At 59.7% G+C, this 55,738-nt stretch carries 55 protein-coding genes and 8 pseudogenes (2 of these 63 running past the window's edge); 22 read left to right on the top strand and 41 right to left on the bottom strand.

Features of this window, described 5'->3' with window-relative positions; all coding sequences use genetic code 11:
- Positions 1-350 (bottom strand): annotated as a pseudogene (locus tag P9A16_RS35835) (IS110 family transposase); its annotated part reaches 16 nt to the left of the window's first position; the annotation flags it as partial.
- Between the two features lie 306 nt (positions 351-656).
- Positions 657-982 (bottom strand): annotated as a pseudogene (locus P9A16_RS30680) (Ku protein); the annotation flags it as partial.
- Between the two features lie 199 nt (positions 983-1,181).
- Between P9A16_RS30680 and P9A16_RS30685 the strand changes: the two are divergent.
- On the top strand, positions 1,182-2,063 hold the full coding sequence (locus tag P9A16_RS30685) for a hypothetical protein (protein ID WP_024270808.1): 882 nt from the start codon (positions 1,182-1,184) through the stop codon (positions 2,061-2,063).
- A gap of 2 nt (positions 2,064-2,065) precedes the next feature.
- Here the strand turns inward: P9A16_RS30685 and xth are convergent, their stop codons facing one another.
- Entirely contained in the window at positions 2,066-2,848 is a 783-nt protein-coding gene (xth, locus tag P9A16_RS30690; protein ID WP_023515253.1) for an exodeoxyribonuclease III, read from the bottom strand.
- 97 nt (positions 2,849-2,945) lie between these two features.
- Here xth and P9A16_RS30695 point away from each other — a divergent pair, with 97 nt between their 5' ends.
- Entirely contained in the window at positions 2,946-3,281 is a 336-nt protein-coding gene (locus tag P9A16_RS30695; RefSeq protein WP_278026305.1) for a hypothetical protein, read from the top strand.
- 116 nt (positions 3,282-3,397) lie between these two features.
- Here the strand turns inward: P9A16_RS30695 and P9A16_RS30700 are convergent, their stop codons facing one another.
- The 4 genes and pseudogenes from P9A16_RS30700 to P9A16_RS30715 form a co-directional block, all read right to left on the bottom strand.
- Positions 3,398-3,655: a hypothetical protein gene (locus P9A16_RS30700; RefSeq protein WP_024270810.1), complete on the bottom strand. Its 258-nt coding sequence runs from the start codon at positions 3,653-3,655 to the stop codon at positions 3,398-3,400.
- Positions 3,655-4,245, bottom strand: a pseudogene (locus tag P9A16_RS30705) (SOS response-associated peptidase). Before P9A16_RS30705 ends, P9A16_RS30700 begins: the two are co-directional and overlap by 1 nt.
- 96 nt (positions 4,246-4,341) lie before the next feature.
- Complete coding sequence (gene dinB, locus P9A16_RS30710; protein ID WP_023516694.1) at positions 4,342-5,466, bottom strand: DNA polymerase IV; 1,125 nt, start codon at positions 5,464-5,466, stop codon at positions 4,342-4,344.
- Positions 5,467-5,469: 3 nt separating this feature from the next.
- Entirely contained in the window at positions 5,470-7,539 is a 2,070-nt protein-coding gene (locus P9A16_RS30715) for an ATP-dependent helicase (protein WP_024270812.1), read from the bottom strand.
- Positions 7,540-7,745: 206 nt separating this feature from the next.
- Here P9A16_RS30715 and P9A16_RS30720 point away from each other — a divergent pair, with 206 nt between their 5' ends.
- The 3 genes from P9A16_RS30720 to P9A16_RS30730 are packed head-to-tail and all read left to right on the top strand — an operon-like array spanning position 7,746 to position 13,196.
- Entirely contained in the window at positions 7,746-8,504 is a 759-nt protein-coding gene (locus P9A16_RS30720; protein WP_023514559.1) for an ImuA family protein, read from the top strand.
- Positions 8,422-9,936, top strand: a complete 1,515-nt coding sequence (locus P9A16_RS30725) for a Y-family DNA polymerase (RefSeq protein WP_197032919.1) — start codon at positions 8,422-8,424, stop codon at positions 9,934-9,936. The genes P9A16_RS30720 and P9A16_RS30725 overlap by 83 nt, the downstream gene beginning before the upstream one ends.
- Positions 9,933-13,196, top strand: a complete 3,264-nt coding sequence (locus P9A16_RS30730; protein ID WP_024270813.1) for an error-prone DNA polymerase — start codon at positions 9,933-9,935, stop codon at positions 13,194-13,196. The genes P9A16_RS30725 and P9A16_RS30730 overlap by 4 nt, the downstream gene beginning before the upstream one ends.
- 135 nt (positions 13,197-13,331) lie before the next feature.
- On the opposite strand, the gene P9A16_RS30735 is transcribed toward P9A16_RS30730, so the two are convergent.
- Together P9A16_RS30735 and P9A16_RS30740 are read right to left on the bottom strand one after the other, a co-directional pair.
- Entirely contained in the window at positions 13,332-13,712 is a 381-nt protein-coding gene (locus tag P9A16_RS30735) for a helix-turn-helix domain-containing protein (RefSeq protein ID WP_278026306.1), read from the bottom strand.
- A 16-nt stretch (positions 13,713-13,728) separates the two neighbouring features.
- The gene (locus tag P9A16_RS30740) at positions 13,729-14,040 is read right to left on the bottom strand and encodes a type II toxin-antitoxin system HigB family toxin (protein WP_023517621.1); all 312 of its coding nucleotides are present in this window, start codon (positions 14,038-14,040) and stop codon (positions 13,729-13,731) included.
- Positions 14,041-14,217: 177 nt separating this feature from the next.
- Here P9A16_RS30740 and P9A16_RS30745 point away from each other — a divergent pair.
- The 6 genes and pseudogenes from P9A16_RS30745 to P9A16_RS30770 form a co-directional block, all read left to right on the top strand.
- A pseudogene (locus P9A16_RS30745) lies at positions 14,218-14,343 on the top strand (IS6 family transposase); the annotation flags it as partial.
- 66 nt (positions 14,344-14,409) lie between these two features.
- Positions 14,410-14,820, top strand: coding sequence for an IS66-like element accessory protein TnpA (gene tnpA, locus P9A16_RS30750; RefSeq protein WP_037407864.1), 411 nt, complete (start codon positions 14,410-14,412; stop codon positions 14,818-14,820).
- Positions 14,817-15,164, top strand: a complete 348-nt coding sequence (gene tnpB / locus P9A16_RS30755; RefSeq protein ID WP_024270814.1) for an IS66 family insertion sequence element accessory protein TnpB — start codon at positions 14,817-14,819, stop codon at positions 15,162-15,164. Before tnpA ends, tnpB begins: the two co-directional genes overlap by 4 nt.
- A 45-nt stretch (positions 15,165-15,209) precedes the next feature.
- A complete protein-coding gene (tnpC, locus tag P9A16_RS30760; RefSeq protein ID WP_272790539.1) occupies positions 15,210-16,865 on the top strand; it encodes an IS66 family transposase in 1,656 nt (551 codons plus the stop codon).
- Positions 16,866-16,886: 21 nt separating this feature from the next.
- A pseudogene (locus tag P9A16_RS30765) lies at positions 16,887-17,451 on the top strand (IS6 family transposase); the annotation flags it as partial.
- Positions 17,452-17,551: 100 nt separating this feature from the next.
- Positions 17,552-17,644, top strand: a pseudogene (locus P9A16_RS30770) (IS5/IS1182 family transposase); the annotation flags it as partial.
- Between the two features lie 260 nt (positions 17,645-17,904).
- On the opposite strand, the gene P9A16_RS30775 reads toward P9A16_RS30770, so the two are convergent.
- A complete protein-coding gene (locus P9A16_RS30775) occupies positions 17,905-18,399 on the bottom strand; it encodes a ferritin-like domain-containing protein (protein ID WP_024270052.1) in 495 nt (164 codons plus the stop codon).
- Positions 18,383-18,655, bottom strand: coding sequence for a hypothetical protein (locus tag P9A16_RS30780; RefSeq protein ID WP_156031807.1), 273 nt, complete (start codon positions 18,653-18,655; stop codon positions 18,383-18,385). Before P9A16_RS30780 ends, P9A16_RS30775 begins: the two co-directional genes overlap by 17 nt.
- Before the next feature lie 142 nt (positions 18,656-18,797).
- On the opposite strand from P9A16_RS30780, the gene P9A16_RS30785 reads away from it, so the two are divergent.
- Positions 18,798-19,355, top strand: coding sequence for a hypothetical protein (locus P9A16_RS30785; protein WP_023517588.1), 558 nt, complete (start codon positions 18,798-18,800; stop codon positions 19,353-19,355).
- Positions 19,356-19,378: 23 nt separating this feature from the next.
- On the opposite strand, the gene P9A16_RS30790 is transcribed toward P9A16_RS30785, so the two are convergent.
- The 3 genes from P9A16_RS30790 to P9A16_RS30800 all read right to left on the bottom strand — a co-directional run bounded on the left by P9A16_RS30790 (position 19,379) and on the right by P9A16_RS30800 (position 20,868).
- Positions 19,379-19,951, bottom strand: coding sequence for a hypothetical protein (locus tag P9A16_RS30790; protein WP_023517589.1), 573 nt, complete (start codon positions 19,949-19,951; stop codon positions 19,379-19,381).
- Positions 19,952-20,061: 110 nt separating this feature from the next.
- Positions 20,062-20,472 (bottom strand): hypothetical protein, encoded by a 411-nt coding sequence (locus tag P9A16_RS30795; protein ID WP_037405239.1) that lies wholly within the window; start codon positions 20,470-20,472, stop codon positions 20,062-20,064.
- 129 nt (positions 20,473-20,601) lie between these two features.
- Positions 20,602-20,868, bottom strand: coding sequence for an IS4/Tn5 family transposase DNA-binding protein (locus P9A16_RS30800; RefSeq protein ID WP_245290336.1), 267 nt, complete (start codon positions 20,866-20,868; stop codon positions 20,602-20,604).
- 96 nt (positions 20,869-20,964) lie between these two features.
- On the opposite strand from P9A16_RS30800, the pseudogene P9A16_RS30805 reads away from it, so the two are divergent.
- Positions 20,965-21,531, top strand: a pseudogene (locus P9A16_RS30805) (IS6 family transposase); the annotation flags it as partial.
- A 154-nt stretch (positions 21,532-21,685) separates the two neighbouring features.
- On the opposite strand, the gene P9A16_RS30810 reads toward P9A16_RS30805, so the two are convergent.
- The 13 genes from P9A16_RS30810 to P9A16_RS30870 form a co-directional block, all read right to left on the bottom strand.
- Positions 21,686-22,477, bottom strand: a complete 792-nt coding sequence (locus P9A16_RS30810; protein WP_023517605.1) for a PhzF family phenazine biosynthesis protein — start codon at positions 22,475-22,477, stop codon at positions 21,686-21,688.
- A gap of 69 nt (positions 22,478-22,546) precedes the next feature.
- Positions 22,547-23,329, bottom strand: a complete 783-nt coding sequence (locus P9A16_RS30815) for an SDR family oxidoreductase (protein WP_024270049.1) — start codon at positions 23,327-23,329, stop codon at positions 22,547-22,549.
- Entirely contained in the window at positions 23,326-24,258 is a 933-nt protein-coding gene (locus P9A16_RS30820) for a dihydrodipicolinate synthase family protein (RefSeq protein ID WP_024270048.1), read from the bottom strand. Before P9A16_RS30820 ends, P9A16_RS30815 begins: the two co-directional genes overlap by 4 nt.
- Before the next feature lie 8 nt (positions 24,259-24,266).
- Positions 24,267-25,733 (bottom strand): amidohydrolase family protein, encoded by a 1,467-nt coding sequence (locus P9A16_RS30825; protein ID WP_024270047.1) that lies wholly within the window; start codon positions 25,731-25,733, stop codon positions 24,267-24,269.
- Positions 25,730-27,199: an ABC transporter substrate-binding protein gene (locus P9A16_RS30830; RefSeq protein WP_024270046.1), complete on the bottom strand. Its 1,470-nt coding sequence runs from the start codon at positions 27,197-27,199 to the stop codon at positions 25,730-25,732. The genes P9A16_RS30825 and P9A16_RS30830 overlap by 4 nt, the downstream gene beginning before the upstream one ends.
- The gene (locus P9A16_RS30835; RefSeq protein ID WP_024270045.1) at positions 27,196-28,224 is read right to left on the bottom strand and encodes an ABC transporter ATP-binding protein; all 1,029 of its coding nucleotides are present in this window, start codon (positions 28,222-28,224) and stop codon (positions 27,196-27,198) included. Before P9A16_RS30835 ends, P9A16_RS30830 begins: the two co-directional genes overlap by 4 nt.
- Positions 28,221-29,201 carry an ABC transporter ATP-binding protein gene (locus P9A16_RS30840; RefSeq protein ID WP_024270044.1) on the bottom strand — a complete coding sequence of 327 codons (981 nt, stop codon included), beginning with the start codon at positions 29,199-29,201 and terminating at the stop codon, positions 28,221-28,223. Before P9A16_RS30840 ends, P9A16_RS30835 begins: the two co-directional genes overlap by 4 nt.
- A 21-nt stretch (positions 29,202-29,222) precedes the next feature.
- Entirely contained in the window at positions 29,223-30,095 is an 873-nt protein-coding gene (locus tag P9A16_RS30845; protein ID WP_024270043.1) for an ABC transporter permease, read from the bottom strand.
- A gap of 8 nt (positions 30,096-30,103) precedes the next feature.
- Positions 30,104-31,069 carry an ABC transporter permease gene (locus P9A16_RS30850; RefSeq protein ID WP_037405234.1) on the bottom strand — a complete coding sequence of 322 codons (966 nt, stop codon included), beginning with the start codon at positions 31,067-31,069 and terminating at the stop codon, positions 30,104-30,106.
- A 73-nt stretch (positions 31,070-31,142) separates the two neighbouring features.
- Positions 31,143-32,711 (bottom strand): ABC transporter substrate-binding protein, encoded by a 1,569-nt coding sequence (locus tag P9A16_RS30855; protein WP_024270041.1) that lies wholly within the window; start codon positions 32,709-32,711, stop codon positions 31,143-31,145.
- A gap of 46 nt (positions 32,712-32,757) precedes the next feature.
- Positions 32,758-33,156: a VOC family protein gene (locus P9A16_RS30860; RefSeq protein ID WP_024270040.1), complete on the bottom strand. Its 399-nt coding sequence runs from the start codon at positions 33,154-33,156 to the stop codon at positions 32,758-32,760.
- Positions 33,153-34,529, bottom strand: a complete 1,377-nt coding sequence (locus tag P9A16_RS30865) for a dihydroorotase (RefSeq protein WP_023516147.1) — start codon at positions 34,527-34,529, stop codon at positions 33,153-33,155. Before P9A16_RS30865 ends, P9A16_RS30860 begins: the two co-directional genes overlap by 4 nt.
- The gene (locus tag P9A16_RS30870) at positions 34,529-35,221 is read right to left on the bottom strand and encodes an aspartate/glutamate racemase family protein (protein ID WP_051758573.1); all 693 of its coding nucleotides are present in this window, start codon (positions 35,219-35,221) and stop codon (positions 34,529-34,531) included. Before P9A16_RS30870 ends, P9A16_RS30865 begins: the two co-directional genes overlap by 1 nt.
- A 34-nt stretch (positions 35,222-35,255) precedes the next feature.
- Here P9A16_RS30870 and P9A16_RS30875 point away from each other — a divergent pair, with 34 nt between their 5' ends.
- Positions 35,256-36,068 (top strand): GntR family transcriptional regulator, encoded by an 813-nt coding sequence (locus P9A16_RS30875; protein ID WP_245290334.1) that lies wholly within the window; start codon positions 35,256-35,258, stop codon positions 36,066-36,068.
- Positions 36,069-36,289: 221 nt separating this feature from the next.
- Here P9A16_RS30875 and hydA read toward each other — a convergent pair whose 3' ends face one another.
- The 5 genes from hydA to P9A16_RS30900 all read right to left on the bottom strand — a co-directional run bounded on the left by hydA (position 36,290) and on the right by P9A16_RS30900 (position 41,293).
- Positions 36,290-37,690, bottom strand: a complete 1,401-nt coding sequence (gene hydA, locus P9A16_RS30880) for a dihydropyrimidinase (protein WP_024270038.1) — start codon at positions 37,688-37,690, stop codon at positions 36,290-36,292.
- Positions 37,691-37,708: 18 nt separating this feature from the next.
- Complete coding sequence (locus P9A16_RS30885; protein ID WP_024270037.1) at positions 37,709-38,989, bottom strand: cysteine desulfurase-like protein; 1,281 nt, start codon at positions 38,987-38,989, stop codon at positions 37,709-37,711.
- Positions 38,990-39,015: 26 nt separating this feature from the next.
- The gene (locus P9A16_RS30890) at positions 39,016-39,753 is read right to left on the bottom strand and encodes an amino acid ABC transporter ATP-binding protein (RefSeq protein WP_024270036.1); all 738 of its coding nucleotides are present in this window, start codon (positions 39,751-39,753) and stop codon (positions 39,016-39,018) included.
- Complete coding sequence (locus P9A16_RS30895) at positions 39,750-40,424, bottom strand: amino acid ABC transporter permease (RefSeq protein ID WP_024270035.1); 675 nt, start codon at positions 40,422-40,424, stop codon at positions 39,750-39,752. Before P9A16_RS30895 ends, P9A16_RS30890 begins: the two co-directional genes overlap by 4 nt.
- Positions 40,425-40,492: 68 nt before the next feature.
- On the bottom strand, positions 40,493-41,293 hold the full coding sequence (locus P9A16_RS30900; protein ID WP_024270034.1) for an ABC transporter substrate-binding protein: 801 nt from the start codon (positions 41,291-41,293) through the stop codon (positions 40,493-40,495).
- 185 nt (positions 41,294-41,478) lie between these two features.
- Between P9A16_RS30900 and P9A16_RS30905 the strand changes: the two genes are divergently transcribed.
- The 3 genes and pseudogenes from P9A16_RS30905 to P9A16_RS30915 all read left to right on the top strand — a co-directional run.
- Positions 41,479-42,168, top strand: a complete 690-nt coding sequence (locus P9A16_RS30905; protein WP_024270033.1) for a FadR/GntR family transcriptional regulator — start codon at positions 41,479-41,481, stop codon at positions 42,166-42,168.
- Between the two features lie 30 nt (positions 42,169-42,198).
- Positions 42,199-42,840 (top strand): substrate binding domain-containing protein, encoded by a 642-nt coding sequence (locus P9A16_RS30910; protein WP_024270032.1) that lies wholly within the window; start codon positions 42,199-42,201, stop codon positions 42,838-42,840.
- 170 nt (positions 42,841-43,010) lie between these two features.
- A pseudogene (locus tag P9A16_RS30915) lies at positions 43,011-43,811 on the top strand (chromosome partitioning protein ParB); the annotation flags it as partial.
- Between the two features lie 351 nt (positions 43,812-44,162).
- On the opposite strand, the gene P9A16_RS30925 reads toward P9A16_RS30915, so the two are convergent.
- The 5 genes from P9A16_RS30925 to wrbA all read right to left on the bottom strand — a co-directional run bounded on the left by P9A16_RS30925 (position 44,163) and on the right by wrbA (position 47,529).
- The gene (locus P9A16_RS30925; RefSeq protein ID WP_278026307.1) at positions 44,163-44,696 is read right to left on the bottom strand and encodes a dihydrofolate reductase family protein; all 534 of its coding nucleotides are present in this window, start codon (positions 44,694-44,696) and stop codon (positions 44,163-44,165) included.
- 19 nt (positions 44,697-44,715) lie between these two features.
- Positions 44,716-45,048, bottom strand: a complete 333-nt coding sequence (locus P9A16_RS30930) for a YciI family protein (protein ID WP_037405260.1) — start codon at positions 45,046-45,048, stop codon at positions 44,716-44,718.
- 1 nt (position 45,049) lies between these two features.
- Positions 45,050-45,565 (bottom strand): winged helix-turn-helix transcriptional regulator, encoded by a 516-nt coding sequence (locus P9A16_RS30935; protein WP_278026308.1) that lies wholly within the window; start codon positions 45,563-45,565, stop codon positions 45,050-45,052.
- 117 nt (positions 45,566-45,682) lie between these two features.
- Positions 45,683-46,876, bottom strand: coding sequence for an MFS transporter (locus P9A16_RS30940; RefSeq protein WP_037405231.1), 1,194 nt, complete (start codon positions 46,874-46,876; stop codon positions 45,683-45,685).
- Between the two features lie 26 nt (positions 46,877-46,902).
- Complete coding sequence (gene wrbA / locus P9A16_RS30945) at positions 46,903-47,529, bottom strand: NAD(P)H:quinone oxidoreductase (protein WP_023511899.1); 627 nt, start codon at positions 47,527-47,529, stop codon at positions 46,903-46,905.
- 101 nt (positions 47,530-47,630) lie between these two features.
- Here wrbA and P9A16_RS30950 point away from each other — a divergent pair, with 101 nt between their 5' ends.
- On the top strand, positions 47,631-48,551 hold the full coding sequence (locus tag P9A16_RS30950) for a LysR family transcriptional regulator (RefSeq protein WP_024270029.1): 921 nt from the start codon (positions 47,631-47,633) through the stop codon (positions 48,549-48,551).
- 409 nt (positions 48,552-48,960) lie between these two features.
- On the opposite strand, the gene P9A16_RS30955 is transcribed toward P9A16_RS30950, so the two are convergent.
- Genes P9A16_RS30955 through P9A16_RS30965 form a run of 3 tightly spaced genes read right to left on the bottom strand, consistent with a single transcriptional unit; the run spans position 48,961 to position 50,189 of the window.
- Entirely contained in the window at positions 48,961-49,446 is a 486-nt protein-coding gene (locus P9A16_RS30955) for a nucleoside deaminase (protein WP_024270028.1), read from the bottom strand.
- Entirely contained in the window at positions 49,446-49,820 is a 375-nt protein-coding gene (locus P9A16_RS30960) for a DMT family transporter (protein WP_024270027.1), read from the bottom strand. The genes P9A16_RS30955 and P9A16_RS30960 overlap by 1 nt, the downstream gene beginning before the upstream one ends.
- A 48-nt stretch (positions 49,821-49,868) precedes the next feature.
- The gene (locus P9A16_RS30965; protein ID WP_024270026.1) at positions 49,869-50,189 is read right to left on the bottom strand and encodes a DMT family transporter; all 321 of its coding nucleotides are present in this window, start codon (positions 50,187-50,189) and stop codon (positions 49,869-49,871) included.
- 135 nt (positions 50,190-50,324) lie between these two features.
- Between P9A16_RS30965 and P9A16_RS30970 the strand changes: the two genes are divergently transcribed.
- The gene (locus P9A16_RS30970; protein WP_024270025.1) at positions 50,325-51,206 is read left to right on the top strand and encodes a LysR substrate-binding domain-containing protein; all 882 of its coding nucleotides are present in this window, start codon (positions 50,325-50,327) and stop codon (positions 51,204-51,206) included.
- 480 nt (positions 51,207-51,686) lie between these two features.
- Here P9A16_RS30970 and P9A16_RS30975 read toward each other — a convergent pair whose 3' ends face one another.
- On the bottom strand, positions 51,687-52,742 hold the full coding sequence (locus P9A16_RS30975; RefSeq protein WP_024270024.1) for a GNAT family N-acetyltransferase: 1,056 nt from the start codon (positions 52,740-52,742) through the stop codon (positions 51,687-51,689).
- A gap of 542 nt (positions 52,743-53,284) precedes the next feature.
- Between P9A16_RS30975 and P9A16_RS30980 the strand changes: the two genes are divergently transcribed.
- The 3 genes from P9A16_RS30980 to P9A16_RS30990 form a co-directional block, all read left to right on the top strand.
- Positions 53,285-53,482 (top strand): hypothetical protein, encoded by a 198-nt coding sequence (locus tag P9A16_RS30980; protein WP_023517386.1) that lies wholly within the window; start codon positions 53,285-53,287, stop codon positions 53,480-53,482.
- Positions 53,479-53,931 carry a phage integrase family gene (locus P9A16_RS30985; RefSeq protein WP_023517387.1) on the top strand — a complete coding sequence of 151 codons (453 nt, stop codon included), beginning with the start codon at positions 53,479-53,481 and terminating at the stop codon, positions 53,929-53,931. Before P9A16_RS30980 ends, P9A16_RS30985 begins: the two co-directional genes overlap by 4 nt.
- Positions 53,932-54,991: 1,060 nt before the next feature.
- A protein-coding gene (locus P9A16_RS30990; protein WP_443021720.1) for an IS110 family transposase crosses the window boundary here: on the top strand, positions 54,992-55,738 show its 5' portion. The gene runs 264 nt beyond the window's last position; only the first 747 of its 1,011 coding nucleotides appear in the window; the start codon lies at positions 54,992-54,994; its stop codon lies off the right edge, out of view.

Below are 55,738 nucleotides of genomic sequence, written 5' to 3' on the forward strand. Positions count from 1 at the left end.
TGTCTCGCGATGGCGAGACGCGCGATCAGCATAGAGCGGATCTTTTGGCTGGCCTTCTTCTTCACCGCAACCTCGCGATACCAACCGATGCGAACCCGCTCGGCCAAGCCGCGCGCGTCGTACTCAGAGCTTCTGTTCATCGGGACGACAACACTGCATGGGCGCGTCGCGCGTCGATGCAAATCACCGGCACGCCGATCCGCCTCAGGTCATGCCAGAGCCAGCTTGACAAAGGACCTGTCTCGAAGCCGACGCGTTCCGCATGTGGGGCCTTCTTCGCGACCAGATTCGTCCACGACGCAAACGGCGGTCTCCTTCTGTGAGATGTCCAATCCGACATACTGTTTCATCATGATGTCCTCCAGTTGATACTGGGACCAGTCTGCCACCAACGAGGAGACTGAGACATGCCGGCAGCAACTACGTCATCGTGCGCAATCTTGGCTCTTCTCCGCTTCTTTTGGCTTCTTAATGGGGATTGGGCGCAAGCCTCGTGATCCGGCCTTTTGTGCCTAATTCCGATCCTGCCTGAATGCATCAGCGAAGTGGCGCATCAATCGCACCAGATCAGCAATATCAAGTATCGAAGTTCGCCCGGCTCATCCGCTCACGCGTTGCATCGATCTTGTCCGTCATGAGCTTTCCTTCGGCCGTGATAATCGCTTCGGCACCAGATAGTAGGGCTTGTCGAAATAGACGTCATCGTCTTGTTGCTCTCCGGGATGGTAGCCGCGACCTCTTCAGGATCGATCATGATGTACTGGCCGTTCTCGATCTCAAAGCCCTTGGTCTGGTCCTCGCGCTCGACCTCCTTGCCGGTGTCGCTGTCGATGAAGACGCGATTGACGCGATTGCCGGTCTTTTTGTTGATCGTGTGGAACGCAATGCGCTCGGACGTGCTCGCCGCTGTGTAGAGGCCGACACCGCAACTCACCTCGCCGAACTTGATGAAACCCTTCCACTGAGCACGATGACCGGCCATGTCCAAACTCCCGACTCGACGCAACCAAAACGAGTCAAGCGAATCATTTGCGAATTTGCTCCGCATCGAAAAGAATCGGAAATCAATGACTTAAGCGATCTCCGCCTCTCCTTTTGCGAGTCTCGATCATGCCTTTGATTCGCTGCATCTTTTCGAGAAGGCGTGCGTTTTGTGAGGATTGTAACTGGAAGACAATGGGATGGTTGACGGTGACGACATTGGCCATGACGCCATAGAGGACGACGAGCGCGCCGCCGTCTCGTTTCCGTTTGACCGGATGACGGTACAGCGGTTTCGCGAAACCTTTCCACACGCCCGCTGGAGCGACCGGCGGATGGCGTGGCTCGTCCCTGGAAAGACCGCGCGACGGCGCATAGATCGCTGGATGGCAAGGGAAGAGTCGCGTGTCGATCCGTATGCCGATGCGAGGGGCAGGGATGCCTTCGAGTTCGAGCCGATCCTTAGCCCCTATCTTGGCGTTGACAAAGAAGGGTTCCGCATCAAGACGCCCTATTCGCGCAAGCTGGTCGAGGAAATCCGTCAGGTGCCGTTCGCGCGCTGGGATGGCGAGCACAAGGTCTGGCGGGTGCCTTTTGCCTCCTATGACGATCTCGTCGAGCGCTGGCATGACATCGAGACGGAAGCACAGCGGTGCGAGCCTGAAGAACGACGCAAGCGCGCCGAGGCGCGTAGAGGGACGGACGAGGAGAGGACCTCCCGCCTCCGGGCGGCCGAACGCAAGCGCCGGCGCATCCCGATTCCCGTTGACGATCTGCCACCGCCGGATCGGCCGATTGCGACCACGGCCTACGGTATTGTCGTGGTGAGCGACAGCAACGGCGAACTGGTCGAGCGCGAAGACATCGTCGAACTCTATCCGGCCCTTCTCGAGGACCATGTCTGGGCCACATGGCGAACGCCTTCGCTTGACGAGCTTGTCCACACCTGGCCGTCGAAGGTCGAACCGGGAGAACAAGAACGTCGGCGGGGCTGGTGGCTGCCGACCCTTGAGGAGTTGCGTGAGGCGCGTCGAACGGCGAGTGCGCGCGAGCGTCGAGCGAGCAAACGCACTTCCGACTGACCTCAATCCGATGGTGGCTCTATCTCGATCATCACCGGTGCATGGTCGCTGGTGTGCTCCCAGCCTCGTAGACCACGCCGGACGCTCGCCTTCCGAAGCCAAGGCGCGAGCGTCGGGCTGAGGAGAAGATGATCGATGCACAGGCCCGCATCGCGTTCGAAGGAGTTCCGCCAGTATTTCCAGAAGGTATAGATCCGTCCCTTCGGATGCAGGTGGCTGACGGCGTCGGTCCAGCCCTGGGCGAGAAGGTCCGCATAGGCCGCCCTGACCTCGGGGCGGAACAATGCGTCGTCGCGCCAGCGCTCCGGTGCATAGACGTCGAGATCGGTCGGCATGACGTTGAAATCGCCGATCAGCGCCACGGGAAGATCGAGAGTCAGCAGATCGGCCGCATAGGTGTGGAGCCGCTCGAACCAGCGCAGCTTGTAGTCGAATTTGGGACCGGGCGCGGGATTGCCGTTCGGTAGGTAAAGGCAGCCGACCAGGATGCCGTCGACGGCGGCCTCGATATAGCGACTGTGGCTGTCGTCAGGATCGCCGGGCAGGCCGCGGCGCGTCAGGATGGGGGTTGCATCCCTGGCGAGGATCGCGACACGGTTCCAACTTTTCTGCCCATGCCAGACGGCGTCGTATCCCAATCGCTGGAGTTCGCGCCGGGGAAAGCGCTCGTCCGGCGATTTGAGCTCCTGCAGGCAGACGATGTCGGGCGCGTCTTCTTCCAGCCATCGCAGAAGGACGGGAAGCCGGCCGTTGATGCCGTTGACATTGTAGGTGGCGAGTTTCACGAAGCTGCTCCTCGCGCGGAGATGGTCTAAGGGGAAACCGTCCCGGAATTTCAAAGGTTCCCCGCGCCTTTGGAGCTCCAGGGACGCGTGCGGCAAGATGATCTCGCCGGACGTCTTTCCCTGCCATTGCAAAGATTTTGAGCGCTCCTATCTGTGCTCAAGATCGTTGGAGACGACCGCGATGAAGACAATTCCCATCGATACCCTTTTTGACGACACGACCGAATTCATTCTGCCGCGCCGGTGCACCAAGGCCGATCGACAGGCCACGTCCTGCATCTGTTGCGGAAGAACGGACCAGGCGATGGACGATGATGGCTGCGGTATCTGCGATGCCTGCCTCGATGCGCCGCTCCAGGCGAGCGGCAATCCCGACGGCCTTGATTTCCCGGATGCCTTTCCCCATCTATCGCTCACTGCCCGTCATCGATGAACTGCCTGCAGCGACGATATCCGTCGCGCGTTTGCACTCGTCCGGGTCAGAAGGGCGCTCCCCGAAAGGGTCGAGCGCCCTTCGTCATTTAGGCGAGGGACTTTCGACGGGGGCGATCACGCGGATCGCCGCGAGCGCCAGGATCCCACCTTGTCCTTGACCAGCCGCCAGCGGCGAGCCTCGACATCCGTGCCGCGGGCCGTGCGATAGGCCGGGACCGAGAGGTGAATATCGTCGCCGTCCGGGTGCCATTCTCCGATCATGGCGATCCCGTCTCCGAACTCCACAACACACATCCCTTCCGCAGCCTCCGCATCTTCGACGCGGACCTCGCCGCCGGGAAAGGCGTGACTATGCGGGAAGGAGAAACGCATCAGCCAACCTGCTCCACGGAAAGCGAACCAGCCGGAAGCGGTCTGATCAGCGATTTCGCCGAAACCGACGGATCGAGCCAATCTGCCCATGCCTCGCGTTCGAGGATGACGATCTGGCGGTCGTGCTAGGGTGCGATATCGGGACCGGGTTCCATCGTGAGCATGGTGAAGGCCTCGCCGACCTCCTCCGTCTCGCGCCAAATGCCGGTAATGGCGAAGACCGGCTAACCGACCTTCCGAAACAGCCATTTGTCCTTCCGCTTCTTCCCTCTCTCGGTCGGATCCGTGAATTCATAGAACCCATCACTGAGGATCAAAGCCCGGTTCGAGGCGAACTCGCGGCCCTCTGACCGGAAATTAAAGACCGGCTTCTCGCTCGGTCCGGGCCAGCTCCATCTGCGCTGGACAAGCTCGCCGGCCCCGCGCTCGCCTTCGACCGAGCGAACGATCGGCGCGTTATCGGTGATCTTGATATCCTCGCGCGCCTCGATGTTCGGCCTGCCCTCAGGGAAGCGGATTTTGATCTTAAGATGCTCGAACTCTTCGATCACCGAGGCCAGTTCGACCGTCAGGCGATAATCGTTGCACATGATCCCTCCAGCAGCTCCGTCATATCTTGGCTCGGCAATAATCTAGCGCGGGCACTGAGGATTTCGATGCGATTGGCTGCGCCAATCAATGATCGCCTAGATCTCCAGCTGGAGCTGATCGTCCGGTCCCCGTTCAATATCATCGCCGAAGGATGACAGGGTCACGCCGAGAAGGCGGATCCCTTTCGCCGTGGGAAACAACGGAGCAAGGAGGGAGTGGACGGTAGCGACGATCTCGGCCGCCGATCCGAACGGCGCAGCTTCGGTCCTGCTTCGCGTGATGATCTGGAAATCGGTATATTTCACCTTCAGCGTGACGGACCGGCCGTGCAGGTTCTTCGCCTCGCAATGCCGCCAGACCTTGTCGACCAGCGGGGAGATTTCGGAACGCGCGGCTTCCAGCTCGAAGATATCAGTCATGAAGGTATCTTCGGCGCCGACGGACTTGCACTCCCGATCTGGTCGAACTGGCCGATCGTCGATGCCACGGGCAATGTTGTAGTACCAGGCGCCCGACTTGCCGAAATGCTGCTGGAGAAATGCAAGGGACTGTGCCTTCAGGTCCGCGCCGGTCAATATGCCGAGCCGCTGCATCTTCGCGGCGGTCGCCGGCCCGACGCCATGAAATTTCTTGACGGCGAGCCCCTCAACGAAAGACGGTCCGTTCTTCGGCGTGATGACCGCCTGACCATTCGGCTTGTTGAGGTCAGAGGCCATTTTGGCGAGAAACTTGCAATAGGAAATCCCGGCCGAAGCGTTGAGCCCGGTGACCTCCTTGATGCGGGCACGGATCCTGGTGGCAACCTCCGTCGCGACCGCTATTCCCTGCTTGTTGTCGGTGACATCGAGATAGGCCTCATCGAGCGATAGCGGCTCCATCAGGTCGGTATGCTCGGCGAAAACCCCATGGATCTGGGCTGAAACGGCTCGATAGACTTCGAAGCGGGGCGGAACGAAGATCAGATCCGGGCAGCGCCGCTTGGCAGTGATCGATGGCAAAGCGGATCGCACGCCGAACACACGCGCTTCATAGCTCGCCGCCGCCACGACACCGCGGGCGGCCGCGCCGCCGACAGCAACGGGCTTGCCGCGCAGTTCCGGATTGTCACGCTGTTCGACGGAGGCATAAAAAGCATCCATGTCCACATGGATGATGCGCCGGACCTGCTCCTCCCGGTCCGGTTTCTGCTCCATCATGTCGATCGGCGTGACTTGTTGCATGGCTCATTTCCACATCGACCGCATGCGCTCTCGAACATCGACGCGGATCTGATTTGCGCTGCGCTCGCTTGCGGCGGCCGAGACCTTCGGCCAGGTTACCGTCTCGAAATACTGCAGGAGCGTCGCAGGAATGAAGCGGGTCCGTGACGCATAGACATGGCGGTCGCCCTGGGCGTTCTGGCCGTGGGTGAAGAAGCGTTGCGGGGTGACAAGGGTGAGATTGTCGCGCGCCCGAGTCATGCCGACATAAAGCAGCCGGCGCTCCTCTTCGAGTTCGGCTGTGGTGCCGGCGCCGAGGTCGGAAGGCATGCAGCCGTCGACGACGTTGAGCATGTAGACGGCGCGCCACTCCTGTCCTTTGGCCGAATGGATCGTGCTCAAGATCAGATAGTCCTCATCTAGCAGCGGCACCCCGGCCTGGTCGCTGGTCGCATCCGGCGGGTCCAGTGTCAGTTCAGTCAGGAACCGCTCGCGGCTCGCATAGCCGCTGGCGATCTGTTCGAGCTGCAGCAGGTCGTCCTTGCGGGTGTCGGCATCCTCATGGATACGGCCGAGATGCGGCTCGTACCACATCCGCACCGTGCCGATCTCCGCCGGCCAACCAGCCTCCGCCTTTCGCAGCGCCGTGACCAGCGTGACGAAGGCGGGCCAGTCGTCGCCGGTCTTGGCCGGCGGCGGGATTTCGGCGAGCGACTGCAATGGCTCGGGATCAGCCGCGATCGTGTCGAGGATCTTGCCAGCGATCTGCGGCCCGATACCGGGCAACAGCTTCAGCACCCGGAAGCCGGCAACCCGGTCGCGCGGGTTTTGGCTAAATCGCATGACCGCCAGCATGTCCTTGACGTGCGCGGCGTCGAGGAACTTGAGGCCGCCGAATTTGACGAACGGGATGTTTCTACGGGTGAGCTCGATCTCCAGCGCGTTGCTGTGGCTGGAGGTCCGGAACAGCACGGCCTGCTGCTTCAGCGTCATGCCCACCTCGCGGTTGGCGAGCACCTGCTCGACGATATAGGCGGCCTGGTCGATCTCGTCCTTGACAGTGACCAGCATCGGCCGCTGCTCGGAGGCGCGGTCCGTCCAGAGATTTTTTGTATAGCGTTCCCTTGCCAATTCGATCACGCCATTGGCCGCTGCAAGGATCGGTTGGGTCGAACGATAATTGCGGTCGAGCGTGATGACGTCCGCCTGCTTCGGCGAGAACTCCTTCGGGAAATCCAGGATGTTGCGGATGGTTGCCGCCCGGAAGGAATAGATCGACTGTGCGTCGTCGCCGACAACGGTCAGGCCGCGGCCGCCCGGCGCCAGCGACATCAGGATCGACGCCTGCAGGCGATTGGTGTCCTGGTATTCGTCGACGAGGATGTGGTCGAAGCGGTTGCCGACGTCCTCGGCCAGCTCGGTTTCGGAAACCATTTGCGCCCAGTAGAGCAGCAGGTCGTCGTAATCCAGGACGTTCTGCGCCTGCTTCGCTTCCGTATAGGTGGCAAAAAGCTGCTTCAGCTCCTCCTCCCACTCCAGCACCCAGGGATAGGACGACTTGAGGATCTCCTTGATCGAAGCCTCGGAATTGACCACGCGGGAATAGATCGCGATGCAGGTGTTCTTGGTGGGGAAACGGCTTTGCTTGGCAGAAAAGCCAAGGTCGTGCCGGACGAGGTTCATCAGATCGGCGCTGTCCTCGCGGTCGTGGATAGTGAAGTCGATGCTGAGACCGATCTGCTCAGCATACATGCGCAACAGCCGTGCGCCGATCCCATGGAACGTTCCGGCCCACGCGAGTGCGTCGGTCATGATGGCGACATTGTCGCCGAGCACCTGACGGCAGATGCGCTGCACGCGGCGCGCCATTTCTGAAGCTGCCCGCCGAGAAAAGGTCATCAGCAGGATGCGCCGTGGGTCGGCGCCATTGACGATGAGGTGCGCGACGCGGTGCGCCAGCGTGTTGGTCTTGCCGGAGCCCGCGCCGGCGATGATCAGCAGCGGGCCGCCGGTCTTTCCGTCCGGCAGGCCGATACCGTGCTCGACGGCTTCGCGCTGCCGGTCGTTGAGTTTTTCAAGATGCGCCGCCGCCATTTGTCCCCAGACACCATAAGAAAAATTTCCTACCCCTCCGATCGCCGGATATCTCCTTGATACAGCTAAGGGATTCGTTTCAACGACTTAGCCGAGGGGCAACTTCCGGAGCGGAGGCCCGATTGACTCAGTTAGGCAATCGGAACAAATAATGAACATATCAGCCTAAAGAACCGCTGAAAACCCTAGGGAGTAACAATTCTGCCGTGGCAAACCATGCCCACAACCCCGTGCTGGCCGAGCTTCGCGAGCGCATCGAGCAGCTCGAAGGCGGCGCCCGGCGCGCGCGTCAGGTGCTGCCTTTCGGGGTTACCGAGGTCGACCGATCCTTGCCGGGCGGAGGGCTCGCCTTCGGGGCGCTGCACGAAATCGCCGGCGGCGGGGGAGGGACGGTCGATGGGGCTGCAGCAGCACTCTTCGTGGCCGGCGTCGCGGCGCGGGCGGGCGGCAAGGTGCTCTGGTGCATGGCGCGCCCGGACCTGTTTTTCCCGGCAGTGACGCAGGCCGGTCTCCCTCCGGATCGCGTGGTGTTTTGCGAAAGCGACCGTGAAGAGCAGGTGCTGGACGCGATCGAGCAGGGCTTGTCGTTTCGTGGCCTCGCGGTGGTCGTCGGCGAACTCGTCCGTCTGCCGATGACGGCCTCGCGGCGCCTGCAGCTGGCGGCCGAGAAAACTGGCGCCATGGGCATCGTGCTCCGGCGATGGCGACGACAGAACGAGGCATCGGACTACGGGCAGCCGACGGCCTCGACGACACGGTGGCGCATCAGCACCTTGCCATCGCAAAGACTGCCGGTGGCCGGCGTCGGAAGGGCGCGCTGGCTGGCGGAACTGATGCGCGTCAAGGCCGGCGAATGCGCCGAATTCGAAATTGGAGCCCCCGATGCCAAGGGTCGTATCTGTCTACTTCCCACAGCTATCGACCGAGCGGATCAGACGGCGCGCCGGCGAAGCCTTGCCGGCTGACAAGCCGCTGGTCGTGGTTGCCCGCAGCGGCTCGAAACGCTGGATCTCCGCCGCCGATCCGACAGCTCAGAAGCTTGGCCTGCGCATTGGCATGGCGGCCAGCAAAGCTCAGGCCATGGTCGCCGATCTCCTCATGGTCGATGCGGCCCCGGCCGAGGACGCCGCGGCCCTGGAGCGGCTGGCGCTCTGGACGCTCCGGCAATATAGCCCCGTCGTCGCCGTCGATGGCGCCGACGGTCTCGTCATCGATACGGAGGGAGCCGATCACCTGCACGGCGGCGAGGCGCTGCTCGTGTCGGGTCTCGTCAATCTGTTGCGCGGCCGCGGGCTGACAGCGCGTGTCGCCTTGGCCGACACCTGGGGCGCCGCGCATGCGCTCGCCCGGCTGCTGGCGGCAGAAACGACCGTCGTGCCGGTGGACAATGTGACGAAAGCGGTCATCGACCTGCCGATCGCCGCCCTGCGGCTACCGGCGGAGATCGTCCAGGGCCTGCGTGTTCTCGGGATCGATACGGTCGGCCAGCTTTCCGCCATGCCGCGCGCACCGCTGACGTTGCGGTTCGGGCCGGAACCGGCACGTCGCCTCGATCAGATATTCGGCCGCATCGCCGAACCGATCGAGCCGATCCGCACGCCGGAACTGATTGAGGTCTCGAAGAATTTTGCCGAACCGATCGGCGCGCCCGAGACCATCGCCAAATATGTCCGCCGGCTGGTCGGCCAGCTCTCGGCGCGGCTGGCGGAAAACGGCCTTGGCGCGCGACGCTGCGATCTCTTCATCCATCGCGTCGACAATACGCGCCAGCATCTCCGCGCCGGTCTTGCCAAACCCGTTCGCGACCCGGCGCGGCTGTCGAAGCTGCTCTGCGACCGCATCGAGACCATCGATCCCGGTTTTGGCATAGAGAAGCTGGTGCTGGTCGCCGTCTTCGCCGAGCCGCTGGAGGAGCGTCAGGTCGCTTCCTCGCTGATCGAGGAGGAGGTTGCCGACATCACCCCGCTGGTCGATATTCTCGGCAATCGCGGGCACCGGCTTTTTCGGGTCGCGCCCGTCGGCTCCGATGTACCGGAGCGTTCAGTCCGGCGCATCGCGGCGACCGCGCCTGACGTCGGCGAGGCCTGGGCCGTCAAATGGCCGCGGCCGACGCGGCTCTTCGCGCACCCGGAGCACATCGAGGTGATCGCCCTCCTGCCGGACCAGCCGCCTGCGGTGTTCACCTGGCGCGGCAAGCGCCGGAAGGTTGTGCGCGCCGACGGCCCGGAACGGATTTTTGGGGAGTGGTGGCGCCGGCCGCGCGAGTTCCAGGCGGTCAGGGACTATTTTGTGGTCGAGGACGAGCTTGGCGAACGCTACTGGCTCTATCGCGCCGGCGACGGCATCGATCCGGCAACCGGCTCGCATCTGTGGTTCGTGCATGGGGTGTTTGGATGACACGCTATGCCGAGCTGCAGGTCACGACGCATTTCTCGTTCCTGCGCGGGGCGTCCAGCGCCGAGGAACTGTTCGCGGCGGCGGCCGCGCTTGGCATCGAGGCCGTCGGCGTCGCCGATCGCAACAGCCTGGCCGGCATCGTGCGCGCCTGGGAGGCGGCCAAGGCCACCGGCATTCGCCTGGTCGTCGGCTGCCGTCTTGATCTGACCTACGGCATGTCGATCCTCGTCTATCCCATGGACCGTCCGGCCTATTCGCGCCTGACGCGACTGTTGTCGCTCGGCAAGGCCCGCGGCGGCAAGGGCAAGTGCCTGATCGATTTCGCAGATGTTGCCCTGCACGCGGCTGGCATAATCGGCGTGCTCGTACCAGACGAAGCCGACGAGACCTGCGGCGTGCAGCTGCGCAAGATGGCCGAGCTGTTCGGTGATCGGGCCTATGTCAGCCTGTGCCTGCGACGCCGGCCGAACGACCGGATGCGCCTGCATGGCATCGCCACTATGGCCGCCCGCGCCAGAGTGAGGACCGTCGTCACCAACGACGTGCTGTTCCATGAGCCAAGCCGCCGGCAGTTGCAGGATGTCCTGACCTGCATCCGCACCCGCACGACAATCGATGATGTCGGCTTCGACCGCGAAAGGCACGCCGACCGCTTTCTCAAAACGCCGGAGGAAATGCACCGGCTGTTTGCCGAGTATCCGGAAGCCTTGGCGCGCGGGCGCGAAATCGTCGAGCGCTGCAAGTTCGACCTTAAGGAACTGCAATACCAATATCCGGAAGAGGCGATCGTCCCCGGTCTCGATCCGCAGCAGTCGCTGGTCAAGTTCACCTGGGAGGGGGCGGCCGACCGCTATCCCGAGGGTGTTCCCGACAAGGTTCGAAAGTCCCTGGACGACGAGCTGGAGCTGATCCGGGCCATGAACTATGCGCCCTATTTTCTCACGGTCTTTTCGATTGTGCGCTTCGCCCGGTCGAAAGGGATTCTTTGCCAGGGCAGGGGCTCGGCCGCCAACTCCGCCGTCTGCTATTGCCTGGGCGTCACCTCCATCGACCCCGACACCAACGACCTCCTCTTCGAGCGCTTCCTCAGCCAGGAGCGGGACGAACCACCGGATATCGACGTGGATTTTGAGCACGAGAGGAGGGAGGAAGTCATCCAGTGGATCTACAACACCTACGGCCGCAGCAAGGCCGCGCTCTGTTCGACCGTCACACGATATAGGGCGAAGGGCGCCCTGCGTGACGTCGGCAAGGCGCTTGGCCTGCCCGAGGACATGATCGGACAACTGTCGTCCGGCGTCTGGGGCTGGTCGGAAGGCGTGTCCGAACGCCAGATCCAGGAAAACAACCTCAACGCCGCCGATTATCGCTTGAAACTGACGCTGGAACTGGCGCGGCAGCTTATGGGCACGCCGCGTCATCTCGGCCAGCATCCGGGCGGGTTCGTGCTGACGCATGACCGGCTCGATGATCTCGTGCCGATCGAGCCGGCGCGCATGGACGATCGCCAGGTGATCGAATGGGACAAGGACGACATCGAGGCGCTCAAGTTCATGAAGGTGGACGTGTTGGCGTTGGGCATGCTGACCTGCATGGCCAAGGCCTTCGCCTTGATGGCCGAGCACAAGGGCGAGGTGTGGGATCTCGCGTCCATTCCTTCCGAGGATCCTCGCACCTACGCGATGATCCGCAAGGCAGATACTTTGGGTACATTTCAGATCGAAAGCCGGGCGCAAATGTCGATGTTGCCGCGCCTGAAGCCCCGCACATTTTACGACCTGGTGATCCAAGTGGCGATCGTGCGACCGGGGCCGATCCAGGGCGACATGGTGCATCCCTATCTGCGCCGGCGCGAGGGCAAGGAGCCAGTTGACTATCCGACGCCCGAATTGGAGGCGGTGCTGTCGAAAACGCTTGGCATCCCGCTGTTTCAGGAGTCGGCGATGAAGGTGGCGATGGTCTGCGCTGGCTTTTCCGGCGGCGAGGCCGACCAATTGCGGAAATCGATGGCGACCTTCAAGTTCTCGGGCGGCGTCTCGAAGTTCAAGGACAAATTGGTCGCCGGCATGGTCAAGAACGGTTACTCGGCCGAATTCGCGGAGAACACGTTTTCGCAGCTCGAAGGCTTTGGCTCCTATGGCTTTCCGGAGAGCCACGCCGCCAGTTTCGCGTTGATTGCCTACGCCTCGAGCTGGGTCAAATGTCACCACCCCGATGCCTTCTGCGCCGCGCTCTTGAACTCGCAGCCGATGGGATTTTACGCGCCAACCCAGATCGTGAGGGATGCCGCTCAGCACGGCGTCGTGATCAGGCCCGTCTGCGTCAATGCCTCGCGCTGGGACTGCACGCTCGAGGAAATAGAAGGAGGCCGTCATTGCGCCGTCCGTCTCGGCATGCGGGTGGTCAAAGGTCTCTCGACGGCAGATGCCGCTCGCATCGTGGCCGCACGCGCTGACGAACCTTTCTCCTCTGCCGATGATCTCTGGCGGCGATCGGGCGTGCCGACGGCCGCGCTGGTGAAACTCGCCGAGGCCGATGCGTTTCTTCCGTCCCTGCAGCTCCAGCGCCGCGACGCGCTATGGTCGATCAAGGGCCTGCGTGACGAGCCACTTGAGCTTTGGGCGGCGGCGGCCGAGCGCGAAGCGCGCAAGGTCGCGGAAGTGCTGGAGCCCTCTGTCGCCCTACCCTCGATGAGGGCAGGGCACGAGGTCGTCGAGGACTATGCCCACACCGGCCTCACCCTTCGTCAGCACCCGATCGCCTTCCTCCGCAATGACCTTCGCCAGAAGGGCATGGTCACATGCGCCGAGGCCATGGGGACGCGCGACGGTCGCTGGCTGATGACCGGCGGCCTGGTGCTCGTGCGCCAGCGGCCGGGCTCGGCCAAGGGCGTCATGTTTCTGACCCTCGAGGACGAGACCGGCATCGTCAACGCGGTGGTCTGGCCGACGCTGTTCGAGCGCCAGCGCCGCGTTCTTCTCTCGTCTTCGATGATGGCGATCAACGGTAAGATTCAGCGGGAAGGGGAAGTCGTCCATCTTGTGGCGCAGCGGCTGTTCGACCTGTCGGACGATCTCGGCCGGCTCGGCGAGCGGGATGAGCAGTTTCCTTTGCCTCATGGCCGAGGAGATGAGTTCGCACACGGTAACGGTGCGCCCGATCCTCGCGAGCGGCCGAAGGCGGCGGCGCCATCGCGTGATATCTACCTACCGGACCGCTTGATAGATCGGCTGAAGGTCAAGAGCCGGAATTTTCATTAATTCCCAACTCAAGCCGATCATTGCGGAACGAATCGAGTGCAGTTGCAGCGGATGCCGAGGAGCTTTGCAGTTGTAGGAGCATAGGGCCAAGGCGAAGCGTACAAACCCCTCTCGGCCCCAAAACAGTATCGCCTACTAGGCAGCGACGTCTCCAATCAGCGCCCCAGCTGGAATATTCCATTCCTTGCTGAGCTTTCGAATCTGCTCGAGATTGATCTCCCGCTTGCCGTTCAGAAGATCGGCAGCCCGCGCTTTAGAGCCGATAACGGCTACGAGATCCGCACGAGTGTAGTTGTTAGCGGCCATCACCGACTTGACCACCTCCACCGGGCTCGCAGCCGGGATCGGGTAGTTTCTGCCTTCATACTGTTCGATCAGAAGAACGAGCGCGTCAAAATGAGCCGCTTCTTCAGTGCCTTCTTCAGGTTCGCTCTCGAAATACGGCCGGACTTCCTTCAATGCGGCGTTGTACTCGTCTTCGCTCTGAAGGGTTCGGAAAGCTTTCAAATTCAACATGTCGACTTTCCTCCCATCAGAGTTTTGCTACGTCAATCGCGTCATACTGGGCATGCGTCCCGACAAACAGAACGAAAATCCGCTTCGTCCGAAATGCGACCAAACCCACAATGCGATATTTGTTGCCACCCACGTCGAAGATGACTTTGTTGCCCGCGACGATGTCGGCCGAGTTGAAAGTTTTTTTCAGCTCACTGAAATTGCCCCAGCTTGCCTTTGACGCGGTTGCATACCATTCCGTCATTGCCGCTTCAGCAGTCTCTCTTGGCGCTCCTTTCGGCAGGTCGCTCCAGAAATTGACCAACGCAGACTTAGCGATAACGTTCACGTTGGCTCCTATATATCGCGTTCCCAATTTGGAAACAAGCTCTAAATTCCCAATTTGGAAACCCGCATCCGGATCCAAAATAGCGCCGCATGAAATCTCAGTCGGACTTTCCGATCAACCCCTTCCAAGGCATCGTCAACTTAACGAGGCGTGAAATTCGTTGTGCGATTATGGGCTATGACCTACCGTAATCCCCTCTATCGCCGCCATCGCTTTCCTGCCGAAATTATTGCCCAGGCTGTTTGGCTTTATTTCCGCTTCCCTCTCAGCCTGCGGATGGTCGAGGACATGGTAAGCCCACGGTGAGGGCCGCCTTGTGAGGTGACGCTGAACATCGGAAGTCCTAGTACAAACACTAGGGATAGTCCTATGACGAAGCATCCGATTGAAGTGATCACGTCTGTTGAGCGCCGTCGACGCTGGTCTCGCGAGGAGAAGGAGCAGTTGGTCGCTGCCTGTCTTGAACCTGATGCGGTGATCTCAGAGATTGCCCGCGCGGCCGGCATCCATGTCAGCCAGCTCTTCCGTTGGCGCAAGGAGCTTTGCCAGGTCGATGGGCCGTCGGCAGGAGCGGCAAGCATGTTGGTGCCGGTAATCGTGTCTGAGACCGCTTCGGCAGGCTCGCCCGCTATACCGGAGCCACCCGCACCATCCCATCCCCGACGCAAGCGCAGCGATGTAACGATCGAACTTGGTCGTGGCCGACGCGTCCGCGTGGATAGCGACATCGATACCGAAGCGCTTGGCCGTATTCTCGACTGTGTGCTGGGACTGCGATGATCCCGGTCCCTACAGGTGTAAAGGTCTGGCTGGCGACAGGCCATACCGACATGCGCAAAGGTTTTCCGGGTCTGTCGTTGCTGGTGCAGGAGGCGCTGAAGGGTGACCCGATGTGCGGGCACCTGTTCGTATTCCGCGGCCGAGGCGGCGGTTTGATCAAGGTGATCTGGCATGACGGCCAGGGAGCTTGCCTGTTCACGAAAAAGCTTGAGCGTGGACGCTTCATCTGGCCATCGGCAGCCGATGGCACGGTGGTAATCACGCCTGCGCAGCTCGGTTATCTGTTGGAAGGCATCGACTGGCGAATGCCGCAAAAGACCTGGCGGCCGACGTCCGCCGGGTGAGCGAAAGCACTGGAATGGCGGGGTCGAATATGATTCCATCCTGTCATGAGCGATGCGACCGAAGAGCTTCCGGACGACCTTGCCAGTGCGCTTGCACTGCTGGCCCAGGAACGCGCTCGACGTGTTGCAGCCGAAGCAGAAGCGGCGACCGCCAAGGCTGAAGCCGCCAGCGCAAAGGCACTCGTGTCGCATTCCGAGGCGCTGATCGCGCGGCTGAAGCTGGAGATCGACAAGGTTCGCCGTGAACTTTACGGCAGCCGGTCCGAGCGCAAGGCGCGGCTCCTTGAGCAGATGGAGCTGCAGCTCGAAGAGCTCGAAGCGGACGCCGGTGAAGATGAACTGGCTGCGGAGATCGCAGCCAAAGCTTCAGCCGTCAAAGCCTTCGAGCACAAGCGGCCATCACGCAAACCGTTTCCCGAACATCTGCCGCGCGAACGCGTCGTCATCGCCGCCCCGACGGCTTGCCCTTGCTGCGGCTCGGCCAAGCTGTCGAAGCTCGGCGAGGACATTACCGAGACCTTGGAGGTCATTCCGCGTCAGTGGAAGGTCATCCAGACGGTGCGGGAGAAGTTCACCTGCCGCGAGTGCGAGAAGATTGCGCAGCCGCCGGCCCCCTTCCATGTGACGCCCCGCGGCTTTGCCGGGCCGAACCTGCTGGCGATGATCCTCTTCGAGAAGTTCGCTCAGCACCAGCCGCTCAATCGCCAGAGCGAACGCTATGCCCGCGAGGGCGTCAACCTCAGCTTGTCGACGCTGGCCGACCAGGTTGGTGCTTGTGCCGCGGCGTTGAAGCCCATCCATTCGCTGATCGAGGCGCATGTTCTGGCGGCCGAGCGGCTGCATGGCGACGACACCACCGTGCCGATCCTGGCGAAGGGAAAGACCGATACGGGCCGCATCTGGACCTATGTCCGGGATGACCGGCCGTTCGGAGGGCTATCACCGCCGGCGGCACTCTACTATGCATCGCGAGACCGGCGGCAGGAGCATCCGGAACGCCATCTGAAGACCTTCACCGGCATTCTGCAGGCGGATGCCTATGGCGGTTACAATCCGCTGTTCAAGGTAGACCGCGATCCCGGTTCCTTGACGCAAGCACTGTGCTGGGCGCACGCGAGGCGCAAGTTCTTCGTGCTCGCCGACATTGCGGCAAACGCCAAACGTGGAAGGAACGCCGCGCCGATCTCGCCCATGGCTCTGGAAGCGATCAAACGGATCGATGGTCTGTTCGACATCGAACGGGAGATCAACGGGCTTGCCGCCGACCAGCGCCTGGAGCGCCGGCGCAAGGACAGCCAGCCACTCGTCGAAAAGCTGCACGGCTGGCTCCAAACCGAGCGGGCAAAGCTATCGCGCAGTTCTCCCGTCGCAGAGGCGATTGACTACATGCTCAAGCGTTGGGATGGCTTCACGTCATTCCTCGAGGATGGCAGGATTTGCCTGACGAACAATGCGGCCGAGCGAGCCCTGCGAGGCTTCGCGCTCGGCAGGAAGTCCTGGCTCTTCGCCGGATCGGACCGTGGTGCTGACCGTGCCGCGTTCATGGCGACACTGCTCATGACCGCCAAGCTCAACGACATCGATCCGCAGGCATGGCTTGCCGACGTTCTCGCCCGCATCGCCGACACGCCGATCACCAGGCTGGAGCAATTGCTTCCGTGGAACTGGCAGCAAGACACGCTGAACGCTCAAGCGGCATAACCCGCGGCCTCCACCGGAGGATTACAGGACATGCTGGCTGCCCGTGGGAGCATTGTTTCGCATCAGACGGTCCGGCTGTGGGCGGAGAAGTTCGGTCGGCATTTCGCCAACGACATCCGCTGGCATTCGGCTGGTCGACTCGGCGACAAATGGCACCTCGACGAGGCCGTCATTTCGATCCGTGGCGAGAAGCATTGGCTTTGGCGTGCGGTGGATCAGGACGGCTTTGTGATTGATGCTCTCGTGCAGCGCCGCAATGCGAAGGCGGCCAAGCGCCTGATGTGCAAGCTCTTGAAGGGCCAGGGCCGAACGCCACGCGTGATGATCACGGACAAGCTTCGATCCTATGATGCCGCAAAGCGAGAAGTTATGCCAGGCATCGAGCATTGGTACACAAGGGGCTTAACAACCGGGCTGAAAACTCCCACCAACCGACGCGACGGCGATGAAGCGTTTCAAGTCAGACCGACATCTCCAGCGCTTCGTCTCCATCCATGACCCGATCGCCAACCTGTTCCACATCCCGCGCCACGACATTACCTCCAGCCATCATCGCAAACTGCGCGCCGCGGTGATGGACCTATGAGCGAAAATCGCTCGGGCGTGAACGATAAATCGGCGAGCATCATGCCCCGTGACCTAGTTGCAACTAAGTTTACGATACCCAAGCCGCTTCCAGATACCTCAACATCATCGAGCGCGTGTTTGGTAGACTCAAAAGCTGGAAGCGCGTCGCAACACGATACGAGCGCCTCGCTGTTCACTATCTCGCGGGCATCCCCTGCTTGCTGTTGCGACGCAGTGGCCTAAATGAGCTCCCCACCCAAGCAGCGGGTGAGGCGTTCGCCCCATTCGGCGACGCCCTTGAGCGTGCCGATCAGATCGTGCTGCTCTGCCCTCAGCCTGGCGGAGGATTGCAAGGATTTGCGGTTCGCTAAATCTGCTCGTCTTCATCAAAATCTCCTCGATCATAAAGCCCGAGAAAATTCTACTTTTGAAGCCGTTAATTCGCAGGGGGACTCCCCCTGAAACAGAAGGTCTAAGCTGCCTTCCTGGCTGTCGTTGTCTTGTTGATGGCCGTGATGGCGAGGTTCGTCAGCTTGTTGTTAGTCGCCTTCTCCTGGTCGAGGATTTCACTCAGGAGCTTGTGCGCCTCGTCATGTCCGAGATCCTTCGCCCACTCACGAAGCGAACCATAGCGGGCGATCTCGTAGTGTTCTACGGCCTGACAAGCTGCGAGAAGGCCGGCGTCGAGCGCGGTGCCCTCAGCCTCTTTCATGAGACCGTCGGCTTCCTTGATCAAACCTTCGATCGCGTCGCACTTCTCGCCGGCCGCCTTTTTACCGATCGACTTGAAAACCTGCTCAAGTTTCTTGATCTGGTCCCTGGTTTCCGCAAGGTGATCCTCGGCCGCCTTCTTCAGTTCGGTACTCTTTGCGGCCTTCGCGACGTTGGGCAAGGCCTTCATGATCGCGTTCTCGGCGTAGTAGACGTCCTGAAGGGTATGCTCGAAAATATCAGCCAGCGATTTCATGACAAATCTCCTTTGAAAGATGAAATACTGGAGAGAAATCAGGAAGGCAGGCAAACGTTCCCTGGCCGAGGCATTTCATGAAACCAAGAGAGTTTTGCACCAATTCCCAGTACAATCGCAATACCCCCCGTGGTTCAGCGTGTAGCGTCTTCATCAACAGCCCACGGAGGCTCTCGGCGTGGTTGCGGCGATTTCGCCCGATGTCGAACCATTCCTTCGGCCGGCGAGCTTGCTCGCTTTCGAACTCGTCAGCCACGATCTGATCATCAGCGTCTCGTGCAAGCGAACCGGGCCGACATGTGCTACTGCAAGAAGGTTGTGTTTTAGCACCAGCATCTGCTATTTGATCGCCTACGGGCCCTAGGGCGCCACATAGCTTCATGATCTGAGATATCTTCATGCGCTCGCAGCAACGCAACTTTGTCGTTGAATTCAAGTCCCGATCCCGGCAGAACAAGTCAAAGCCCACCTCTATATGGGGCGATACTGACCTGAAAGCCGTTGCACGTCAGGTCGAAGATCAATCGGCGCACCTGTTTAAACGGTTCGAGGAAGCCGAACTGAAGAACGATACTCTTTTGACGACCTATACGCTGCCTCACTTGTCCGCTGCGGCGGCGATTGAATGTCCCCCCGATTTGTTGGAGGGCAATGCGCCAGAGGTCGCCACAATATCAATCGCGCATGGCCCCGTAGACGCCCCTGTTGTTGAAACGCATCAGGCGAGTGAGCCCACTTTCATCGAGGCTTCCAAGGTTACAGCAAGAAGGAGAGCGACCCGACAGAAGCAGGCAAAGCGCTCTGTCGACTTGCCCTCAGAACCGATGGATACGTCAAGTTCAATTGCCGAACTTGCCGACCTAGAGGCGCAAAACAAGCGCTTGAAGGCATTGCTTCGCGAGCATCTGCTTGCAAGCAACAGGCGCCTCAAGGAAATGCTTCTACGCTTTTCCTGACACGGTTACGGACGCTCTCAACCTTACGGCCCGCCGAAACGTGAAAGCATGGCGCGCAGTTGCGCATTCTGGTGCCGCAGCTTTTCAGTCAACGCACGGGTCAGGGCGCGTATCTCTTCATCGACATCGGCAACCTCGATCTGAAATGGGTCGGCCTGTTGCCTTTCCGACGTCTCACGGCTCATCGGCCGCATCGTCATTCCAGTCGCGTCCTTGGCCGGGCTTCGTTTTCTTCGGTTGCCTTCCTTGGGCTTCGGTCTCGGTGTTCTTAAGGCCGCCTCTTGATCAAGTCCGTTCGAAGGCTTGTCTACGGGGGCGCTGCCAGATTGGCGTTCCACAGGCGCTCCTGGCCGATCATCGGGGACAGCATTCGAACCTGGAGCGCTGTCACTATCGATCAGGCTGAATAAAGGTGGAGAGGCCACTTCACCCTCAGGCGTCTCATCTGGTGCCAGTACCGAGATATATGGCGGTGCCTCTGGCGCGTCCGAAGTATCTGCCGATGATGTGGCGCCGTCAGCCTTGACCGAAACCTGCTCTTCGGGCGCTTGACGCCTCGAAATCAGATTACTGATGATCTTCCAGGGTGACTTCATTGTGTTTCAACCTCGAGTGGGATCGCAACATGAAGTCGCAAATCTCCCCTCTGGCTCACAGGGAAATCTCTTTGAGCACCCGAGCTGTTCCCAGTCGCGATTTTCGCCTCTTAAGCGATGCCCAGCCGCTTGCGCAGGTCCGTGTTTTCCGAGCGGAGCTTTTCAGCAAGAGACTGGCGAAGACGCTTATTTTCTTCTTCCAGCTGCAAGAGTTCTGCCATCTCATCCATCGCCGACGCAGGCGCGATTGCGGCAGCAGCTTTGGTGGGTTTTCCAGGAGCGCGCCCTCGCTTCGCCTTGACCTGAGCCGGCTTGCTCACAGAAGCCGCCGAGTTGCCGGCTTTAGCGCCACGCTTCTTGCGTTCCTTAACGGGCGCTTCCACTTTGGGTGCTTCCTCAGTCGCTGTTGTTTCAGCGATAGCTTTCGCGCGGCGCGGCGCACGCGGTTTTTTTGCTACGGGCACCGCCGCATCAATCGATGCCACCTCGGCTACATCTGCCGTATTCATTTCGTCAGCCATAATCGGTCTCCCTCAAGCACCCCATCCTTGTCCACCGCACGGAGCGTCGTGTCAATACGCCCATGGAAGCGCGGCTCATGGCGCGGTTCAAGACAATGGTGAACTATGCGATTGGACTATGCGATTCAATCAGGATGGGGCCTGGCGCTGCAACGAAACGGCCACGCGTGGATTGGAAATGACCAGCGAGGATGCCCGCTTCTCCAACGCGGTCGTTTGAGAAGAAGCGATAGGCCGCCTTCGTGTTGCCCAGTCCTGGCATGCCAGAGGGATGCTTGCTCCGATAGAACCGACCATCCTCTCCACCAATTGCCGCGGTCGTCGGTCAAGGCGCTTGTCGGAAAGGCTGCAACCGGCAAGTTCTCTATCAAACCATGGTGTCGCTGTTCCGTCCATGCACCGGCGCTCCTCGATTCGGTGCCAGACAAGGAATCACACGAGATTCAATCAGGGCAAGAGTTGTGGGTAATTGAAAGCTCCACCGGAGGATTACAAACGATCCGCCGCTGGGGAAGGAAGTTCGGGCCGGATTATGCGCGTCGCTTGCGCCGCAAGGAGCCCAGCGGCAACGATGTGTGGCACTCGGACGAGGTCGTCGTCACCATCGCTGGCAAGAAGAACTGGATATGGCGGGCCGTCGATCAGGACGGGTATGTACTCGACGAAGTCGTTCAGAACCGTCGGAACACCGAGGTTGCCAGGCGATTGCTGGCCCGTCTTTTGAAGAAGCAGGGTATCGCACCGAAGCGGATGATCGCTGACAGATTGCGCTCTTATGGAGCAGCCCGGCGGCAAGTCATGCCGCACGTCGAACTCCGATCCCACAAAGGTCTGAACAACCGGGCCGAGAATTCTCATGTGCCCCTTCGAAAACGGGAGCGGATGATGCAAGGCTTCCGTTCACCGGGAGGCCTTCAGCGCTTCATCTCCGTCTTCTCTGCTATCCGTAACCTCTTCGTCTCGCCCCGCTCACAACGTTCCGCATCCCAAAATCGCGTTCACCGCATCCAGGCGAACGCAGAGCGGAAAGCCGCGGCGGCAGCCATAGCCATGGCCTGAGATTAATCTCAAGGCCGAATGTGTCTCAAATGCATCCAAATTCAAGTTAAAGTGACAGCGCCCTAGCAGCTCCATTCATCTAAAGTCTAGCCGTTGGGGATCAGAGCACTAAAAGTCCCAGGAAAACGGATACCGGTGGATCGCATTCAAACATTTAAAAGTCTATTGACGCATGACCCTCGATGAAAAATATACAGTTTCCTTCCAGTTCGACACGGTCGCCGGATAGACGACACCTCACTTCGCCGCCGCGTCGCGAAGCCTGATGGGCTCGGAAGGCCGTCTTGCCGGTCTTGGCAGCCCAGTAAGGTGCCAGCATGCAATGAGCGGCACCCGTGACCGGATCTTCCGACACACCCTTGGCGGGAGCAAAGTATCGGCTCACAAAATCGAATCCCTCATCGCCTTTGGCGGTAACGATCAGGCCAGGACGATCAAACCCGGCTATAGCAGCGAAATCTGGTTTCAGCTCACGTAGTACCTTGGCGCTGTCCAGCAAAACAAGATAGTTGTATTGGCTGCTGTAAACCTCAATTGGCGTTGCGTTCAGCGCAGAGGCCATGTCCGCTGGGATAGGAATCGCTTCAGATTGCCTGGTTGGGAAATCCAGGGTGTAACTCCCGCCCTTGCGCCAGACCTTCAAAAGGCCGCTCGCCGTGCTGAATGTCACAGTATCGCGCCCGATGTCGAGACGCTCAATCACAACGGCCGCACTTGCAAGGGTAGCGTGGCCGCACAGCGGCACCTCTACCGCAGGTGTGAACCAGCGAAGGCTATAGTCCGTCTCCCTGGGAACCAGGAATGCCGTTTCTGCGAGATTGTTCTCGGCTGCAATTGTTTGCAAGAGCGTGTCGCTCGGGAAGCTGGGTAAGACCATGACCGCCGCGGGGTTTCCCTTGAAACGGGTCGAGGTAAACGCATCGATCTGAAAAAATGGTACTTGCATCTTATAAGTTCCGTAGCTGCCAAAAAGGACTTTTCACGAATCCGAAGCTTGCCGCGGCATCTGGGGGCGTTAAATCCCGTGAATTGAGCCACCATCGACCCTGACTTTCGACCCGGTCACGTATGATGCGCGCTCGGATGCCAGAAAAACGGCAACGTCAGCAAACTCTTCAGGGCGTCCGTAACGGCCGACAGGAATGCTCGCGGCAGATGCGGCAGCCACATCGGCAACACTTCGTTCTGATCGTTTTGCAGCGCTTGCGTCAAGCTCGTCGACGCGCTGTGTATGAATGCGGCCGGGCAGGAGAACGTTTACAGTCACGCCATCGGCGGCGACTTCGTACGCGAGCGTTTTCGACCAACCGACAATGGCGGAGCGGATGCCGTTGGAGAGTGCTAGCCTGGGGATGGGTTGCTCAACGCCGGAGGATGTCAAGGTGATGATCCGGCCCCACTTTTTTGTCTGCATCTTCGGTAGCAGTCGGCCTGTCAGATGAAAGATGTTTGCGGCCATCGTTTCGAATTGAGCAATCCAGTCGGTCCTGGAAGCATCAAGAGCGGTGGCCGGCGGCGGGCCACCGGTGTTGTTGATCAGGATATCGACGCCACCCTTTGCCAGAAGGCGATCGCAAAGGTCATCGATGCTGGTAAGATCTCTGAGATCTAACTGGGTGGGTGTGACATTGCCAGCGCCCTGGGGCAAGCCGTTGGCCCAGGCTTCTATCTTGTCGATCGACCTAGCCGCGGCAAATACGGTTGTGCCTTCCTGCGCGAGGCCGGCCGCGATGGCGGCGCCCAGGCCGCGGCTGGCGCCGAGCACGAGCGCTGTCTTGTTCTCAAGGCCGAGTTTCATTGCTCAAGCTCCTGCAGGCGTTCGGTCTGTCGTTCGATAAGCCGTTCGATTTCGCGGATGTCGTCCTTCGAAAGGCTTACACCAGGTTTGCGCAGAGAAGCGGAGGCGATCGCGCCGCGCTTGGCCATGATGTACTTGCGGATGGAAAGTCCGAGGCCGGGCTGCTGTTCGTAACGTGCCAGCGGCAGATAGGCATCGAAGATATCCTGTGCCCGTTCAAGGTCACCTTCGCGCTGGAAACGCACGACATCTCGCATCATCTCGGGATAGGCAAAGCCGGTCATCGCGCCGTCGGCGCCGCGCGCCATCTCTTCCGGAAGAAACATGCCGCCATTGCCGCAGAGGATCGAGATGCGGCGTTTACCCTGCGCTTCCGCAGTCTGGCGCAAAGCGGTGATCTTGCTAAGCCCCGGCCAGTCTTCATGCTTGAGGCATACGCAGGTTGGAACTTGGTCGACGATGGTCTGTATCACCGAAACCGGGATTGTAACGGAGGTGACGAGGGGGAAATCCTGAAGTACGAACGGCACATCGCCGAGAAAATCGCCGGCCTGCCGGTAGTAGCTGACGATCTGGTGGTCGTTTCGCAGCATCGACGGCGGGGCGATCATCACCCCCGCTGCACCGTCGCCCATCATCATATCGGTTAGCGTCTTCATAGGGGCGAACCCCGAGGACGATACGCCAGCGACCACTGGCACTCGGCCATCGACGCGCTTGAGGATGCGCTTGACGTAGGTCTGCGATTCCTCCGTCGTCAGCTTTTGAGCTTCACCCATCATTCCAAGGACCGTCAATCCCGTGGCGCCGCGTTCCATGTAGAAATCGACCATGCGATCTGCGCTGTCGAGATCGAGCGCTCCAGTGTCTGTGAACGGTGTCAACGCGATAATGTAGACGCCGTTAGCGTCCTCTGTCAGTCTTGCCATTATATTCCTCATTCGACGGAAGGGATTGCATTCGGATAGCGGGCTGCGCCGAAGAAGCCCTCTGGCAGGCCGATCATCGATTTCAGGTTCATACGTGCAACAAGCGCATCCGCTTCGCGATTGGCTGCGGCAAGGATTGCAGTTGTGTCCGCCTTCACCGGCCGACCTGCCTCGAGCAGCACCTCACCATCAATCACCACAGTATCGACATCATTGCCGTTTGCGAAGTAAACGGTGCGGAAGACCGGCATCTGGAACGGCGCCAGATGAGGGCGGGCCATGTCGATGATGACGATATCCGCCTTCTTACCGGCCTGAAGAGAGCCGATTTCGCCATCCAGACCAAGCGCCGTAGCGGCATCGATGGTTGCCATCTCAAGGACTTTGCCGGGAGGCAGGATAGAGGGGTCGCGGAAGAATGTCCGATGATAGTGCATGCATTGCTGCATGTGGCGGAACATGTCAGAGGAGCGGTCGGGCGCAGTGGCGTCGGAGCCGAGTGCCACGATCGCGCCGACTTCAAGGAGTTCGACGGCGGGACATCGTCCAAGAATGGAGGCAATCGCGCTTGGATTATGGGCGATGCGGGTGCCGGTGTCCGCCACGATCCGGATCTCATCTGCGCTAAGGTCGATCGCATGTGAGAGCAGGGCATCAGGTCCAAGCAGGCCGATATCCTTCGCGCGCGAGACCGAGCCGCGCCAGTGACCGTCCTGGGTAAAGACGACACCGGCTTCACGCGACAGGGCCCGCATTGTCTGCGTCTGGGAAACAGCCATTTCATAGTCGCTGACGGAAAGTGTTTGGGCGTGTTCGTCGCGCAGGACGGGCGTCAACAGGGCGATGCGTATGCGCTCCTTGCCGTGCCAGTCTCTTAACAGCGACCGCGAGACTGCAAGCTGATCCTCGAACATGACGGCGCGCTCTTGGCGCTTGATTCCATTTCCATCCCAGCAGGCGTAAGTGCGCGGATGGGGCGGGCGTGTGGTACCGACAGCAACCACGGAACGCGTGCCGATCGCAGTTACGGCCTCACAATGGGCATGACCGTAAACAGGATCGTCGGTACGCATGATCGTGTCGCCGCCACCGAGCAGCGATACGCCGCAGGTCACACCGAAGCGAAGCCGTTCCAGGGCGGCAAGCCGCGCCTCGGCATACCAGAATTCCGGCGTTGTGCCGACGGTGTAGGCTGCGTTGACGATCTCCTCCCAGCAATCGGCCTGTTCCATGCCCAACGTTTTGATCAAGCCGTGCCCGGCATGGGCGTGGACGTCGATCAGGCCGGGCATGATAACCTTACCCGACGTGTCGATGGTGCGACCAGCACGGTAGCGCACCGCTAAGACATCTGCGGGGCCGACATCTACAATCCGGTTGCTGACCACCGCAACGGCGCCATCGTCGATCACCCGGCGGCTGGCATCCATGGTGATGACGGTTCCGCCAGAGAAAAGCAGATCGATATCAATCACGACAATTTCCCTTCCTGACCAAAACCGGGCAGCGCCGTGACGTCAAGGACGGCGTCTGGACGGATGCGCCAGTCCGGATGGTCGCCGGCCAACCCCGTTATGCGCAAGGGATTATACAGATAGAGCCAAGGCGGATCTTGTTGCAGCAACCGATAGGCGTTCTCGTAAATAGACCCGCGTGCAGTGTCGCTCGTTGTGCGTCGACCTTCGTCGACCAGCCCCTCGACCTTGCTGTTTTGATAACCGAGCCACCAGGAGCCGCGGGCGCGCGCGTCAATCTTTTCGGCCAAAACCCGGAAAGTGCTGAGCGGACTTGAATCGAAAACGCACATGTCACGCACCTGTTTCAGGCGCACCCCATGTGCATACGCCTCACGATCGTTGTGGCGATGGACGTGGAAGGATATACCAATTTGCGAGAGTTGCCGCTCTACGGCAACCGTCAGCGCTTCCGCTTCGTCCGGCAGGCGCGTAGGGTAGTCGACCTCGATGCGGAGACCGTCGGCATGGCCCGCCTCGGCAAGCAGGCGTTTTGCTTCCGCAAGATCGCGTTCCAGGCCACCGGAGGCAACCGGGACGCCGAAATGTGCGGGACTGACAAAACCTGTCAGCGGCCGGGCGGCACCTGCGACGACCGTGTCGATCAGCGTTTGTCGGTCGAGCGCGAGATTGGCAGCTCGGCGAATGCGCGGGTCCGCGAAAGGCCCGCAGCTGCTGTTGAAGAGATAGATTATCGAGACAGGAACCAGCGTGACAGCGCGAGTAAATTCATCGCCGTGATCAAGGACATGGGACTGCTGGAAGTCGAGGCAACTTGCGACCTGCGCTTCCCCATCGACCAGCATGGTCTGGCGTCGACCTGCGTCCGGTTCGAGAACGAAACGGATTTGCGCGTTTGCGGGTTGCTTGCCGTGCCAGCCGTCAAATCGGCGGCCGGTGATGTCGTGGCCACGACGGTAACTCTCGAAACGATAGGGTCCCGTCCCGACCGGTGTCGACACATCGCCGCTTTCGTAGCGATCGATGGCACGCGGCGCGATCACGTAGCCGTAGACGAGGACATCCAGAAGATCCGCCATGGGGCGGGCGAGCGTTATCTCGACCGTCTGGGCATCCGGAGCTATGATTCGCGCATCGCCGAGATATTGGTGCCAGACGCCAGGTGCGCCGAGTGTGTACCCCTTGTCCGCGCGTGACATGCGGCGCAGTGAAAGGATGACTGCATCGGCATCGCACTTGGTGCCGTCATGGAAAGTCAGGCCCTCGCACAGGCGGAATGTCCAGGTGCAGGCGTCGCCCGACACGGTCCAACTCTTCGCAAGTGCCGGTACATAACCACCGTCCTGGCCATGACGCACGAGGCCGTCGAAGAAGGCGTCAAAGACGCACAGGACGTCGGTTGCGTCCGTGCAGTCGTGCGGGTCTTCAAGACGTAGTCGCGGTTGGGCTATTGTCGCAGTGTTCATGACGCGGGGGACTCCGTGGCAGTATCATGCAGATGGCAGGCAACGCTGCCGCCGCTCGGCTGCGAGCGAAGCGCAGGGCGCTCCACCGCGCATCGCGAGTAGGCGAGGGGACAGCGGGTTCTGAAGCAGCAGCCTGATGGCAGGTTCAATGCACTGGGCACTTCGCCGGCGATTTCCACCTCGGGCTTACGCAGCGATTTGTCGACGCTCGGCGCTGCGGCCAGCAAGGCCTGCGTATACGGGTGTCGCGGATTGGCAAAGAGCTGGTCGCGCGAAGCCGTCTCGACCATGAAGCCAAGATACATGACCGCAATCCGGTCGGCGATATGGTGAACGACCGACAGGTCATGGGACACGAAAAGATAAGACAGCCCGAGCTCATCACGCAGATCCATCATCAAGTTGAGGATCTGCGCCTGAATAGAAACGTCGAGAGCAGACACTGGCTCGTCGGCTATGATTACCTTGGGCCGCACCGACAGCGCACGGGCAATCCCAATCCGCTGGCGTTGGCCACCGGAGAATTGATGGGGATAACGGTTTGCCTGTTCGGCGTTGAGACCGACACGTGCGAGCAACTTGATCGCCTCCGCATCGAGCTCCCGGCCGCTCAATCTCCTGTCCGATTGCGCGCGCATCGGTTCGACGACGATATCTTTTACACGCTGCCGCGGGTTGAGCGACGCATATGGATCCTGAAAGATCATTTGGAGATTCCTCCGGAATGGCCTTAGCTCCTTCTGGCTGAGGCCGGAGACTTCCGTTCCGTCTATTTGGATCTCGCCTGACGTCGGGGCGTGGATGCGCGCGATTGTCTTTGCGACCGTCGATTTTCCGCAGCCGGATTCACCGACGAGCGCTAGCACTTCGCCGGGTGCAATTGACAACGATACACCGTTGACCGCGTTAAGCACTTTTGCAGGTGCAAGCAGCTTCCTACCGCCGAGCTGCAGGCGATCGAAAAAGCCGCCGCCGATGGAGAACGCCTTAACGAGGTTGCGGACGTCAAGTACGGGTGGTGTCATCGTACCGCCTCCTCAAGTGGAAAATGACAAGCGGCGTTGAGAGATCCGCGGATATGTGCAAGACTCGGTGACCGTTCTGCGCATATAGGCTGGGCCCGGAAGCAACGAGCTCGGAACGAACAACCGACCCCGATCGAGCGTATATCTGGGACGGTGCCTGGGATTTGTCGCAGGCGATGCTGTCTGTCGGCAATGCGGGGAATGCTATCCAGCAAACCGCGCGTGTAGGGGTGGGCCGGATTTGCAATGATTTCGTCGGTTTGTCCGCATTCGACCACCTTGCCGCAATAGAGCACCACGACGCGGTCCGCCATTTCCGACACCACAGCAAGATCGTGCGTAACAAGGATCATGGCTGCGCCGGTGTCCTCGACCTGACGCCGCATGAGCTTGAGGATCTGCGACTGGACGGTCACGTCCAGGGCAGTCGTCGGTTCGTCGGCAATGATGAGGCGCGAACCGGCAAGAAGCGCGATGGCGATCACAACACGCTGGCGCATGCCGCCGGAAAACTGATGCGGATAGGCATCCAGCCTCTTGTCGGCTTCGGAAATTCCGACGTCCTCCAGTATGCGAATGCAGCGCGCGCGCCGGGCGGCCGGATCGAGATCAGTGTGCAGGCGCAGCACCTCGTCCATCTGCCGACCGACGGTATAGACCGGATTTAGGGAGGTCATGGGGTCCTGGAAGACCATGGCGATTTCGCGCCCGCGCACGGTGCGCATCTCGCTTTCGTTGAGTTTGGCAATGTCACGGCCATCAAAACGGATCTCGCCGCCGACGATCTTTCCCGGCGCATCGATAAGGCCGAGGATCGAGTATCCGATCACGGACTTGCCGCCCCCTGACTCTCCGACAAGACCCACGATCTCGCCGGCTTTGACGTCGAAACTGACGCCGTCAACGGCCTTCACCAGGCCGCCAAATGTGTTGAAATGGGTTTGCAGGCCTCGGATGTCGAGCAAAGGTTCTGCCATGCACGCGTCCTCCCTCATGGCTTAACGGAGCCTCGGATTGAGTTCGTCGCGCAGAAAATCGCCGAACAGGTTGATGCCGAAGACGAGGAACATGATGAAGAGGCCTGGAAAGGCCGAGGTCCACCAGATCCCGGAGAAAAGAACATCGAAACCTTCCTTGACCAGGAGGCCGAGCGAGGGCTCGGTAATCGGCACGCCGACGCCAAGGAAGCTCAGCGACGCTTCGATCAGAATGAAGCTGCCCACCTGAATGGTCGAGACGACGATAAGCGGTGTCAGTATGTTTGGCAGCACATGGCGTCTGATGATCTGGGCATCGCTCAGGCCAGCGACACGCGCCGCCTGGATATATTCCTTCTGGATTTCTCCCAGTGTCGAACCGCGCACGGTGCGTGCGTAGACAACCCAGCCAACTGCGGTCAGTGCAATCAGGATCATGCCGATGCCATTGCCGAATGCCGACATCAGGAACAGTGCGATCAGCATCGAGGGAAAGGAGAGCTGTATATCGGCAACCCGCATGATGACGGCATCCAACATGCCGCCATAATAGCCAGAGATCAGGCCGAGGGTCGTGCCGATCACACATGAACAGATCATCGCCGCGAGACCGATAAACGCCGAGATGCGCGCGCCGTAGATGATCGAGGCCAGCACGTCGCGGCCTTGGCCATCTGTGCCCAGCAAGTAGCGCGGGTCGCCGCCTTCTATCCAGACAGGGGGCGTGAAACTGTCCATCAGTTCGAGCTGCGATACGTCATAGGGATCCTGCCAGACGATAAACGGTCCAATGATGACCAGGAGCGCGAAGACGAGCACAAGCGCGCTGCCAACAACGGCAGGGATGTTGCGACGGTAGTTGTAGACGAACTCGGAGGAAAGCAGGCGGTTCATCTGGGGCCTCACTTGACCGTTATACGAGGGTCGATCAGCGTGTAGATGATATCGACGAGGAAATTGATCACGACAAAGATGAAGGCGGTCAGCATCAGGTAGACGACGATAACAGGCCGGTCGCCGCGATAGATGGAATCGATCAGCAGTTTCCCGGTTCCGGGCCAGGCAAAGATCGTCTCAGTAATGGTCGCAAAGGCTATGAGGTCACCGAGTTGCAAGCCGAAGATTGTGACGACTGGGATGAGGGCGTTCTTCAGGCCGTGGGCGAAAAGGATGTGTCGGCGCGAAGCGCCTTTCGCGCGGGCGAACTTGATGTAGTCCTGCCGCATCACTTCCATCATGCCGGCGCGGGTAATGCGTAGAATGATGGCGAGCGTAGCGAGGGCCAACGTTACTGCCGGCAGGACTATGTGCGACCAGCCGTCAGCCGTAAAAATCGACAGGCGCAGCCCCATCACTTCGATCGTTTCGCCGCGTCCGGAAGAGGGCAAAAACTGGTAGCGAACGGAGAAGAAGAATATCAGCATCATGCCCACCCAGAACCCCGGCAGCGAGATGCCGAACAGCGACGCGGCCATGATTCCACGCGAAGCGGTACGGTTCGGGTTCGCGCCAGCGTAAACGCCGAGCGGAATGGCAATGACGGTGGCGATCCCCATGGCAACGAGCACCATCTCCATCGTCGCTGGCAACCGTTCGAGGATGAGATCCATCGCCGGTTGCCGAAAGACATAAGATCGCCCGAAATCGCCCTGCAACAGGTTGGTCAGGAAAATCCAGTATTGACTGAAGAGCGATTGATCGAGGCCCAGCAGTCGGCGCGCCTGCTCGATCTCCGCGTCGGTGGAATCGATGGGAATGACCATGAACACCGGATCCCCGGTGAAGCTCATCATCAGAAAGACGATGACGGACACCACAAAGAGGACCAGCACCATTTGTAGGAGCCGTTTAATTGTATAACCGAGCAAGGTTGAGGATCCGTCAGGTTCGTGACTGGAAGAACGGGTGCCGGATCAACCGGCACCCTCGCGGATTTACGGACTATTCTTTCACGTCGATATCGTAGGCCCACAGAAATTTGTCGGCCCGCGGGGTGATGTCGACGTTGGTCTTGGCTGCGTAAAGATCCTGTTCGTAGTGGATCGGTATCATTGGAATATCCGCCATCAGGATCTTGGTCACGTCCTGCAGATAATTGTCGCGCTCATCAAGCTTGGCGGTAGCGTCTGCCTTGTCGATAAGGGAATCTACTTCCGGATTGGAGTAGCTGCCACGGTTGACCTGGCCATAACCTTCTTTCTTGCCGCGCGTGTAGAACATGACGCTGTACATCGAGCCGCCGTCGCCCGATGGCACGTCCCAGCCGCTCATGATGAGGCTCGACTTGTCGCTCGGAACCCGGATGTAACCGAAGAAATTCGATTTCGGCATCAGGTTGAGCTTCAGATTGATCTTGATCTTGCCGAGCATACTGGCCAGGGCCTGTACGATCTGCTGATCATTGACGTAGCGGTTATTGGTGGCATCGAGGGTTACGGTGAAGCCGTCTGCATAACCGGCTTCCGCCATCAGGGCCGTCGCCCTTTCCACATCGAACGGATACATGTCGCGAAAGCTAGCTCCGTCCAGATAACCGGTATGGGAAGCCGGAACATACTGCTTCGACGGGGTGGAAAGCCCGTTCATGATGACCTTGTTTATGGCGCGCGCATCGATCGCGCGAACCATGGCTTCGCGAACGCGACGATCGGCCATCGGATTCTTGTCGAGGTCGATGGTTGGGCTCTTTTCGCGCTGATCGATAGACAAAACGACATTGAGCAGGCTCGGCTGGGCAAGAACCTTGTAGCGATCATCGGCCTTTACCCGGTCGACGTCGCGTACGTTGAGATCCTGGATGACATCGACTTCGCCCGTCAGGAGCGCGGCAGTGCGGGTTGCGCCGTTGGTAATCGGACGGAAGGTGACGGTGTCGAGCTTGGCGGGGCCGGCATAGTAGTCCTTGTTGGACTCCAGCGTGATGTGATCTTCCTTGACCCATTCAACAAGCTTGTAGGGTCCCGTGCCGATCGGCTTCAGGTCAGCTGCCTCGTCGCCGACTTCCTTGACGTACTTCTCATTAAGAATGAGCACCGCGGCAAGGTCGTTCGGTAAGACTGCGTAGGGCCGGGGTGTCTTGATCTCGACCGTGTAGTCATCAATCGCCTTGAACGAGGAGATGTTGGCGCCGAGATTGGCCATCAGTGACTTTTTCAGCCGATCGAGGGTGAAGACGACGTCGGAAGCCTTGAATTCCTCGCCGTTGTGGAATTTCACGCCCTTGCGAAGCTTGAAAAGCCAGGTCGTGTCGTCCGCGAGCTCCCAGCTTTCGGCAAGACCCGGACCGAACGAGAGATCCGCGTTGCGGCGCACGAGCGGGTCGTAAATGTGATAGAAAAGGATGTTGCTCGACAGTTCCTCGCCCGCCTGAGGATCGAGGTTCACCGCGTCGGAAGTGAGCCCCACCGTGAGTGACTTTGCGTCGGCAAGCCCCATCAAGGCGGTGGAGGCTAGAAGGAGCGCGCCTGCGAATAGAGTACTTTTAGTGGCTATCATGCGTAGATTCATCATCGTGTTCCCCTTTTTTGGTTTGGTGATGAGAAGCGTGCGGAGCGATCTAAAGAAGCAAGGACTGGACCTCGATCTGATAACCCTCCGGATCTTCAAGGACGAAGGCGCGAATACCGAGCGACATGCTGTCGCGCGGGTCCGTCAGGCCCGAAGCCTGGTGGCCGGCGAGATATGCGTGCCACCTGTCAACAGCGGGCACGCGGATGCACAGCTGCACCGGCTTCACCGGATGGGCGCGATGCATGCCGCGCGTTTCATCCACGAGCCCGACATACGCGTTTTCGGCGATCCGCAAGATCTTCGACCAGCCCTGATCGATCTCAAGCGGGAAGCCCATGACCTCGGTATAAAAGGCAAATGCCTTTGGCAGGTCCTTGTAGTAAAGAAAGGTAATGGCCTTCTCGACCTGTCCGCCATCGGGGCGGGCGGTATGTGCAGTGCTCATTGGTTCATTTCTCCCGTGAACCAGCTGATGGGACCACGCGCGGCATAGCGCCCGTCGCCCGGCCGGTTGAGGACGCGCGTGCCATCGTAGGCAAGGCGTCCGGCAAGATAGGTTCCGGCAACGCGGCCGGCGAAGCGTCGGCCGTCGTAGGGGCTCCAACGCAGTCCATCCTCGGCATTTGCCGAATCCCAGACGACATCGGCCTCCTCAAAGATGGTGAGGTCTGCATCGGCGCCGGTAACGATCGCGCCCTTGCGCGGTGAAAGTCCGAAGAAGCGGGCCGGCCGCTCGCAGAGCTGCTCAACCGTCAACCGGATTGCGTCTACACCCTTCGCCTTGGCAACCGTGTAGAAGGCTGGCAGGAGCGTCTCCATTCCGGGCACGCCTGCTCCGGCATCAAAGATCGTGTCTGCGAACTTGTTGTCGATCGGCCAGCTTGAGTGGTCGGAGCTGACAAAGGCGACACGGCCAGACAGGACCTCGCTCCATAACGCATCAATCATTCCCGGCCGGATCGGCGGATTGACCTTCATGCGCGCGCCCAGTTCCGCGCCGTCGCGCTCTGGGTCAAACCAGAAATAATGCACGCAGGTTTCGCCAGTGGCCCGGTAACCATGATGGCGATAGTTTTCGACGAGCTGGAACCCTCGCGGCAGGCTGATATGAACGATATGGGCATGGGCGCCCACCGTGGCTGCAAGCTCAAGGAAATGTGCTGTCGATGCGAGTTCTGCAGCGGGCGGCCTGCTTTGGGAATGAGCCCCTATACCGTCTTGACCGGCACCACGCGCGCGCTCAACCCGGGATCGCACTATCTCCTGATCTTCGTTGTGAAGGCCAACCGGCAAGTCCGTATTGGCAAGAGCACCCAGCAGATCGAGGGTGAGCGCTGCGTCAATGCGCGGGAAACGCGTTGGGCTGCTTTCGAATGCGGATATCTTGAATGCGACGACCCCCCTTTCCGCAAGGGTATTGATGTCGTCGATGGGCTGGCTTGGCATGATGGTGGCGTAAAGAGCGACATCTGTATGTGCATACCGACTGATCGCCGCCACCTTTGCGGCCAGATGCGCCGGGGTGCTCAACGGCTCCGGATTGTCATATGGCATGTCGACGATCGTCGTAACGCCGCCGGCAATTGCAGAACGGGTCGTCGCCTCGATGCCCGGCAGGCCCAGATAACTTCCTGCATGCGTTTGCCCATCGACCACCCCGGGCATCACGTAGCTTTGGCCAGCGTCATGTGTTTGCAAGGCGTCTGGCGCCCTGCCAGTGCCGACAGTATCGATGCGGCCATCGCTTACGCCAACCCACCCGTTCTCAAGGACACCTTCCGGCGTAACAACGTGGCCTCGCACGATAAGGTCCAGCATTATCGAGCCCTCGCGGCATAGCGAAGATCTGCATGGGTGCACGCAAGCGCAACGCCAGCCTGGACGGGATCGATCACCGGCAGGCCGAGACTGTCCTGCAACGCTGCGCGGTAGGAGCCAAGACCGGCACAGCCGAGAATGATGACGTCGGCGCCATCCGTGTCGCGCAGTTGCACGGCAATCGAGGAAACGCGCTCGACGACGTTGGTTGCGATGAGCTCGACGATCGTCATGTCGATGGAACGGTCGCCGGCAAGGCGCGCATCCAGTTTAAGTTTTTCAAGATAGCGTCGATGTCTCGCGATCGATGATGGGCCGAGCGAAACAATCCCGAAACGGGCACCAAGGCCGAGCGCGGCGAGGTAAGCGGCCTCTGCAATACCGGTTACGGGCACCCGCCCTACAGCACGAACCACATCTATGCCCGGATCGGAAAAGCAGCTTACGACGATAGCGTCAGCTTTCGCATCGCGCACGGCTTCGACGAGATGGGGAATGACTTCCGCGACATGGGCGTCGGTTTCGATGCCGGGCGGCGACTTGGAAAGCTCGACACAGCGAATGGCGTGGCGCTGATCCAACAATGGCTCGAGACAAGCCGCCATGGACCGCGTGACCGCTGTCGAGCTGTTCGGATTGATTACAAGAATGTCACCCACGTCGCCTCCAGCCGCCGAAAAATTTCCGGCCATTTGATATTCCACGTGATATACTACAAAATATCTCATGTCAAAGGCCGATACGATTGATTGTTTGCCGAACTTCGACCACAACAGAAAATCAAGGGGCGCCGCAGAAATGCGCCGCCCAAAAGCCGCATGGGAAACGTATGTGGAGGTAACATTGACGAATGCTGACGGCGCTACCTGCAAACCTCGCAAGCAGTCTCTAACAGAGACGGCCTACGCATCCGTGCGTGAACAGATCCTCATGGGTGGACTTCGGCCAGGAGCAGAGTTTTCCGAACTCGAGTTGGCTGAACGACTGGCGATGAGCAAGACGCCGGTGCGCGAAGCGCTGGGGAGAATGGTGGCGGAGGGACTGATCGAAGCCTTTCCACGGCGCGGTTACCGGGTCACGCCTGTTACAGTGAAAGATATCAACGATCTCTTTGCCATCAGGGCTATGGCTGAGGGAACCGCAGCCGCCATGGCTGCGCTCAATCTCGGCGCCGACGATCTTGATCATCTCGATATGCTCGCAAACGCACGATACGAGCCTTCAGAGGGACCGACTATCCATTCTTTCGTCAAAACAAACGGGCAATTCCACATGGCCATTGCACGGGGCTCAACCAATCCAAGGCTCGTTGCGATGATATCGACACTTCTGGACGAATGCGCGCGGCTATTCTACTTGGGAGCTCGCAGTCGGGATGTGAACCCTGAAACGAATGACGATCATAGGCACATTGTCAGGGTGCTGCGCCTGAGAGACAGCGAAAAAGCCAGGGCGGCGATGGTCGAGCATAGCGAGCACACCCGTCAAGGCGTGCTCAAGGCGCTGATCTCTAGCGATGTGAGCAATCTAAGCATCTGAAGCCCTAGAGCGTTGCAGCGAAGCTCTCTGCTCTAAGCCCTGACAGCGGTCCAAGCTGCATCGACCGGCGAAAGTTGGGAACTGTCGATATCAGTGCTCACTAACTTTGATGTCGAACCTGGAGCTCCCACGTGCACTTCACGCGAAATCGATGAGGCCGCAAAGCGTAGGTGATGGTGGCGCCGAGCGCAGGGTAGACCATCGACGCTGTCGAGCCGCATCTACACAGATGTCGAACTTGCACGTGCTAGATAAGTGCCCAAGCCCTTGGCGGCGACCAACGCCTCTCCATCGGTCACTGTCTTGCCCCTCAGCATCATTCGTACCGGCCAGCCTGTCACCTCAAGCCCTTCATACGGCGTGTAGTCGGCTCCATGATGCAGGATATCATTGCTGATGATGACTGTTTTGTTCGGATCCCAGAGCGCGATGTCAGCATCCGACCCAATGGCGATCGTGCCCTTGCGCGGATAGAGGCCGTAAAGCTTGGCATGGTTGGTGGAGGACAGCGCGACGAATCGGTTGAGGTCAATGCGACCCTTGCCGACGCCTTCCGAAAACAGGATCGGTAACCGCGTTTCGACGCCTGGAATTCCGTTCGGTATCCATCGGAAGCTTCGCTTGCCCTTTTCATTAAGCTTGCCCGCGTCATCGTCATAGCGAAAGGGGCAATGGTCGGACGAGAACAGGTCGAACGTCCCGTTCTGCAGTCCCTCCCAGCAGGCAATCTGGCTTTCCGCGTCGCGTGGCGGTGGAGAGCAGACGAATTTCGCGCCTTCCAATTCCGTGGCGTCGAGGTCGCCGGCTGTGAGCATAAGATATTGCGGGCAGGTTTCACCCGCCACCTTGCTGCCGCGTGCCCTCGCTCGCTGGATTTCTTCCATTGCCTCCCGGTTCGATACGTGGACGATGACGATCGGTGTATCCACGATCTCGGCTAGTGAAAGCGCCCGGTGCGTGGCTTCCCGCTCGGCGGCAATCGGGCGGCTTGTGGCATGAAACTTCGGAGCAAGCTCGCCATTTGCTTCGTGGCGACCAATCAAAAAACGTATTGCATCCTCATTTTCGCAATGAACCATCACCATGGCTCCAGATGTCCTGGCGCTCTCGAGCGTCGCCAGGATTTCGTCGTCACGCAGACGCAGGTTTTCATAGGTCATGAAAACCTTGATCGACGTGTATCCATCCGCCACCAGGGCTGGCAGTTCCTGCCCGAGTACATGGCCCGTCGGGTCAGTCACGATGATGTGGAAGCTGACATCGACGAAACACTCGCCCTCCGCTTTTGCGTGATACGCCTTGAGCGCCTCCCGCAGCGTCGATCCTTTTTCCTGTAGGCAGAACGGCATGATCGTCGTATTCCCGCCAAAGGCTGCCGCGAGCGTGCCGCTCGCGAAATCGTCGGCCATGACGATCCCGTCGCCGGATGGCTGCGCCAGGTGCACATGGCTGTCGATACCACCAGGCATCACATAGAGGCCGCTGGCATCGATGATCTCGTCCGCAACATGAAGGTTCTCGGCCATTGCGGTGATGCGGCCATTGCGAATGCCGACATCGCATCGGAAGGTATCGCTGGCGGTAACGACGGTACCGTTCCGGATGATCGTATCGAAGGACATGTTGGGCTCTTCCGGTTCTCAGGCGGCAGTCGCGGAGTTGGCGGACGATGCGAGGATCATATCCAGCGCCTTCGTCATCCTGTCGATTTCTTCGATCGTGTTGTAGTGGACCATTGAGACCCGGACCATGCCATTGTTCTCAGTGAGATCGAGATACTCCGCAAGGCGCCGCGAATGAAAGTCGCCAAACCGGATTGCGATCCGGTGGGCGTCCATCGCCTTGCAGATTTCCGCAGAATCCCTGCCGTCGAAGACAAAGCTGACCGTCGGTATACGGGTGCCGTCACGGTTGGCGCTATGGCCGACAATGCGGCAGTCGTTGCGGCCACGCAGATAGGTCAGCAGTCGATCGACAAGTTCGTTTTCCTGCGCCGTGATCGCACCATAAGCCGCAACGATCTTCTCGCGGGCAGAGCCGGTTTCGCCAGCCATTTCGCCGATTTCGGTAAGGTAGTCAACAATGCCGCAGGTTGCATAGGCAAGCTCGTAGTTCGGATTGCCGGGTTCCAGTTTGCCCGGCACTTTGTCCTTGCCGTAGAAATAGTGATAGAGCGTATCCAGTTCCAGGAGGTGGTCGTACTTGCCGTACATTAGCGCATAGTGGGGACCATAGGTCTTGTAGAGGCTGAAGACGTAGTAGTCGACATCGAAGGCCTGAACGTCGACCGCGCGATGCGGCGCATAGGCGACGGCATCGACACAGATGCGCGCGCCCCGTGCATGAACGAAATCGGCGATCTCGCGCACCGGATTGATCGAACCGAGAATATTGGACACGTGGGTGACGCACACGAGCTTGGTGCGGGCCGACATAAGCGGCTCAAGATCGAGAAGGTCTAGCGTGTAGGTGTCCTTGTTGAGCGGCCACGTCTTGATGATGATGCCTGCGTCACGCAGCCTGTCCCACGGTCCGATGTTCGATTCATGATCGGCGATAGTGATGATAATCTCGTCGCCCGGAGCAAGTTGGCTCATCATCGCGCGGGCGAGGTTCTGCAGGAGTGCTGTCGTCGAGTTGCCAAAAACGATTTCTTCCGGCCGTGACGCGTTTACGAGATGCATGGCCGCAGTTCGTGCCTCGTAGAGTGCCTTTGCGGCTGCCTGCGAAACCTCGTAGCTTCCGCCGATCTGGACATTATTGTCGTAGAGGAAGGTATTGATCCGTTCGACCGCCCGCTTCAGAATCTGCGACCCGCCAGCATTGTCGAAAAATGTCCAGCCATGGGACAGGCCGGGAAACTGGCTGCGGACGAAATCGAGGTCGAGCGCGCCTTTTGCGGATGTATTTTGGTTTGGCATATGGTCCTCCAGACCCAATTTTGTTTTCAGTGATCGAGAACCGAGCGGAGGAAGCTGCGCGTCCGGTCTTCTCTGGGATTGTCGAAGATTTCGGAGGGTGTGCCCTGCTCGACGATGCGGCCGCCGTCCATGAAGATCACTCGATCGGCCACCTGGCGGGCAAAGCCCATTTCGTGTGTGACGACGACCATGGTCACGCCGGTGCCAGCAAGCGTCTTCATTACGTCCAGCACCTCACCGACCATTTCCGGATCAAGTGCGGAGGTCGGCTCATCAAAAAGCATGACCTTGGGTTCCATCGCCAAAGCGCGGGCGATTGCGACGCGCTGCTGTTGGCCGCCGGAAAGCTTGCCCGGATACTTTTCGGCCTGTGCGGCGATGCCGACCCGGGCTAGCAGGTCTCGGGCCTTGCGTTCGGCTTCCGCCGGCTTCGCACCGCGCACCCGCATCGGCGCCAGCATAACGTTCTTCAGCACGGTCAGATGTGGAAAGAGATTGAATGACTGAAAAACCATGCCGACTTCGGCGCGCACCTTCACCAGCGCCTTGCCAGGACCGACGGTAATGCCGTCTACGACGATGCTGCTCTCGTCGGAAAAAGCCTCCAGGCGGTTGACGCAGCGTATCAGCGTTGATTTTCCGGACCCGGATGGACCGATTACGCAGACAACTTCGCCTTCCGATATTTCGAGATCGATGCCGTGCAGGACAGTGAAGGCGCCATAGGCTTTTTTCAGGTTGCTGATCTTGATGAGGGGGGTCATGAGCGTTTGTCCTTGCCGAAACCTTTTTCCAACCGCGCGACGACGGCGACCAGCGGCCAGAGCAAGGCGACATAGATCAGCGCAGCGCCGATTAGAGGCGTGGGGTTGGCAGCCAGCGCCTGCGCCTGGGTCGCCTGCTTAAGGAGATCGGGCATGGCGACGACGGAGGCTAGGGCCGTATCCTTCAGGACGTTGATGCAATTGTTCGTCAATGGCGGAATGACGATCTTGATCGCCTGGGGCAGGATTACGTCGACCATCATGTGGCGACCTGAGAGTCCCAGCGCTTGCGAAGCTTCGAACTGCCCATGCGGGATGGCCTCGATGCCCGCGCGGAAAATCTCCGCGGTGTATGCGGCAGAGACAAGTGTGAGCGCAACGACCGCAGAGACGAAGGGCGAGAACCGGATGCCGACAAAGGGCAGGGCGTAATAGACGATGATCAACAGCACTAGGAGCGGGATCGAGCGGAAGATGTCGATGTAGATCTTGGAAAGGAATGGCACCGGGCCCGGCCCATAGAGCCTGACAAGAGCGAGGAACAGTCCGCCGGCGAGACCGGCAACGATGCTGGTGACGCCAATCTCCAGTGTGACGAGCAATCCCGATAGCAGAAGCGGGAATGTGTCGATCAGGATGGGAATATTGAAGAAGGTGTTGACGAGATTCATGGAGCCACCGGCTGTCGCTGTGGAGTTGGCGGCGACACCAGCGTGCCGCCGTCACGAGGAGGCGTGGCTTACTTGGCGACCGGCATGTCCATCACCATGACAGTCGAGGTGGTGTCCTCAGCCTTGGCGCCGAACCAGGTCTCATGCAGCTTGGCGACGAAACCTTCCTTCTTCAGCGTCGAGATCACCTCGTTGACCTCCTTGGCCAGCGGGTCGCCCTTATTGAACATGACCGAATACTTTTCACCGGTAGGGATACGCTCGACCACCTTGAGCTCCGGCTTATCCTTGACGTAGTAGAGCAGTGCCGGGATATCGCTGATGTAACCATCCACGCGACCGGCAACGAGGTCGAGCATCGCAGGCGACAGGCCTTCAAACTTGCGGATTTCGCCAAACTTGTATTGCCCACCGTTGTTGGTTGCCCACATGTCGCCCGTCGAGCCAGTGTCGACGCCCACGACCTTGCCTTCCATGCCCGAAAGCCCGGCAATCCCGCTGGCTGCCGACACCGTCAAGGACTGATCGCTGTCGTAGTAGGGCTGTGCGAACGTGACGGACTCCAGCCGTTTGTCGGTGATGGTGATTGACGATATCGCCATATTGATGCGGCCGGACTGGACGGCCGAAAACAGGCCGTTGAACGGAACATTAACGAACTCGACCGACTTGCCCAGCCGCTTGCCGACCTCGGCTATGAGGTCAACCTCGAAGCCAACCGTTTCGCCTGACGCATTTTGGAATTCCCACGGAACGTTGCCAATGTTGGCGCCGACGGTGAGGTCGGCGGCGATAGCGGAAGTGGAAAAGATTACCGCAGCAAGCAGGGCGGAGGTGGTCGTTGAACTTAAGAGTGTAATCGCTTTCATGAGGTTCCCCTTGATTTTTTGGCGATGAAACGGTTACGGTTGGTCTAACTGGTCAGACCAGTAGGACCAAAGAAGCACGCCCGTTTGGTAATTGCAAGAGATGGTGCCGATAAAATAGACTTGTTGCGAGATTAGCCCCTTAAGATCAGGCACGGGCGGTGTCGCAGGGGTATGGAAAACATACGATGCTGAACAAGACTCTGCTGCCACAATCCGTCGCCCGCGAAATCCAAAGCATGATTCAGAGCGGCAGCCTCAAGCCGGGGGAGAAAATTCCCTCGCAGCGTGAGTTCTCGCAAAAATTTGGTATCAGTCGTGCCTCTCTACGGGAGGCTTTGCTGACCCTCGAAACCCTCGGCTTGCTGAAGACCGAGGCGGGACGGGGAACGTTCGTTTCCGGTGGTGCTCCGTCCGCTTCCAATCACATGGGCCCCTGGCGCTACTCCGACAGCTATTCGGTTTTCGACGTGTTCCAGACCCGGATCATGTTGGAAGGGCAGATGGCTAGTCTTGCAGCAGGGCGGCTTATGGCAAATCAATTGGATCAGATGGAAAAAATGACCCAGCAGATGGAGCAAGGCTGGGCGCAGCAGGATCTGTTGGCCAACGTCGAAGCTGACTTGGAATTCCATGCCATCATCGCGTCCGCTTGTAGCAATACGATGCTGCGTGCGCTCTATCAAACTGTGCGCGAGCAACTAACTGCCACCCAGCGTCAAGCAATTCCGATCACCGATCCCGCTCGCATGAGTGAATCAATCGCAGAGCATCGCCGCATCGTCGCGGCTTTGCGCTTAAATGATCCCGCAGGCGCTCGGTTAGAAATGGAAACGCACATTCGAAACACGGCGCGTTGCGCGGGCTTGGAGCCCTAACTGGACCGGGCTGTCGAAGAGTGCAGGGCGATGCAGGTCGAACCAAGGGGCACGCTGCGCCTCTCGGCCTCCGTCACCTTTGGACAACGCATCACCGTGCCGCGTTTGAGCGGCTTCCGAGCACGATATCCGGCTGTGACCGTCGAGGGGTTGTTTTCGGATAGCATCATCGACCTGGTAGCGGACCGTGTCGACCTTGCCATCCGATTGGCCCCAATGATTGATGGCAACTATGTCGTGAGCAAGCTCATGGACACACGATACCGCGTCGTCGCCGCGCCGGACTGTTTGCGCCGGTCGTCTAGGCTGGAGCAGCCTGAGGATCTGGCTCATCACAGGGCCATCCTCTTTCCCTATCGGGATTACCGGTCCAGATGGATATTCCGCGACGCTGCCGGCGCCCTGACCGAGCAGGCGGTCGAGGGCGATCTGGTCCCCTCACCGGCAGGTGCCATCCACTACGCAGCCCTTGCCGGTCTGGGCCGCGTGCTCCTTCCGGACTGGCTGATTTCAGATGAAATCGAACAGGGGCTATTGCATGCCTGTATCGGGGGCTGGGATGTCACCGCGACGCGCTTCGATACGGCCGCCTGGCTGATCTATCGCAGCCGCAGTTTTCTTCCCGCCAAAGTGCGGGCGATGATTGAATTCCTTCGCCGGTCGATGGCCTAGACTTGGGTGGAACGCCTCAATCCTCAACCCCGGATTGCCGATCGTGATCCTCAGGGGTGATTTGGGGCAGTGGAAGTGGAAATGCCCTAATATAGACGGTCCGTTTTGTAGAGCGCACAACGGATAGAAAAACGACTGAAATGGGGCGCGAAGCGGCCGTTGCAAGTTAGATCGATTCCAAGCGCCATGCCAACGATCCCGACGAAATCGCGCGCGTCGGTGCGTTCATCGTCGTCGGCCATAACGGAGTTGTTCGGATCGAGCGTGGTTTCATGCGGGCTGAGGACGAGGCACCGGAGCCGGAGGCGGAAACCATCGAGGATGGCGAAACCGTCATCGACGGCGTGCGCGTCAGCGGCGATGGTGAAATCCTGGACAGCGACGGCGAGGACGGCGAAGGCGAGGACCGTCCCGAAGCCGAGCCAGAGCGGGAAGAAGAGGCCGGGGACGCTGGCAAGCCGCTGCCGGGTTCCCTCATTCGCGACCTGACCGCGCACCGCACCCTTGGCCTGCACCTCGCTCTTGGCGAGCAACTGGATATGTCGTTGATTGCCGTCATCCACACGCTGGCGGCGCAGACCTTCTATCGGGGCGGCAGCACGGCCCATTGCCTCGAAATCACCCCCACCAGCAATTACCTCGCCGCCCACGCTGACGGCATAGAGAACACGGCGGCGGCGAAGATGCTGCATGACCGCCACACCGGATGGGCGGTGGATATGCAGCGCGATGTGGCAGTGGTCGACCTCTGGGGCTTCGTCGCCGGTCTCGACCATGCGAGCCTCATGGCATTGCTCGCGCATTGCGCCTCGCTGACCGTTAATGCGGTGAAGCTCCCGTGGGAAACCAGCAAGCGCCGCGCCCATGAAACGGCGGACAAGCTGGCGACGGCGGTGACGCTCGACATGACGGCGCACGGGACGCCGACCGTGCGGTCGCGCGGCCCGATCACCTCATGCGTTGCTGCGGTTGCCATCACCATAAAGGAGAAGAACCATGGTTGCCGCGGTGCTGATGAGCGTCTTGGCTGTCGCCGGGCTTTGCATCCTGGCCGATAGGCTCGCCGCCTATCCCTTGCCTTTCAAGCTCGGCGCGAACGCCGCGCAGTTCGCCTATCAGGCGCTGGTCTTCGCCGCGCCCGCCGCCGTCGCGGGCTATGCGCTCGTCCACGGCGTCACAAGGAAGCTGTACCGTCCGAAATCTGGCCGCAAATCTTCTGCATCATCGGCGGGGCCTTGGTCGGAGTTTCCTCGTCGCTCCGCTTGGCGGGTGATATGGGTCCGCCCACGAGGTAATTCAATGTCGTCAGGAGAGCGACGCGATTAAGCGGGAGCGTATGTCAACCTGATACCTTCCCCGCCAATTCGCTCACTGGACACAAGGCGGAGCGGCGGCCGAGGGCGGGAGAAGAAGGGCTTTCCGCGACCAACCACCACGGGCTGAAGGTAGAGACGAAATTCGTCGACCAGGCCCATATCGGACAGGCTTTGCGCCAACGTCGGTTCAGAAGCGGAAATCTCTCCTGTCAGCTTAGCCTTCAGCTCGCGTATCACGACCTCTACGTCATCCGCGACAAGCGTGGCATTGGGACCGACCGACTTCGACGAGCGCGATACGACCCATTTCGGCTGGCGTCGCCACGCCACCGCGAAGTCGTGCTGTTCCGAGGTCCAATCAGGATGGTCGTCGTACCAATAGCGCACGACTTCGTACATCTGGCGACCGTAGATGGTGCCCGCCAGATCGCCGACGTGTTCGGTCCTGTGACAAAAGAGTTCGGCATCAGGCACCGGTAAACCCTGAAAATCGAAACAGCCATCGAGGGACAGGTCCATTCGGAATACGATCTTCGCCATGCTTCAAATCCTCATCGGATCAAGTCGTCTCGTGCAGCGGCCAGACTTCAACGACGCCGTGCGCGACCGCGCAGGGCACATGCGAAACCTTCTTGATGGCTTCGGCCAAGTCGGCGGCCTCGATGATTGCAAAACCGGCGATAGGCAAGGCCGACGATTTAAATGGTCCCTGACGGGTTTCAATGCCGCGAGCCTCAGGATTGCGGACCTGCACAGGCGCGCCAGCGATCCCTATCACCGCGCCTTCGGACAGCAATTTTGCATCCTGAGCATGGGCGGCGTCCCTGACTGGGCGCGGCGTGCGGTCGTAGCCAGCCTGGTCGCCATATCCGATTGTGATGAACTTGGGCACGTCATCGTCTCCTCTCAGGGGCTGGTGCAGCGGTCTCGACGATAACGGCTGCGTAAGTGGCTCGCAGATGCCCCGACACGAACGGACCGTTCTTGGGTTTCGGTATGCCGAGATGGCGCTCACGGAGCTCAGCCATGAACGCCCCCTGCAGTTCCTGGCCTCCGTCTTCGATCACCTGATTGTGGATCGCCAGCTCGGGCGCCGTCGGAAGAAACCGCCGTCCCCAGGTGCCGAGTGCAACCACCGCAGGTGGCAGTGCGATGGACTTTTTGGTCAGATTGTAGATCGCCCGTTGCCTGCGGTTCGGATCGGCGGCACTCGTCAGCAGTCCTTCCGCGACCAGCTTGTTGAGTTTGGCCCCTAAGATAATGGTCGCGATCCCTTCGAGCGAATGGCCGCGGATATCACGGAACGATCGCCCGTCGCCAAATATGATGTCCCGAAGGATTGCAAGGCTCCAGGCATCGCTGAGCACCTCGGCGGCTAGGTTGATGGGGCAGTTGGATCGCACCTTCATTGTGGGAGTATCGCAAATCTGATTGCAGTATGCAATCGGTTATTGAGCCGATACATGATGCAGGAGAGCCGTGCGCGTCTTGCCTCGCCAAGATTGTGTGGTTGAATTCGATGCTCATCAGCGGTCTCCAATTCCAAAGCTGACCCGCTCTGCGCCGACCCGCCTGAGCGTCGAGGCCACCACGAGCACGGCAATCAGCGCCGCGCCCGCCACAATGTAGGCGGCTGAACCCCAGCCAAATCGATCCAGTGCGCCGCCGATGGCTGTCGGACCAAGAATCTGTCCGAGATTGTTGCCTTGAACGATCAGGCCCAGAACGATCGGAGCCAACCCTGCCGCTGGCGCCACAAGTGGCGCTGAGGACAGCAGGATAGCCGGGATCACACCGCCGACAGCCGAGAACAATAGGCACAGGCCGAAGGCCGCACCGTCCGGCAGCACGGGGAGAAATATTCCGAAGCTGGCCAGTCCCATGACGAGGCATGCAGCGATCAGCAGCGCCGGGCGGCTGAAGCCTCTAGAGAGGAGCAGGCCCGCTGTCAGATTGCCGATGACGTTCACGGCCGAGGTCAGAGCGCTGAGCAATCCGGCCGTCTGGTGCGTCACCTGCAGCCGCTCCATCAGCAGCACCGGCAGGAAGCTGAAGACAGCGAAAAACATCAGGCTGTAGAGCGCAACGGTGATCGCCAGCCCAATAGCGCCCCGGTCGCGCGCCACGGTCATGCTGTCGCGGCGCAAACCGTTCCAGGACATGACCTGGCCTTTGCCGCCGGCAGGAATGACTAGTGGAACGGCGATGCAGATGGCTAGCGTCAGCGCGCCGCTTGCCCACCACATCGTCCGCCAATCCTCGAACAGCGGTCCCACCAGCATCGCCACCGCCAAGCCGACCGGCATGAAGCAGCTCCAGAGGGCGAAGGCCAGATCACGATCAGATGGTAGCGTAACCTCTTCGAACAAAGAGGGCGCGGCGACCGTCACCAGCAGGAAACCCGCCCCTTCGACAATTCGGCCGGAAAACACGCTGGGCAGTCCCGGTATCGCCGCGCCAAGCGCCGCGCCGGCTGTCGTGACCAAAAGCCCGATGATGAGGATGCGCCGTGCTCCGAAACGCGCGACAAACGCACCGGTCGGAATGCCGCCGACAAGACCGATGAGCGCAAATATACCCGCTAGCCAGCCGATCGCCGTCAGCCCGATTCCAAAATCATTCTGCAACAGCGGCGCTGCAATCGTCGTCTTGCCAGCCTGCAAGGCGGGTGCAATCCCGCTGCCAACGATAAGGAACACGGCAGTCCAGTGCGTGGACATTGCTCTCGTTGTTGATGGCGTGTCCATCACGAGCCCTCTGCCGCGCGGCCAGCCACGAGGGCAGCCGCGATCTCGGCGACATGGCGTCCCTGGAAGCGCGCACCCTCCAGCTCGTTGTCACTCACCTCGCGATGCCCTCCCAGTCCATCATCGGCGAGCGTTGATGCACCATAGGGCGAGCAGCCGGTGATTTCGTCCATCCGCATCTGGCCCTTGAAGCTGTAGGGCAAGCCGATAATGATCATGCCGAGGTGGAACAGAACGGTTTGCGTGGACAGAATCGTTGTTTCCTGCCCGCCATGCTGGCTGCCGGTCGAGGTGAAGACGCTGCCGACTTTTCCGACCAGCTTGTCCTCAAACCAGAGCCCGCCGGTCTGGTCGAGAAAATTCTTCATCTGGGACGCCATATTGCCGAAGCGGGTGGGCGTTCCGATGATGATGGCGTCGTATTCCGTGAGTTCGGCCACCGTTGCGACCGGCGCGGACTGGTCGACCTTGTATCCGGACTTTGCGGCAACCGCTTCGGGAACAAGCTCTGGCACGCGCCTGATCGCTACGGTCGCACCGGCCTGACGCGCACCTTCAGCCATGGCCAAGGCCATCGCCTCGATGTGCCCATAAGAGGAGTAGTAAAGCACCAGCACCTTAGTCATCTCGTTGACCTCGCATTGATCTCGTTGGGCGGAAGGTTGCATCAAACGGATGATCGAAGTAAGTGAAATAAATATGATTTAGATGATCACGGTAATAGATCATGCTGGATGCCCTTACGCTCGATCAGATCCGGACCTTCGTAGCGATTGCCGACAGCGGCAGCTTTCGCTCCGCAGCTCATAAGCTTTCACGCGTCCAATCGGGCGTAAGCGCCACCATCGCCAACCTTGAGGACACACTTGGCGTGAAACTGTTCGATCGTTCCGGTTACAAGCCGGCCTTGACGGCGCAGGGACAGGTGTTGCTCGGCAACGCACGCGACATCATTCTGCGCGTGGACGTACTGCGCGCCCAGGCACGCGGCTTTGCGCATGGTGTCGAAACGGAACTCGCGATTTCTGTCGACACACTATTTCCCATGCAGGAGGTCGCACGCGCCATCTCACGGTTGCGACACGATTACCCTGCCGTTGCCGTCCGTGTTTGGTCGGAGGCTATGGGCGGTCCGCTCGACGCGCTCAGGAACAGCCGTTGTGCGCTTGCGGTTATGGTCGGTGAAGATTTCCGCGACCCCCGCATCAAGTTCGAGCCGCTGATATCCATCAGCCAGGTTGCGGTGGTCGCCTCGTGCCATCCACTGGCCCTCCGCCATGCGGGCCATCCAATGGAGCTGATGGATGTTGCCGATCATCTCCAGATCGTTCTGACCGATCCATCCGATATATCTCCGGGCCGAGATTTCGGAGTGGTTTCGTCACGGACCTGCCGCGTCAACTCGCAGGACACCAAGCACAATCTCATCCTGGGAGGAGCCGGATGGGGGCGACTGCCTTATTGGCTCGTTAAAGGGGGCCTGGAACAAGGAACACTCGTGCGTCTCAATGTCAGCGCCATGGGCCTCAATGGCGAGGTCACCTCTAGTGCCTATGTCGCCCACCGCCGGGATGAGGCATTAGGACCTGCAGCGCAGAAACTTGCCGATCTGCTGATCAGCCATGAATATGGTGATCAGAGTTTGTAAGGACCTCCATTTTTAAAGGTCTCACATCCTGATCAGAACTTTGCGCACGGCCTCCGCTCCGCTCTGGCTGGGCCGCTTGGTTGGTTCGTATTCGCCGCCCACAACCCGAGCCATCAATGGCATTAAATGTCGGCCTCAATCGCCTGCTTTGGACGCTAGCCGAGGGCATGCAGCGCTCGAAAGGGGACGACTGATCGGGACAAGGCCGCCGCCGTTGCGGCCTTGTCGTGTGTCTTAAGACTTAAAAATTGCGGCTCGTCGCCTATGCCAACCTCGCATGCAAGGCAAGCACTGTAGGACATAGCTGCCCACACCAGGCGATCGGCAGGTCTTTTGCGGTCAGGATAAGAGGTTCTATGCGGAGGCTGACTTCGTAAAGCCGCGATCCTCATATTTCGGCGCGGTGTTCCTATGAAACACGTCGTTCCGGGCAAAACGCCAGAAAAGGATGCAATCCCTCTGGCACCGCCAGTTTGCTTACCTCAGGCGACAACCAGGTCTGCGGGTCGTCGGCGAAGAGATGGTAGCTGCCTCGATAATCGAAGCCGTACGCGGCGACCTCGTCCCGGTCGACAGCGAAGAAGACCTGCGAAATACCAGCACTGCGCGCGTTCATGTAGCACATCGCGCATGGCTCTGCTGACGCGAGCAAGGTCGCTCCGATCAGATGGGTCGTGCCGTGCGTGCGGCAGGCATCACGTATCGCCTCGACCTCGGCATGAGCGGTGGGGTCGTGATGGGCCCGTACACGATTGACCCCGCGCCCGAGAAGCTGGCCGTTGTGATCGACGACGAAGGCAGTGAATGGAATGCCGCCTCCGTGGACATGCTCCATAGAGTAGGCGACGGCCTCCTCCATGAGCTGCGCCAGGCGGGATGAAATGCCGGCAACCATCAGGATGTCCCCTGGAGCTTCGGACTGTCGGAGAGCTTCAACCAGACGACCCCGGCGATAATGACCGCGAGCCAGAATGCCTGCATCAGTGTCAGCGGCTGGTCGAGAAGGACCGTGCCTGCCGCAGCAGCGCCGACGGAGCCGATGCCCGCCCATACAGCGTAGCCAATTCCCACATCGATGGTCCGCAAGGCGGCGCTGAGGAAGTAAAGCGTAAGCAGGAAGAAGAGCAGAGCGGCCACGGACCAACTCAGGACCGTGAAGGCCTGGCTGCCGCCGACGCTGAGCGCATAGCCAATTTCGAAGGCGCTCGCGAGCATCAACATGGTCCATGCGCGTCCGCTGCTTTGGGGCTGTTCGATTGCATTTGTCATTTCAGTATCCTTTTAGATCGGAAGGGATGGGTGGAGGAGAAGTGATTGCTATGCCGCGCCGCTTAGGCGAAGACCGACGACCCCGCCGATGACGAGGGCGATTCCGAGCAGCTTTTTCACGTTTAGTTGCTGGCCGAAGAACAGGGCGCCCAGAATGACGATGCCGACGCCCGCAACGGAGGTCCAGATGGCGTAACCGACACCAACATCGAAGGTGAGCAGAGCGAGGCTGAGGAAGAAGGTGGCGATTGCGCCGCTGACCAGGGTCACGGCGGTCCACCCGGTATGCGTGAAACCTTTCGCCTTCCCGGCACTGATCGCTACGGCGATTTCAAAGATTACGGCAGCTCCAAGATATAGCCAGCTCATCGAATTTTCCTTTCATTGCTGGTTGGAATTGCTTTGAAATTATCAGGCGTGGAAAAAACGGGCCAAAGCGTATATCTCAGGGGCTGAATGAATCAGATTCATCATGGGCGATGATCAGTCTCGAAAGGTCTATCGTTGCGAAAGCTTCCGCCGCTCCACGGCTTGCGCGCCTTCGAGGCCGCCGCCCGGCATCTGCATTTCTCAGCTGCGGCCGAAGAGCTGCATCTAACGCCGACAGCAATCAGCCATCAGGTGCGACAGCTTGAGGAGATTCTGGGCGTCGAGTTATTTCGGCGCTATCCGCGCCCGGTACGGCTTACAACAGCGGGAGAACAGCTGTTCCCGGTACTCAGGGATTCCCTTGATCGCATCGCGACCGCCATCGAGCAGTTGTCAGACCGTCAGGATGGCCCACTGCGCCTTTCCGTTACAATGGCTTTTGCCAGCAGGTGGTTGATGCCTCGTCTTCCGCAACTGCGCGAAGAGACAGGACTGAGCGTTGCCATCGAGGCGGATGATCGCGTCGCGGATTTGCATGTCTCGGGTATCGATATGGCGATACGCTATGCCGAGCGCCCTGGCGCTGACGCCGAATGGCATCGGCTGTTTCCAGACCGCATCGTACCCGTTTGCGCTCCTGGCCTGTTGTCGGGCACGGAGCTGCTTTTACCGGATCAAGTCCTCGCGCTGCCGTTGCTGCACTATCGCTGGAGATCGGGAGCTGCAAATGCGCCGAACTGGGAGCGATGGCAGGCCCATGCACAGGTAGACGGCGTTTCACCGAAAATCAGCCAGACATTTTCCGAAGAAGTCCACGCTTTGGACGCCGCTCTGGCAGGTCAGGGAGCCGTGCTCGCCTCGGAACATCTCGTCGGAGACCAATTGAAGACCGGCGCGCTCTTGCGGGTGTCAGATATCGCTTTGCCGGGGCCAACCTACTGGGCGGTCTTCCTCGCGAGCCATCCGGCAAAAGAACGGCTCACAACACTGCTGGATTGGTTTCGGAAACAAACCTGACGACTACAGATGCTGATTGTCATGCCGTCGCACCCGCTACGTCGGCACAAGCCTGAGACGTCACAGACAGAAGTCTCCGCGAGAGGATTCAGTTGAGAAAACGATTCTCACGAAGGACTGCTTTAGCGAGAGCTACGAACGCGCGAATCTTCGCTGAGGCGGACCTCCCCTCTGGATGCAGGATATGGATGGGTATGCGCTCAAGGCTGCCAAAGCCGCAGGCAGGCCAGTCGATGATGGGACTGCCTGGCAAAATGGTCAGCTGGGCGACGACATCAGGCATCTGGTCGAGCAAGGCAGGACTCAGTGAGTCAATCCGCTGTCCTGAAACATCGCTCGAAACAGCGAGGCAACGCTTCCGTTAACGACGAACCATGCGGCTCGCTGTAGTCTCGCGTTGACGGGACCCCAGTCGCACGACCGATTAAGATGGCGCCAAACTGGCCGCATCGGACGATGCGGCCAGAAAGTGCTGGGTGACTAGAGTTCCAGCTCACGCTTGCGCGCGAGCAGTGCCCTGAACTCCGGATCGTCTGCGAGGGTTTGTAGTGCCCAGAACTCTTCGAGCCACTCTGCTTCGCCCTCCCAATCGCTTTCGATCAAAAGTCTCACATTTTCCAGGGCGCCTTCGCGATCGCCGGCAAGTGCCCGCGCTCCGGCAGCATGGAAGCGGCTCCAGTTGATCTGCCCGCTGGCTCGCTCGAAATGCGAGGCCAACTCGCGGCAATGATCAGTGTCGAGATCACCGACGTTCTCGGCAGGCAACCGGCAACTATAGGCCACATGCCGATCCAATTCCGAAAGGCCGATGGATCGGCCGATGGCGATGGAGCCCTTGTTGGATTCATGGCTGTGCCATTCGACGCCATGCAGGCCACGCCGCACACATTCGGCGGTGGTCATCGAAGCAACCACACGCCCGAGCCCCAGCCGGCGGAAATCGGGTTCCGTGCCGACGCCGACTTCGCACCGTTGACCGCTGACGCTGTCCGTCACGCTATGGCTGACGATCTGCCCATTGTGCAGAGCGCAGTACCCAACAGCCTGGTTGAAGAACGCCTCCGGAGAGGTCCAGCCCTCGACGCAATCCTCCACCGTTTCAAGATTGCCAGGCTTGCGATCGAATAGCGCTCGATCGATCGGCAGGATCTCAAATCCTGGACCTGGCTGACGTACTGCCGGCAAGGCTGTGCCCGCAACATGCCCCATGCGAACACGCGGATGAGGGATTGCGAACCCATTGCTCCACGCCTTCGAAAGGTGTGGAACCCAGCGGGTTTCCGCAAAAAGATAGGCCCAGTCGGGGATTGTTTCCCGCAGGCTAGCGAGAGTTTCGTCCTCGGTGTCCGGGTTGCCCGCGAGATAGTAGGCGTCCCCGTTGGCGACGACCGTCACCTGGGGGCTGATTGGATTGTCTACCCACACCTCGCCATCGATCGTACCGTCAAGGACGGATGCGATAGCAACGTGGATAGAAGAGAGTTCAGCTAAAATAGTCTGAGCGACCGAATAGGTCTCGTGCTCGAGTTTTTGCATTGATAAGCGATCCTATGGATGCGGCGGCGCTTTGCGCCTGCACCATCGATGGGAACAAGTGGAACAGATCATCTGCTCCGAAGGCAGCCGGCATACGCCCGCCGGCACTCGGCATGGTGTTGGCTGCCATCTTGGTACCTCGCTCATCACTATCGGCTACTGCGATTGGTTCGCAGTAGGGCTCCTTTAATTCGTGGACTGACGCCGGGCAAGTGGTTCACCGCGAGAATTGTCATCCTCCCTGCGGGTGGGCCGTTTGGCTCTTGGCGGCCCGATACAAAACCAACACCAAGATATTGTTGGCGAAAGCGCAATGCTGTACTGCCTCGTTCGCGCATATTTTCCTACTGAGTCAGAGAGTTAACTTAAATGAATCTTCCACTGAATGGCGCAGAGATAACGTTTCGACGGGTTACGTCTGCAAAGGTCTCTGAAATTTGCGAACTGAGCGAGACCCTGCCTGACGATCAGAGGGAATTTGTCGCGGAAACCCGCACAGTGCCGGCATAGAGGCCGGTGTCGTTCACCTGGCGCATCTGCGGGTGGGCCAGATCAATAGCTGCAGCTTTCGCGTCGGCAGTGCGTCCAAGCCGGACAAAAAGGATGGGGACTGCCTCGTCTTTACCGTTAGCTCAGTCGAGCGCGACAGCCTGCTCTTTGCGCTGAAGAATGTCGAGGAGCGCGCCAAAAGCCTGCGTGGGCGCTACGTCGCGGCACTTAAAGGGGAGATGGCACAATGACCGCCTCCCTCACCACCGCCGCCCGAATCACCATCGAGCTTTCCGACGATCTGCTCGGCATCATCAACAAGGCGCCGAGACGCGGCCTCCATCTCGTTAGCAACGCGCGCGGGAAGGCATTCGTCAAGGAGAGCTTCGGAAACTGGTTCAGGGATAGGTGCACTGGGGCCGGCGTGACGAAATCCGCTTACGGTCTCAGGAAGCTGAGCGCGACACTGGCGGCCGAGGGTGGCGCCGCCACGCATCAGCTGCTCGCCCAGTACGGCTGGACGAACATCGCAACGGCCGAAATCTACACAAAAGGCGTGTACCGGAAGCGGCTCGGCATCGAGGCCAGCCGCATCGTCGCGGATCAGATCGGGAACATAAAATTCCCTCACTCTAATCCAGATGAGGGGCTAATCCAGATGAGGGGGAAATCCGAAAAACAGAATAAAAACAAATCCTAAGTAGATCGGTTTTGACCTCTCATCCACCATCGCCACGACCCGTTCAGGACACACGCTGCGCTGCCGACGGTACGAAACATCGCCCGGGTGAACATGAACTTCCAGACCAATCTACGCCTACGTGTATAAGCAAGTTGAGCCGGGTGCATCCACACATGACCCGGGATTGCAGGAAAGAAAGATTCACCCGGTATTGACGCCATCTTCGTCCATGCGATCACGTTGAGCATCTACCTCCAAGAAGCGTAAGACTTGAGACCCGGGAGCCTCCCCTCTTATAGCTCAACCGGGTCTCTCACTGACTAGAAATGAAGAGCCAACAGATCATCTACTGTATCGACATTTCCTTGCGCCAGCGAAAAACGATGCTCACTGACAACGCGCAGTCTCACCGTGATTTTGAGGCATCGAGCTATAGATGATGCCTCACCAGCGGCCACAAGATCATCGCATAGATCGTGATGGATAGCCCGACACCGATCGCGCGCCCGATTTGGTAGATCGCATCGTCGCGATGGATCGGGCTTCTATTCGGTCGCCTTGAAGTTGCGCTCGGAGTTCTCATAGTGCCTTCGCTAAAAACGGTAGAAATAGTAGACTGGCGATGATGATGCATGCGACGGTCGCGCAAACCTCGGCGGCTTTCTCTGTTTTCGTCTTGGCCACACCCGCTCTCATGTTTTCTGATTATCTTCTTGTTCTCGATCAAAAACTGGAAATATCTGATAGTCAATCCAAGAAATACGATGATCAATTTATAGTGTATATCAGCTATCGGTAGCTTTTGTCCGTAAGCCTTCCGGGGCGCGGCGACGGCGATATAGCCCTCCCTGGAGTTTAGACTGACACCCAAAGGATAACATCATGTTTGCAACGCTATCTCTGGTACTACTGGAGCGCGCCTATAACCGTGCCTTCATCAGCGCCCAGCGCACCAATGCCTAGATGCCGTAATGGGCCGGCGTCTCACGAGTAGCCAGTTTCGTGGCTGTCCCTCAGAATGATGATGTTTGGAACGAGGTCCGAGCGATCGGCCTCAAGCATCATGCGAGGAACAGCCATGGGGTATTATGCAGGCATCGACGTCTCGCTGAAAGAGAGCAGCGTGTGTGTGGTCGACGCGACGGGCAAGCTGGTTCGGGAGGTCAAGGTAGGCAGCGAGCCAGAATGCCTGGTCGGGTATTTTGATCAACTGGGCTTTCCCGTAGAGCGCATCGGCCTTGAAGCGGGGCCTTTGTCCCAATGGCTGTATGCGGCTCTCGTTGCTGCGGGGCATGATGTGGTTTTGCTGGAAACGCGGCATGTGAAGGCGGCGCTTTCGGCGATGACGGTGAAGACTGACCGCAAGGATGCACGAGGGATCGCGCAACTGCTCCGCATGGGATGGTATCGCCCGGTTCACGCCAAATCGTCGCCGGCCCAGGACACTCCGGCTCTATTGGTCGGCCGCAAGCTTCTGCAATCCAAGCTACTCGACGTCGAGCTCAGTATTCGGGGCATCCTGCGTGGCTATGGGTTAAAGGTCGGCGAGGTCAGCCGCGGGCGTTTCGAGGCGCGCATCCGCGAACTGATTGAAGGGCATTCGACATTGTCGACGGTGATTGACGCGATGCTGACGGCGCGAGTAGCGCTGTGGAGCGAATTTACGAAGCTGCACCGCGAGATGCTCAGGATCGCCCGCGCCGACAAAGTTTGCAAAAGGCTGATGAGCGCACCAGGCGTCGGTGCCCTGATTGCGCTGACCTATCGCTCCGCGGTTGATGATCCTGCCCGGTTCGAAAAGTCCAGGACGGTGGGTGCCTACTTC

The sequence above is a fragment of the Shinella sp. 838 genome (assembly GCF_029623935.1).
In the GTDB taxonomy this organism is placed as follows: domain Bacteria; phylum Pseudomonadota; class Alphaproteobacteria; order Rhizobiales; family Rhizobiaceae; genus Shinella.

What these genes read in the sequence shown, in the direction of transcription:
- P9A16_RS30940 (WP_037405231.1), bottom strand. Translation starts at nt 46,876, where the DNA reads ATGTCCACGCACTGGACTGCCGTGTTCCTTATCGTTGGCAGCGGGATT.
- P9A16_RS30895 (WP_024270035.1), bottom strand. Translation starts at nt 40,424, where the DNA reads ATGAATCTCGTCAACACCTTCTTCAATATTCCCATCCTGATCGACACA.
- dinB (WP_023516694.1), bottom strand. Translation starts at nt 5,466, where the DNA reads ATGCAACAAGTCACGCCGATCGACATGATGGAGCAGAAACCGGACCGG.
- P9A16_RS30875 (WP_245290334.1), top strand. Translation starts at nt 35,256, where the DNA reads ATGTCAAAGGCCGATACGATTGATTGTTTGCCGAACTTCGACCACAAC.
- P9A16_RS30860 (WP_024270040.1), bottom strand. Translation starts at nt 33,156, where the DNA reads ATGAGCACTGCACATACCGCCCGCCCCGATGGCGGACAGGTCGAGAAG.
- P9A16_RS30790 (WP_023517589.1), bottom strand. Translation starts at nt 19,951, where the DNA reads ATGAAGTCACCCTGGAAGATCATCAGTAATCTGATTTCGAGGCGTCAA.
- P9A16_RS30735 (WP_278026306.1), bottom strand. Translation starts at nt 13,712, where the DNA reads ATGTTGAATTTGAAAGCTTTCCGAACCCTTCAGAGCGAAGACGAGTAC.
- P9A16_RS30870 (WP_051758573.1), bottom strand. Translation starts at nt 35,221, where the DNA reads ATGGCCGGAAATTTTTCGGCGGCTGGAGGCGACGTGGGTGACATTCTT.
- P9A16_RS30685 (WP_024270808.1), top strand. Translation starts at nt 1,182, where the DNA reads ATGGTTGACGGTGACGACATTGGCCATGACGCCATAGAGGACGACGAG.
- tnpC (WP_272790539.1), top strand. Translation starts at nt 15,210, where the DNA reads ATGAGCGATGCGACCGAAGAGCTTCCGGACGACCTTGCCAGTGCGCTT.
- P9A16_RS30885 (WP_024270037.1), bottom strand. Translation starts at nt 38,989, where the DNA reads ATGCCAAACCAAAATACATCCGCAAAAGGCGCGCTCGACCTCGATTTC.
- P9A16_RS30910 (WP_024270032.1), top strand. Translation starts at nt 42,199, where the DNA reads ATGCAGGTCGAACCAAGGGGCACGCTGCGCCTCTCGGCCTCCGTCACC.
- P9A16_RS30985 (WP_023517387.1), top strand. Translation starts at nt 53,479, where the DNA reads ATGACCGCCTCCCTCACCACCGCCGCCCGAATCACCATCGAGCTTTCC.
- P9A16_RS30840 (WP_024270044.1), bottom strand. Translation starts at nt 29,201, where the DNA reads ATGGCAGAACCTTTGCTCGACATCCGAGGCCTGCAAACCCATTTCAAC.
- P9A16_RS30965 (WP_024270026.1), bottom strand. Translation starts at nt 50,189, where the DNA reads ATGAGCTGGCTATATCTTGGAGCTGCCGTAATCTTTGAAATCGCCGTA.
- tnpA (WP_037407864.1), top strand. Translation starts at nt 14,410, where the DNA reads ATGACGAAGCATCCGATTGAAGTGATCACGTCTGTTGAGCGCCGTCGA.
- P9A16_RS30715 (WP_024270812.1), bottom strand. Translation starts at nt 7,539, where the DNA reads ATGGCGGCGGCGCATCTTGAAAAACTCAACGACCGGCAGCGCGAAGCC.
- P9A16_RS30775 (WP_024270052.1), bottom strand. Translation starts at nt 18,399, where the DNA reads ATGAAATCGCTGGCTGATATTTTCGAGCATACCCTTCAGGACGTCTAC.
- P9A16_RS30835 (WP_024270045.1), bottom strand. Translation starts at nt 28,224, where the DNA reads ATGACACCACCCGTACTTGACGTCCGCAACCTCGTTAAGGCGTTCTCC.
- P9A16_RS30855 (WP_024270041.1), bottom strand. Translation starts at nt 32,711, where the DNA reads ATGATGAATCTACGCATGATAGCCACTAAAAGTACTCTATTCGCAGGC.
- P9A16_RS30725 (WP_197032919.1), top strand. Translation starts at nt 8,422, where the DNA reads ATGCCAAGGGTCGTATCTGTCTACTTCCCACAGCTATCGACCGAGCGG.
- P9A16_RS30695 (WP_278026305.1), top strand. Translation starts at nt 2,946, where the DNA reads ATGATCTCGCCGGACGTCTTTCCCTGCCATTGCAAAGATTTTGAGCGC.
- P9A16_RS30800 (WP_245290336.1), bottom strand. Translation starts at nt 20,868, where the DNA reads ATGGACGGAACAGCGACACCATGGTTTGATAGAGAACTTGCCGGTTGC.
- wrbA (WP_023511899.1), bottom strand. Translation starts at nt 47,529, where the DNA reads ATGACTAAGGTGCTGGTGCTTTACTACTCCTCTTATGGGCACATCGAG.
- P9A16_RS30890 (WP_024270036.1), bottom strand. Translation starts at nt 39,753, where the DNA reads ATGACCCCCCTCATCAAGATCAGCAACCTGAAAAAAGCCTATGGCGCC.
- P9A16_RS30820 (WP_024270048.1), bottom strand. Translation starts at nt 24,258, where the DNA reads ATGGCAAGACTGACAGAGGACGCTAACGGCGTCTACATTATCGCGTTG.
- P9A16_RS30795 (WP_037405239.1), bottom strand. Translation starts at nt 20,472, where the DNA reads ATGGCTGACGAAATGAATACGGCAGATGTAGCCGAGGTGGCATCGATT.
- hydA (WP_024270038.1), bottom strand. Translation starts at nt 37,690, where the DNA reads ATGTCCTTCGATACGATCATCCGGAACGGTACCGTCGTTACCGCCAGC.
- P9A16_RS30955 (WP_024270028.1), bottom strand. Translation starts at nt 49,446, where the DNA reads ATGGTTGCCGGCATTTCATCCCGCCTGGCGCAGCTCATGGAGGAGGCC.
- P9A16_RS30810 (WP_023517605.1), bottom strand. Translation starts at nt 22,477, where the DNA reads ATGCAAGTACCATTTTTTCAGATCGATGCGTTTACCTCGACCCGTTTC.
- P9A16_RS30960 (WP_024270027.1), bottom strand. Translation starts at nt 49,820, where the DNA reads ATGACAAATGCAATCGAACAGCCCCAAAGCAGCGGACGCGCATGGACC.
- P9A16_RS30905 (WP_024270033.1), top strand. Translation starts at nt 41,479, where the DNA reads ATGCTGAACAAGACTCTGCTGCCACAATCCGTCGCCCGCGAAATCCAA.
- P9A16_RS30845 (WP_024270043.1), bottom strand. Translation starts at nt 30,095, where the DNA reads ATGAACCGCCTGCTTTCCTCCGAGTTCGTCTACAACTACCGTCGCAAC.
- P9A16_RS30975 (WP_024270024.1), bottom strand. Translation starts at nt 52,742, where the DNA reads ATGCAAAAACTCGAGCACGAGACCTATTCGGTCGCTCAGACTATTTTA.
- P9A16_RS30950 (WP_024270029.1), top strand. Translation starts at nt 47,631, where the DNA reads ATGCTGGATGCCCTTACGCTCGATCAGATCCGGACCTTCGTAGCGATT.
- tnpB (WP_024270814.1), top strand. Translation starts at nt 14,817, where the DNA reads ATGATCCCGGTCCCTACAGGTGTAAAGGTCTGGCTGGCGACAGGCCAT.
- P9A16_RS30865 (WP_023516147.1), bottom strand. Translation starts at nt 34,529, where the DNA reads ATGCTGGACCTTATCGTGCGAGGCCACGTTGTTACGCCGGAAGGTGTC.
- P9A16_RS30815 (WP_024270049.1), bottom strand. Translation starts at nt 23,329, where the DNA reads ATGAAACTCGGCCTTGAGAACAAGACAGCGCTCGTGCTCGGCGCCAGC.
- P9A16_RS30700 (WP_024270810.1), bottom strand. Translation starts at nt 3,655, where the DNA reads ATGCGTTTCTCCTTCCCGCATAGTCACGCCTTTCCCGGCGGCGAGGTC.
- P9A16_RS30900 (WP_024270034.1), bottom strand. Translation starts at nt 41,293, where the DNA reads ATGAAAGCGATTACACTCTTAAGTTCAACGACCACCTCCGCCCTGCTT.
- P9A16_RS30785 (WP_023517588.1), top strand. Translation starts at nt 18,798, where the DNA reads ATGCGCTCGCAGCAACGCAACTTTGTCGTTGAATTCAAGTCCCGATCC.
- P9A16_RS30830 (WP_024270046.1), bottom strand. Translation starts at nt 27,199, where the DNA reads ATGAACACTGCGACAATAGCCCAACCGCGACTACGTCTTGAAGACCCG.
- P9A16_RS30925 (WP_278026307.1), bottom strand. Translation starts at nt 44,696, where the DNA reads ATGGCGAAGATCGTATTCCGAATGGACCTGTCCCTCGATGGCTGTTTC.
- P9A16_RS30935 (WP_278026308.1), bottom strand. Translation starts at nt 45,565, where the DNA reads ATGAAGGTGCGATCCAACTGCCCCATCAACCTAGCCGCCGAGGTGCTC.
- P9A16_RS30730 (WP_024270813.1), top strand. Translation starts at nt 9,933, where the DNA reads ATGACACGCTATGCCGAGCTGCAGGTCACGACGCATTTCTCGTTCCTG.